Source organism: Streptomyces sp. NRRL S-455 (genome assembly GCF_000717875.1).
Lineage (GTDB): Bacteria > Actinomycetota > Actinomycetes > Streptomycetales > Streptomycetaceae > Streptomyces.
In genome coordinates this window covers 112,245-168,520 of the sequence record NZ_JOCT01000007.1, presented here as the reverse complement: position 1 = coordinate 168,520, position 56,276 = coordinate 112,245, and the positions used below count along the sequence as shown (strand labels likewise).

The 56,276-nt window shown below is 71.4% G+C and carries 54 protein-coding genes (2 of these 54 cut by a window edge); 33 read left to right on the top strand and 21 right to left on the bottom strand.

The window, feature by feature from the left end:
• The 3 genes from IE97_RS0112325 to IE97_RS0112315 form a co-directional block, all read left to right on the top strand.
• Window positions 1-329 carry the final stretch of an ATP-binding cassette domain-containing protein gene (locus IE97_RS0112325; protein WP_030236731.1) on the top strand. The gene continues 505 nt to the left of window position 1, outside the view, so 329 of the gene's 834 nt are visible here — the last part of the coding sequence; the start codon falls outside the window, past its left edge; its stop codon occupies window positions 327-329.
• 77 nt (window positions 330-406) lie between these two features.
• On the top strand, window positions 407-1,429 hold the full coding sequence (locus IE97_RS0112320) for a LacI family DNA-binding transcriptional regulator (protein ID WP_030236728.1): 1,023 nt from the start codon (window positions 407-409) through the stop codon (window positions 1,427-1,429).
• Between the two features lie 274 nt (window positions 1,430-1,703).
• On the top strand, window positions 1,704-2,888 hold the full coding sequence (locus IE97_RS0112315) for a polyketide synthase (protein ID WP_030236724.1): 1,185 nt from the start codon (window positions 1,704-1,706) through the stop codon (window positions 2,886-2,888).
• 33 nt (window positions 2,889-2,921) lie between these two features.
• Here the strand turns inward: IE97_RS0112315 and IE97_RS0112310 are convergent, their stop codons facing one another.
• Entirely contained in the window at window positions 2,922-5,093 is a 2,172-nt protein-coding gene (locus IE97_RS0112310; protein ID WP_030236721.1) for a SpoIIE family protein phosphatase, read from the bottom strand.
• Between the two features lie 106 nt (window positions 5,094-5,199).
• Window positions 5,200-6,105: a CocE/NonD family hydrolase gene (locus IE97_RS0112305; protein WP_037844245.1), complete on the bottom strand. Its 906-nt coding sequence runs from the start codon at window positions 6,103-6,105 to the stop codon at window positions 5,200-5,202.
• Between IE97_RS0112305 and IE97_RS42045 the strand changes: the two genes are divergently transcribed.
• The 4 genes from IE97_RS42045 (at window position 6,104) to IE97_RS0112285 (ending at window position 7,745) form a co-directional block, all read left to right on the top strand.
• Window positions 6,104-6,247: a hypothetical protein gene (locus tag IE97_RS42045; RefSeq protein WP_158708273.1), complete on the top strand. Its 144-nt coding sequence runs from the start codon at window positions 6,104-6,106 to the stop codon at window positions 6,245-6,247. The genes IE97_RS0112305 and IE97_RS42045 overlap by 2 nt on opposite strands.
• Before the next feature lie 151 nt (window positions 6,248-6,398).
• Window positions 6,399-6,599, top strand: coding sequence for a hypothetical protein (locus IE97_RS0112295; RefSeq protein WP_030236715.1), 201 nt, complete (start codon window positions 6,399-6,401; stop codon window positions 6,597-6,599).
• Between the two features lie 198 nt (window positions 6,600-6,797).
• Window positions 6,798-7,298, top strand: coding sequence for an SHOCT domain-containing protein (locus IE97_RS0112290; RefSeq protein ID WP_030236710.1), 501 nt, complete (start codon window positions 6,798-6,800; stop codon window positions 7,296-7,298).
• 30 nt (window positions 7,299-7,328) lie between these two features.
• A complete protein-coding gene (locus IE97_RS0112285) occupies window positions 7,329-7,745 on the top strand; it encodes a DUF7144 family membrane protein (RefSeq protein ID WP_030236706.1) in 417 nt (138 codons plus the stop codon).
• Between the two features lie 6 nt (window positions 7,746-7,751).
• Here the strand turns inward: IE97_RS0112285 and IE97_RS0112280 are convergent, their stop codons facing one another.
• A complete protein-coding gene (locus IE97_RS0112280) occupies window positions 7,752-8,468 on the bottom strand; it encodes a TetR/AcrR family transcriptional regulator C-terminal domain-containing protein (RefSeq protein WP_030236703.1) in 717 nt (238 codons plus the stop codon).
• Between the two features lie 154 nt (window positions 8,469-8,622).
• On the opposite strand from IE97_RS0112280, the gene IE97_RS0112275 reads away from it, so the two are divergent.
• Window positions 8,623-10,332, top strand: a complete 1,710-nt coding sequence (locus tag IE97_RS0112275; RefSeq protein ID WP_051704929.1) for a CocE/NonD family hydrolase — start codon at window positions 8,623-8,625, stop codon at window positions 10,330-10,332.
• Window positions 10,333-10,413: 81 nt separating this feature from the next.
• Here the strand turns inward: IE97_RS0112275 and IE97_RS38395 are convergent, their stop codons facing one another.
• Window positions 10,414-10,623: a DUF2180 family protein gene (locus tag IE97_RS38395; protein ID WP_037834557.1), complete on the bottom strand. Its 210-nt coding sequence runs from the start codon at window positions 10,621-10,623 to the stop codon at window positions 10,414-10,416.
• A gap of 421 nt (window positions 10,624-11,044) precedes the next feature.
• Here IE97_RS38395 and IE97_RS0112265 point away from each other — a divergent pair, with 421 nt between their 5' ends.
• The 7 genes from IE97_RS0112265 to IE97_RS0112235 all read left to right on the top strand — a co-directional run bounded on the left by IE97_RS0112265 (window position 11,045) and on the right by IE97_RS0112235 (window position 16,295).
• Complete coding sequence (locus IE97_RS0112265) at window positions 11,045-11,728, top strand: glycoside hydrolase family 11 protein (RefSeq protein ID WP_030236698.1); 684 nt, start codon at window positions 11,045-11,047, stop codon at window positions 11,726-11,728.
• Window positions 11,729-11,763: 35 nt separating this feature from the next.
• On the top strand, window positions 11,764-12,435 hold the full coding sequence (locus IE97_RS0112260; protein WP_234310734.1) for a polysaccharide deacetylase family protein: 672 nt from the start codon (window positions 11,764-11,766) through the stop codon (window positions 12,433-12,435).
• 117 nt (window positions 12,436-12,552) lie between these two features.
• Window positions 12,553-13,056 (top strand): hypothetical protein, encoded by a 504-nt coding sequence (locus IE97_RS39245; RefSeq protein WP_063752193.1) that lies wholly within the window; start codon window positions 12,553-12,555, stop codon window positions 13,054-13,056.
• A 132-nt stretch (window positions 13,057-13,188) separates the two neighbouring features.
• Complete coding sequence (locus IE97_RS0112250) at window positions 13,189-13,983, top strand: SAM-dependent methyltransferase (protein WP_030236690.1); 795 nt, start codon at window positions 13,189-13,191, stop codon at window positions 13,981-13,983.
• A 107-nt stretch (window positions 13,984-14,090) separates the two neighbouring features.
• Window positions 14,091-14,774 (top strand): hypothetical protein, encoded by a 684-nt coding sequence (locus IE97_RS0112245; RefSeq protein ID WP_030236686.1) that lies wholly within the window; start codon window positions 14,091-14,093, stop codon window positions 14,772-14,774.
• 55 nt (window positions 14,775-14,829) lie between these two features.
• Window positions 14,830-15,333 (top strand): glutathione peroxidase, encoded by a 504-nt coding sequence (locus tag IE97_RS0112240; RefSeq protein ID WP_030236682.1) that lies wholly within the window; start codon window positions 14,830-14,832, stop codon window positions 15,331-15,333.
• Between the two features lie 83 nt (window positions 15,334-15,416).
• Window positions 15,417-16,295 carry a MerR family transcriptional regulator gene (locus IE97_RS0112235; RefSeq protein ID WP_030236677.1) on the top strand — a complete coding sequence of 293 codons (879 nt, stop codon included), beginning with the start codon at window positions 15,417-15,419 and terminating at the stop codon, window positions 16,293-16,295.
• Between the two features lie 107 nt (window positions 16,296-16,402).
• Here IE97_RS0112235 and IE97_RS0112230 read toward each other — a convergent pair whose 3' ends face one another.
• The 3 genes from IE97_RS0112230 to IE97_RS0112220 form a co-directional block, all read right to left on the bottom strand.
• Window positions 16,403-16,594, bottom strand: a complete 192-nt coding sequence (locus IE97_RS0112230) for a DUF397 domain-containing protein (protein WP_030236674.1) — start codon at window positions 16,592-16,594, stop codon at window positions 16,403-16,405.
• A 197-nt stretch (window positions 16,595-16,791) separates the two neighbouring features.
• A complete protein-coding gene (locus tag IE97_RS0112225) occupies window positions 16,792-17,652 on the bottom strand; it encodes a helix-turn-helix domain-containing protein (RefSeq protein ID WP_030236669.1) in 861 nt (286 codons plus the stop codon).
• Between the two features lie 261 nt (window positions 17,653-17,913).
• Entirely contained in the window at window positions 17,914-18,669 is a 756-nt protein-coding gene (locus IE97_RS0112220) for a GOLPH3/VPS74 family protein (RefSeq protein ID WP_030236665.1), read from the bottom strand.
• Between the two features lie 236 nt (window positions 18,670-18,905).
• On the opposite strand from IE97_RS0112220, the gene IE97_RS0112215 reads away from it, so the two are divergent.
• Together IE97_RS0112215 and IE97_RS0112210 are read left to right on the top strand one after the other, a co-directional pair.
• Entirely contained in the window at window positions 18,906-22,016 is a 3,111-nt protein-coding gene (locus IE97_RS0112215; RefSeq protein WP_030236661.1) for a D-alanyl-D-alanine carboxypeptidase, read from the top strand.
• Between the two features lie 214 nt (window positions 22,017-22,230).
• Complete coding sequence (locus tag IE97_RS0112210; protein WP_030236658.1) at window positions 22,231-24,051, top strand: MFS transporter; 1,821 nt, start codon at window positions 22,231-22,233, stop codon at window positions 24,049-24,051.
• 54 nt (window positions 24,052-24,105) lie between these two features.
• Here the strand turns inward: IE97_RS0112210 and IE97_RS0112205 are convergent, their stop codons facing one another.
• Window positions 24,106-24,945 (bottom strand): hypothetical protein, encoded by an 840-nt coding sequence (locus IE97_RS0112205; protein WP_030236654.1) that lies wholly within the window; start codon window positions 24,943-24,945, stop codon window positions 24,106-24,108.
• Between the two features lie 80 nt (window positions 24,946-25,025).
• Between IE97_RS0112205 and IE97_RS0112200 the strand changes: the two genes are divergently transcribed.
• Both IE97_RS0112200 and IE97_RS0112195 read left to right on the top strand, forming a co-directional pair.
• The gene (locus IE97_RS0112200; protein ID WP_030236651.1) at window positions 25,026-25,811 is read left to right on the top strand and encodes an SDR family oxidoreductase; all 786 of its coding nucleotides are present in this window, start codon (window positions 25,026-25,028) and stop codon (window positions 25,809-25,811) included.
• 164 nt (window positions 25,812-25,975) lie between these two features.
• Window positions 25,976-27,544 (top strand): sodium:solute symporter family protein, encoded by a 1,569-nt coding sequence (locus IE97_RS0112195; protein ID WP_030236647.1) that lies wholly within the window; start codon window positions 25,976-25,978, stop codon window positions 27,542-27,544.
• A gap of 91 nt (window positions 27,545-27,635) precedes the next feature.
• On the opposite strand, the gene IE97_RS0112190 is transcribed toward IE97_RS0112195, so the two are convergent.
• Window positions 27,636-28,937 (bottom strand): phytase, encoded by a 1,302-nt coding sequence (locus IE97_RS0112190; protein ID WP_037844242.1) that lies wholly within the window; start codon window positions 28,935-28,937, stop codon window positions 27,636-27,638.
• A gap of 184 nt (window positions 28,938-29,121) precedes the next feature.
• Entirely contained in the window at window positions 29,122-30,240 is a 1,119-nt protein-coding gene (locus IE97_RS0112185) for an ADP-ribosylglycohydrolase family protein (protein ID WP_030236639.1), read from the bottom strand.
• Between the two features lie 591 nt (window positions 30,241-30,831).
• Between IE97_RS0112185 and IE97_RS0112180 the strand changes: the two genes are divergently transcribed.
• A complete protein-coding gene (locus IE97_RS0112180; protein WP_030236636.1) occupies window positions 30,832-31,653 on the top strand; it encodes an IPT/TIG domain-containing protein in 822 nt (273 codons plus the stop codon).
• A gap of 79 nt (window positions 31,654-31,732) precedes the next feature.
• Here IE97_RS0112180 and IE97_RS0112175 read toward each other — a convergent pair whose 3' ends face one another.
• Window positions 31,733-32,308 carry a CGNR zinc finger domain-containing protein gene (locus tag IE97_RS0112175; RefSeq protein WP_030236632.1) on the bottom strand — a complete coding sequence of 192 codons (576 nt, stop codon included), beginning with the start codon at window positions 32,306-32,308 and terminating at the stop codon, window positions 31,733-31,735.
• Window positions 32,309-32,390: 82 nt separating this feature from the next.
• Between IE97_RS0112175 and IE97_RS0112170 the strand changes: the two genes are divergently transcribed.
• The 5 genes from IE97_RS0112170 to IE97_RS0112150 all read left to right on the top strand — a co-directional run bounded on the left by IE97_RS0112170 (window position 32,391) and on the right by IE97_RS0112150 (window position 37,492).
• Window positions 32,391-33,584, top strand: coding sequence for an epoxide hydrolase family protein (locus tag IE97_RS0112170; protein ID WP_030236628.1), 1,194 nt, complete (start codon window positions 32,391-32,393; stop codon window positions 33,582-33,584).
• A gap of 92 nt (window positions 33,585-33,676) precedes the next feature.
• Entirely contained in the window at window positions 33,677-34,261 is a 585-nt protein-coding gene (locus IE97_RS0112165; protein WP_030236625.1) for a hypothetical protein, read from the top strand.
• A 2-nt stretch (window positions 34,262-34,263) separates the two neighbouring features.
• A complete protein-coding gene (locus IE97_RS0112160) occupies window positions 34,264-35,574 on the top strand; it encodes a peptidoglycan-binding domain-containing protein (protein ID WP_030236620.1) in 1,311 nt (436 codons plus the stop codon).
• The gene (locus IE97_RS0112155; protein WP_030236617.1) at window positions 35,571-36,281 is read left to right on the top strand and encodes an ABC transporter ATP-binding protein; all 711 of its coding nucleotides are present in this window, start codon (window positions 35,571-35,573) and stop codon (window positions 36,279-36,281) included. The genes IE97_RS0112160 and IE97_RS0112155 overlap by 4 nt, the downstream gene beginning before the upstream one ends.
• Window positions 36,278-37,492, top strand: a complete 1,215-nt coding sequence (locus IE97_RS0112150; RefSeq protein ID WP_078603188.1) for an ABC transporter permease — start codon at window positions 36,278-36,280, stop codon at window positions 37,490-37,492. Before IE97_RS0112155 ends, IE97_RS0112150 begins: the two co-directional genes overlap by 4 nt.
• 75 nt (window positions 37,493-37,567) lie before the next feature.
• On the opposite strand, the gene IE97_RS0112145 is transcribed toward IE97_RS0112150, so the two are convergent.
• Window positions 37,568-37,924 carry a hypothetical protein gene (locus tag IE97_RS0112145; RefSeq protein ID WP_030236587.1) on the bottom strand — a complete coding sequence of 119 codons (357 nt, stop codon included), beginning with the start codon at window positions 37,922-37,924 and terminating at the stop codon, window positions 37,568-37,570.
• Between the two features lie 285 nt (window positions 37,925-38,209).
• Here IE97_RS0112145 and IE97_RS0112140 point away from each other — a divergent pair, with 285 nt between their 5' ends.
• Window positions 38,210-39,874 (top strand): sensor histidine kinase, encoded by a 1,665-nt coding sequence (locus tag IE97_RS0112140; RefSeq protein ID WP_030236584.1) that lies wholly within the window; start codon window positions 38,210-38,212, stop codon window positions 39,872-39,874.
• On the opposite strand, the gene IE97_RS0112135 is transcribed toward IE97_RS0112140, so the two are convergent.
• Entirely contained in the window at window positions 39,838-40,542 is a 705-nt protein-coding gene (locus IE97_RS0112135; RefSeq protein ID WP_030236581.1) for a response regulator transcription factor, read from the bottom strand. The genes IE97_RS0112140 and IE97_RS0112135 overlap by 37 nt on opposite strands.
• Before the next feature lie 204 nt (window positions 40,543-40,746).
• On the opposite strand from IE97_RS0112135, the gene IE97_RS0112130 reads away from it, so the two are divergent.
• The 3 genes from IE97_RS0112130 (at window position 40,747) to IE97_RS0112120 (ending at window position 42,806) form a co-directional block, all read left to right on the top strand.
• Window positions 40,747-41,355 carry an ATP-binding cassette domain-containing protein gene (locus tag IE97_RS0112130; RefSeq protein ID WP_030236578.1) on the top strand — a complete coding sequence of 203 codons (609 nt, stop codon included), beginning with the start codon at window positions 40,747-40,749 and terminating at the stop codon, window positions 41,353-41,355.
• Entirely contained in the window at window positions 41,352-42,218 is an 867-nt protein-coding gene (locus IE97_RS0112125) for an ABC transporter permease (RefSeq protein ID WP_030236576.1), read from the top strand. Before IE97_RS0112130 ends, IE97_RS0112125 begins: the two co-directional genes overlap by 4 nt.
• 75 nt (window positions 42,219-42,293) lie before the next feature.
• Window positions 42,294-42,806 (top strand): DUF2165 domain-containing protein, encoded by a 513-nt coding sequence (locus IE97_RS0112120; protein ID WP_030236573.1) that lies wholly within the window; start codon window positions 42,294-42,296, stop codon window positions 42,804-42,806.
• A gap of 6 nt (window positions 42,807-42,812) precedes the next feature.
• On the opposite strand, the gene IE97_RS0112115 is transcribed toward IE97_RS0112120, so the two are convergent.
• Both IE97_RS0112115 and IE97_RS0112110 read right to left on the bottom strand, forming a co-directional pair.
• Window positions 42,813-43,379: a hypothetical protein gene (locus IE97_RS0112115; protein WP_037844240.1), complete on the bottom strand. Its 567-nt coding sequence runs from the start codon at window positions 43,377-43,379 to the stop codon at window positions 42,813-42,815.
• Window positions 43,380-43,457: 78 nt separating this feature from the next.
• Window positions 43,458-44,453: a glycosyltransferase family 2 protein gene (locus IE97_RS0112110; RefSeq protein ID WP_030236567.1), complete on the bottom strand. Its 996-nt coding sequence runs from the start codon at window positions 44,451-44,453 to the stop codon at window positions 43,458-43,460.
• Window positions 44,454-44,552: 99 nt separating this feature from the next.
• On the opposite strand from IE97_RS0112110, the gene IE97_RS0112105 reads away from it, so the two are divergent.
• Window positions 44,553-45,023, top strand: coding sequence for a GtrA family protein (locus IE97_RS0112105; RefSeq protein ID WP_030236565.1), 471 nt, complete (start codon window positions 44,553-44,555; stop codon window positions 45,021-45,023).
• An 18-nt stretch (window positions 45,024-45,041) separates the two neighbouring features.
• Window positions 45,042-46,451 carry a hypothetical protein gene (locus IE97_RS0112100; RefSeq protein WP_030236563.1) on the top strand — a complete coding sequence of 470 codons (1,410 nt, stop codon included), beginning with the start codon at window positions 45,042-45,044 and terminating at the stop codon, window positions 46,449-46,451.
• Between the two features lie 4 nt (window positions 46,452-46,455).
• Here IE97_RS0112100 and IE97_RS0112095 read toward each other — a convergent pair whose 3' ends face one another.
• The 3 genes from IE97_RS0112095 to IE97_RS0112085 form a co-directional block, all read right to left on the bottom strand.
• Window positions 46,456-49,041: a bifunctional FO biosynthesis protein CofGH gene (locus IE97_RS0112095; protein WP_030236561.1), complete on the bottom strand. Its 2,586-nt coding sequence runs from the start codon at window positions 49,039-49,041 to the stop codon at window positions 46,456-46,458.
• Window positions 49,042-49,084: 43 nt separating this feature from the next.
• Window positions 49,085-49,291, bottom strand: a complete 207-nt coding sequence (locus IE97_RS0112090) for a hypothetical protein (RefSeq protein WP_030236560.1) — start codon at window positions 49,289-49,291, stop codon at window positions 49,085-49,087.
• A 151-nt stretch (window positions 49,292-49,442) separates the two neighbouring features.
• Window positions 49,443-50,288, bottom strand: a complete 846-nt coding sequence (locus IE97_RS0112085; RefSeq protein ID WP_030236558.1) for an LLM class F420-dependent oxidoreductase — start codon at window positions 50,286-50,288, stop codon at window positions 49,443-49,445.
• 185 nt (window positions 50,289-50,473) lie between these two features.
• Here IE97_RS0112085 and IE97_RS0112080 point away from each other — a divergent pair, with 185 nt between their 5' ends.
• Together IE97_RS0112080 and IE97_RS0112075 are read left to right on the top strand one after the other, a co-directional pair.
• The gene (locus IE97_RS0112080) at window positions 50,474-51,991 is read left to right on the top strand and encodes a CehA/McbA family metallohydrolase (RefSeq protein ID WP_030236556.1); all 1,518 of its coding nucleotides are present in this window, start codon (window positions 50,474-50,476) and stop codon (window positions 51,989-51,991) included.
• A 251-nt stretch (window positions 51,992-52,242) separates the two neighbouring features.
• Complete coding sequence (locus IE97_RS0112075) at window positions 52,243-52,635, top strand: nitroreductase/quinone reductase family protein (protein WP_030236554.1); 393 nt, start codon at window positions 52,243-52,245, stop codon at window positions 52,633-52,635.
• 104 nt (window positions 52,636-52,739) lie between these two features.
• Here IE97_RS0112075 and IE97_RS0112070 read toward each other — a convergent pair whose 3' ends face one another.
• The 3 genes from IE97_RS0112070 to IE97_RS0112060 all read right to left on the bottom strand — a co-directional run.
• Window positions 52,740-54,203, bottom strand: coding sequence for an aldehyde dehydrogenase family protein (locus IE97_RS0112070; protein ID WP_030236551.1), 1,464 nt, complete (start codon window positions 54,201-54,203; stop codon window positions 52,740-52,742).
• Window positions 54,200-55,939: an N-acyl-D-amino-acid deacylase family protein gene (locus IE97_RS0112065; RefSeq protein ID WP_078603192.1), complete on the bottom strand. Its 1,740-nt coding sequence runs from the start codon at window positions 55,937-55,939 to the stop codon at window positions 54,200-54,202. The genes IE97_RS0112070 and IE97_RS0112065 overlap by 4 nt, the downstream gene beginning before the upstream one ends.
• A gap of 85 nt (window positions 55,940-56,024) precedes the next feature.
• On the bottom strand, window positions 56,025-56,276 hold the 3' portion of the coding sequence (locus IE97_RS0112060) for an LLM class flavin-dependent oxidoreductase (protein ID WP_078603187.1). It continues 867 nt past the right edge of the window; the window shows 252 of its 1,119 coding nt (coding positions 868-1,119); the start codon falls outside the window, past its right edge; it ends in the stop codon at window positions 56,025-56,027.

The window sequence follows — 56,276 nt, the reverse complement described above, 5'->3', positions numbered from 1 at the left end:
CCTGGGCGCGCAGCGTCGTCGTCATGGACGAACCCACGGCCGCCCTCGGCGTCAAGGAGTCCGGCCAGGTCCTCGACCTGATCCGCCGGGTCCGTGACAAGGGCATGCCGGTCGTCCTGATCAGCCACAACATGCCGCACGTCTTCGAGATCGCCGACCGGATCCACGTCCACCGGCTGGGCCGGCGGGCGGCCGTGATCAAGCCGTCCGACTACTCCATGGCGGAGGTCGTCGCCATCATGACCGGCGCGCTCACCGTCGACGAGGCTGGAGATACTGTCGTAGCGGATTCCGAGGCCGCGAAGGCCGCCGGAGTACAGGCCACCTGACAGCGCGAACCGCTCCCGCATGTTCCGGCCGAGGCCGCGGCCCGGAACCCGGGAGCACTCAGGAGACGGTTTCCTCCATGGCAGCCAGACGCCGCCCCACCTTGGCCGATGTCGCCCGAGACGTAGGGGTCAGCGCCAAGACGGTCTCCCGGGTCCTCAACGAGGACGGGCCCGTCTCGGCGCAGACGCGGGAACAAGTACTCGCCGCGGTAGCCAAGTTGGGCTTCCAGCCGAACCTCATGGCCCGCAACATCCGCGTCGGCGGTCCGGACACCACCATCGGGCTGGTCGTCCCCGACCTCGCCAACCCCTTCTTCGGAGCCGTCGCCCGCAGTATCGAGGACACGGTCCGGGACCGCGGGCTGACGCTGCTCATGGGCTCCTCCGCGGACGACCCCGAGCGCGAACGCGCCCTGACGGCGCAGTTCCTGGCCCGGCGCGTCAGCATCCTGATCGTCGTGCCGTCCGTCGGCGCCGACCACTCCGGTCTCAAGCCGCACCGCACGGCGGGGCTGCCCGTCGTCTTCCTCGACCGGCCGGGGGTCGGCCTGGTCACGGACAGCATCGTCAGCTCCAACCGGGCGGGGGCGCAGGAGGGCGTCGCCCACCTGATCGCCCACGGGCACCGGCGCATCGGGTTCGTCGGGGACCTGCCCGTGAAGCTGTACACCCGCCGCGAGCGCTTCGCCGGATACCGGGCGGCGCTGCGGGAGGCCGACATTCCCTACGACCGCTCGCTGGTGGTCAGCGCACACGATCAGCGGGGAGCGGAGGCGGTGACCTCCCAACTGCTCGACCTGGCCGATCCGCCCACGGCCCTGTTCGCCGGGAACAACATCATGGCGCTCGGCATCGTGGCCGAACTCGCCCGCGGCAAGCGCAAGGACGTAGCCGTCGTCGCCTTCGACGACGTGTCACTCGCCGAGGCCCTGGAACCGGCCCTGACGGTCGTCGCCCAGGACCCCGGGGAACTGGGCCGCAGCGCCGCGGCCACCGCGCTCGCCCGCCTCGACGGCGACCGCTCGCGGGCCCGCACCCTCACCGTTCCCACCCGGCTGATCGTCCGGGGCTCGGGGGAGCAGCCGGCGCCCAGGCCGTAGGCGGCTCGCCGGCCAACCTGGCGGATCAGCGACCTTTCTGACGGTTCGTCGGCAGTAGGTGTACGGCGACGTGGAGACCCCGGACCGATCACGGTCCGGGGTCTTTGGCGTGGCCGACAGCTGTGTGGGCCACCTCACCCCGCAAAAAGTGGTCCAAGTTGCCCAAGTCACTGCGCAAATGTCCATTTGGCGTCCATGCTCAGACCGGACGCCGGCGCCCGAAGCGGCATGTGTGGCGTTATTCCCCCTTACTTCCCGCAGAAAGGTGCCCACCATGGCCGCTTACCTGTGCCCCCCTGCCGTGATCCACGGCAGGCACACCGTGAAGACCAGCCAGATCGTGACGGAAGTACGCGATCGGCACCCGCACGCCGCCTGGGCGCCGCGGATCGACGCCATCGCGGCCAGTACGGGCATCGAAACCCGCGGGTGGATGCTGCCACTGGAGGCCGCCGTCGCACCGGGTGGCGGGAGCGGTCTGCTCGCCGCCGGCGTCGGGCCGGCCAGGGAGGCGCTGGCCCGTGACGGGTTCACCGAGCGGGACGTGGACCGGGTGATCGGCGCCCTGGAGGCGATACCCGCGCCGCAGACCGTGCAGGAGCGCACCGCGCCCGCGTGGGCGGCCGTGCAGTCCTACGGGGAGCAGGCGGCGCGCGGGGCCCTGCAGATCGCCGGGCTGGACCCCGAGGACGTCGACTGCTTGATCACCAGCCACTCCACCACCCCGGCGCTGCCGGGGCTGGACATCGCCCTGGCCAACAAGCTCCCGCTCCGTGACGACGTGGTGCTGCTGCCGGCCACCCAGTGGGCCTGCATCGCCGGGACCCGGTCCCTGGCACTGGCGGCGGATCTCGTGGCCGCGGACCCGGACCGCGTGGTCCTGGTCGTGATCGCGGAGGCGCTGAGCACGACCTACCAGCCCGCGGACGACACCCTGGAGTCCCTGATCGTCCGGTTGCTGTTCGCGGACACCGCGGTCGCCACGGTGGTCACGGGCCGCCCGAGGCGTGAGTCGGTGCTGCGGCTGGACACCGCCTGGCACCACACCCTGCCCGGCACCCAGGACCTGCACCGCCTGGAGACACGGGCGGACGGCACCCACTTCGTGATGGACCGGCGCGGGCCGCGGGCCGTACAGGAGACGGTCACCGCGATGTGGGAGTGGCTGCGCGTCCGCTACCAGGACGACCCCGGCTCCTGGCACCCCGACGTCCTGCTCGCGCACCCCGGCGGGACCCGGGTGCTGGAGTACATGGAGCAGACGATGCCCGACGGGTGGCCGTCGGGGCTGCTGCAGTACAGCCGGGACAGCTACACCACCGGCAACCGCGGAGGCGCCGCCGTGTTCGACATCATGCGCAGAGCGCATGACGCCGGGCAGGAACCGGGCAGTCGTGCCGTCCTGTACGCGGCGGCCCCGGGCCTCACGGCCACCGCCCTGGAAGGGGAGTGGCTGTAAGGAGGCCTCGCCCTACGGCCGCCCGGCGTCGCGTCACCTCCCGATCGCCGCCCAGACCACTTTGCCGCTGTCCGTCCACCGCACCCCCCACCGGGTGGTGAGCCCGTGTACGACGTGCAGGCCACGACCGCCGTCGTCGAGGGGCCGGTTGCGGCCGAGTCGCGGCCTGCCGTTGCCGGTGTCGCCCACCTCGCACAGCAACCCGTCCCCGGTCCTGATCACCCGTACGGTGAGGGGCCCGCGGGCGAAACGGACCGCGTTGGCGACCAGCTCGCTGACCACCAGCAGCACGCTGTCCCGGGTGCCCTCCCGGGTGCGCCACTGCCCCAGCAGCGCGGCGACCAGCGTGCGGGCCCGGGCGGCCGCGTCGTAGCGGGCGGGCAGGCGCCAGGTCGCGGTGTCGTCCTTGCGGTAGCCGATCATGCGCGCGAGCAGCAGGGTCACGTCGTCGCGCCGGCGCCCGGGCGCCAGGGTGGCGGCCACGTGCCGGGCGGCCTGCTGCAGGGGGTCCCAGGGGTGCACGGCGGACACGGCGTCCGCGAGCCTGCCGATGCCCTCGTCGATCGAAACGGTGGGGTCCTCCACCAGGCCGTCGGTGTAGAGGGCGAGCAGCGAGCCCGGAGGGGCGGCGAAGGTGTGCACTTCGAAGGGCTCACGCAGGGCGAACTCGGTGCCCAGGCCGGGGTGCGGGCGGACCGCGACCGGGCCCGCGGGCCCGTCCGGCGGGACCAGGACCGGAGGGAGATGGCCCGCGCTGGACAACGCCACTCGGTGGCTCACCGGGTCGTACACGGCGATGCAGCAGGTCGACCCGAGGGCGCTGTAGCCGGCCGCCAGCCCCGACTCAGCGTCGTCCAGCAGGGTCACGGTCTCGTCCAGGTGCTCCAGCACCTCGTCGGGTGCCAGCCCCGCGGACAGCAGCGCGCGGGCCTCCATGCTCAGCTGCCCCATGGTCGCCGCGGCTCCCAGGCCGTGCCCGACGACGTCACCGACCACCAGCGCGGTGCGGCCGTCCGGCAGCGGGAAGCTGTTCACCCAGTCGCCGCCGACGCCCGCGCTGTCGGGGGTGGCGGGCTGGTAGACGATGGCCGTCTCGATGGTGTCGCCGCTGGTCCGCGGCAGCAGCCGGCGCTGCAACGCCAGCACCTGCGTGTGCTCGCGCTGGTGCCGGCGGGCCAGGTCGACGTGGTGGGAGGTACGTTCCACCAGTTCCTGCAGGTCGAGCAGCTCGCTGTCCTCGAAGGGCCGGTCCGCCCGCCGCCAGACCTCCGCCACGCCCAGCACGACGGGCGGCGTGTCGTCCAGAACCAGCGGCAGGAACACCACAGCCGCCGCGCGGTCACCGGGCACCAGGGCACAGATCAGCCGCGGACTGCCGAGTACTCGCTCGATCGCCTCCCGATCGGGTACGACGATGGGCTGCGCGGCATCGTCACGCCCGATCGCGTGCGACAGCAGCCGACTCGCCTCGCTGGGGAGATGACCACCCGGGGTCACGTAGCCGTCGGGCCACGCCCGGTCCGGCACCAGGGCGGCCCGCCGCAGCCGGACGCGTCTCTGCGGCTGCCCGGTGACGGCCTCGCCCGTCCACACGGCGAAGTCGAGGTCGACGGCGGCCACGTCTCCCCAGGCCAGCAGGGACTGCGCCAGCGACTGCGCGGTCTCGCCGATGTCCAGCGAGGTGCCGATCGCGGTCTCGGCGGCGTACAGGTGCAGCCTCCTGGCCATGGCGATCAGGGTGACGGTCAGGCCCTCGTGCGGCGGTGCGGCGGCCAGGATGCTCAGCGACACGACCAGCTCCGACCCGTCATCGCGCCGCAGGCGCTGGACCCGGGCGACGTGCGGTTCACCGGTCTCGAGGACCTGCCGCAACCGCCGGGTGACCGTCGGTACGTCCCCGGGAGGCAGAAGATCGAGGAAAGAACTCCCGGTCTCGGCGTCCACCCCGGCGAAAACGGGCGCGTCCAGATTGCTCCGGGTGATCCTCAGGTCCCGGTCCAGGTTGACCGCGCCGAGGATCTGCTCCTGACGGCCGGGGGCCGCACCGGCGGATGCGCTGCGGCGGGCGGGGCGGTCGTTCTGCGAGTCGGCGGCGTCGGCGGCAGCCGCTGCCGCTCCGCCGCGCGGGATGTACTGCGCCAACGCGCTGCTGACCATGTCGAACGGCGACGAGGACGAGGACGAAGGGGAGGATGTGGAGTCCATGCGGCTCTCTAGTCTCGCTCTGGAGAACCCGTGCGAGCGGGTCCCGGGATTCCTGAGCGCACACCTCATTCAATAACACCCGGGGCGGCTTCGCCCCACCAGCGCGTCACGCGGGCAGAACGGACGCTCCTCCCTCCAGCCGGACCCGCGGGTGCGAGGGACGCCCCGCGTCCATGTACACGGTGTTCGTGGCCGTCGCCGTGCGGCGGGCCATGGCCTCCGGCTCGCCCGTGTTGGTGTTGACGTCGAAGCGGGGGAAGTTGCTGGAGGAGATGTCCAGGCGGATGCGGTGGCCGGTGGCGAAGAGGTTCGCCGTGTCGGGGGCCGTCACCTCGATCTCGTAGATCTTGCCGGGGGTGAGCGGCTCCGGGTGCTCCCAGGAGCGGTGGAAGCGGCAGCGGACTATGCCGTCCGTGAGGTTCATGGCGAAGCCGTGGGGATAGTCCGCGTTGGGCGGGTGGACATCGATCAGTTTGACGGTGAAGTCGGTGTCCGGGGCCGACGTGGAGATGTGGAGCCGTGCCGAGACCGGGCCGGCCAGGACCACGTCCCGTTCCAGCGGGGGTGTGGTCAGGCTGATCACGTCCGGGCGGGAGTCCAGGGGCAGGTAGGGTTCGCGGGCCCCGTAGACGCGGGCGTCGGGGGCGTTCTGGTCGTAGGCGCCGCCCGTCATCACCGGTTCGCCCGAGGTGATCTGGCCGCCCATGGTGGGGACGGGGCGGCGCGGGTCGAAGTCGTAGGTGACGGAGGCGGCCGGGGTGGTGGGTGGCGTGGTGGACAGGCCGCCGTCGGTGGTGAGGTAGAGGATCACCGGGGACGTCGAGGTGGGGGGCCAGTTCGTGTCCGTGCGCCAGGTGCCGCCGTGGCGCATGCGGCCCGCCGCGTCGCGTCTGCCGTCGCCGCCGCCCATGAGGAAGTACCGGACCGCCGGGACGTCGTCTCCGGTCGCCGTTTCACGGCCCAGCGCCCGGTCGAACCAGCGGCGGCGGAACTCCAGGTACGAGGGCGCCATGCTGCGGGAGTGGTTCGCCAAGACACGTCGGCTGCACGTGCTGGTGCGGTCGACGCGGGACGGGAAGCCGGTGCGTCACCGGCTCGCCACGGACGTCATCCGGCGACTGGGGCACGACGTGCTCGCGACGGTCGCGCGGTGAGACGCGGGGGGCCGGGCCGGCCCTCCCTCCCCCCCCATGACATGCGGGTCACCTGTGCCGGGTGAAGCCGATGGCGAGCACCGGCGGCGAGGATCGGGGGAAAGGCGTCGTCGGCCGCCGCTTCCCACGGCCACCCGCGGGAGAACAGCTCATGCGCTACGAGATCCGCATCGCGGGACACATGTCGGAAACGCTGACCAAGGCGTTCCCCGAGCTGGGGCACGTGGTGGTGTCCGACCAGACGGTCCTGTACGGGCCCGTCGTCGACGAGGCGCACCTGTACGGACTCCTGGCCCGCATCCAGTCACTGGGTCTGCGCGTCGTGGAGATGCGGCGGCTGCCGGAGTACTGACGCGGGGCCGAACACGGGTCACCCGCCGCGGCGGGAGCGCTGGACGCCTCGCCGTCCCCGCACGGCCAACGTCGCCGAGGCGGCCGGGGTGTCCCCACACGATCACCCGCGAAGGGTGAAGCCACCCCGTCTTTGCCGTGGGCACGCTGAGGTTCGGCACGGAACCGCGTCCGGCGAGTGCCCGGAACGGAGGACGACATGAGCGCGCAGACCTACCTGGCGTACGACTTTCCCCTGCTGAGCGCCTTCTGGACGATCCTCTGGGTCTTCCTGTGGGTCATGTGGTTCATCCTGCTCTTCCGGGTCGTCCTGGACATCTTCCGCGACGACGACCTGAGCGGCTGGGCCAAGGCCGGCTGGCTGGTGTTCTGCCTCGTGCTGCCCTTCCTGGGCGTGTTGGTCTACGTGATCGCCCGCGGCGACAACATGGGCCGCCGGGAGATCGCGCAGGCCCGGGCGCAGCAGGAGGAGTTCGACTCGTACATCAGGGAGACGGCCGCCGGGGGAGGCCGGTCCAGCAGCGTCGACGAACTCACGAGGCTGTCCGAGATCCGCGCCCGCGGCGACATCACGGACGAGGAGTTCCGCAGGGCGAAGGAACTCGTCCTGACCGGTCACGGCCAGGCCCGCGGTCAGGGCCAGGGCGACGGCCCGGCGGACCCCGCCGGCTCCACCACTTTCCCCACCTCCGGCCGCTGAGCGCCGGGACCACCTGAAACGAGGTGCACGATGGCAGCGACACACACCCGGCCGACGCACACGGCCAGGCGCGGTACGGCGGCCGGACTGGCCGTGTTCGCCGCAGTGATGCTCTTCCTCGTCGGCCTGCTCGACATCTTCAGGGGCGTCATGGCCATCGCCGAGGACGACATCTTCGTCGCGACGCGCAACTACGTGTTCGAGTTCGACCTGACCGGCTGGGGCTGGATCCACCTCATCCTGGGCGCGCTCTCCGTGCTCGTCGCCCTCGGGCTGTTCCGGGCCAGGACGTGGGCGCGGGTCCTCGGCGTGGCCCTGGCCGCTCTCCTCATCATCACCAACTTCCTCACCCTGCCGCAGTACCCGATCTGGTCGGTCGTGATGATCGCGCTCTCCGGCTTCGTCATCTGGGCGCTGTGCACGGTGCGGAGTGAGGACCTCGCGTAGAGATCTTCAGCCGGTGCCCAGGCCGTCGACCAGGCGGTTGAGGAACCGGGTGAACGTGGCGTCGGGGGTGAGGGGGCGGGCCGGGGCCGTGAGGGCTTCGGCGAGTTCCGGGTGTCGGCCGTCCGCGGCGACCGTCGCGAGGTAGCGGGCTTCGGCCGCGACCCGGTCGGGGGACCGGGTCGCGGCCGCCTGCAGGATCTCGTGGGCGACGTGCCCGGCGACGAACGCCGTGAGCTGGGCGAAGACCTCCAGTCTGGCCGCGCCGTCCAGCCCGGTGGGCCGTAGGGCGGCGAGTGCGCGTTCCAGGAACGCCAGGGTGTTGGGGCCGAGGCTGCGACGGGTGGAGAGGGCTGCGGGCAGCCAGGGGTGACGGAGCATCAGTTCGCGCTGGTCGTGCGCGACGGCCTTCACGTCGGCGCGCCAGTCGCCGGTGGCGGCGCCTGATGTCGGCAGTTCGCCGCTGACGTGGTCGACCATCAGCTCCAGCAGCGTCTCCTTGTCGGAGGCGTAGCTGTAGAGCGACATGACTCCGGCTCCGACCTGTGTGGCGACCCGCCGCATGGTGACCGCTTCGAGCCCTTCCGCGTCCGCCAGTGCCACGGCGGCCGCCGTGATCGCCTCCCGGCTGAAGGCGGGCTTGCGGCCCCTACGGGGCTGACCGGGGTTCAGCCACAGCTGTTCGGGGTCGACACCGGCGGCGCCGGCCCCGCCGTCACGCGTCACGGTCCTCGTACTCCTTCTGTCGATCACTGAGGCCACGGGGGAGGCCACACCGGGGAGGCCTCTGGCGAGGCCACCATCCAAGCACCCCTTCCATTCCCGTACAGTGTACGTAAATAATTTCCGTACGCCGTACGGATAATCGAGGAGGGGACCCATGACAGCACGGACGCACGACCCCGCGGCAAGGCCGGCCTGGACACCGCCCGCGCGGAAGCCGCCGCTTTCCTCACGGATGATGAGGGCGATGTGGCGCGGCCTCCCGGCCAAGCGGCACGACGTCGGGTGGGAGCAAGGACTGGTGGTGCCGGCCGCCGACGGCAGCCCGCTCATCACGGACCACTACTTCCCCCGCGCGGACGGCGACTTCCCCACCCTCCTGGTGCGCTCGCCCTACGGCAGGGGCGTGCCGTGGTCGCCCATGTACGGCATGCTCTTCGCCGAACAGGGCTTCCACGTCGTCCTGCAGAGCTGCCGCGGCACCGGCGGCTCCGGCGGCGAGTTCCACCTGTGGCGCAACGAGGCCGCGGACGGCCGGGCCACCGTGGCCTGGCTGCGCGACCAGCCCTGGTTCGGCGGAACACTGGGGACGATCGGCCCCAGCTACCTCGGATACGTCCAGTGGGCACTCGCCCTGGACCCGCCGCCGGAGCTGAAGGCGATGGTGGTGCAGGTGGGACTGCACGACCCCCACGCCCTGTTCCACGCGGACCGCGCCCTGAAGCTGGAGAACGCCCTCCTCGTCGGCGTGGGCATGGCGCACCAGCACCGCGGGATCGCCCCCTTCGTCCGGGCGACGCTGCGCCTGCAGCGCCGGATGCGCGCCATCGTCAGCGCGCGGCCGCTGCGCGGGGCGTACGCGTCCGCCCTCACGGACGTGCCGTGGCTGGACGACGTGATGACGCACCCGGACGCCGACGACCCGTACTGGAACGGCGCGTCCCTGGCACGGGCGGCCGAGGGGCTGAGCGTCCCCACGAGTCTGATCACCGGATGGCACGACGCCCTGGCCGACCAGACCTTCGGGCAGTACGCCCGGCTGCGCCGGTCCGGATGCGAGACCGCCCTGCTCGTCGGCCCCTGGACCCACACCTCCGCGATGCAGCAGGGCTGGCCCGAGGTGTTCACCGAGAGCCTCGCCTGGCTTCGGGCACACCTGTGCGCCGAGACCTCCGGCCTGCGCCCCACCGGCGTGCGGGTGCACAGGGGCGGCGAAGACGTGTGGCAGGACCTCGACGAGTGGCCGCTCTCCCCCGTCGCGACCTCATGGTTCGCCGCCCCGGACGGGCACCTCACCCGGAGCGCCCCCACCGAACCCGCCGCCCCCCTGACGTCCTTGCGCTACGACCCGGCCGACCCCACACCGTCCATCGGCGGACCCCTGCTCTCCCGCACGGCCGGTCCCCGCGACAACAGCGCCCTGGAAGCCCGGGATGACGTCCTGACCTTCACCGGCCCACCCCTGGCGGAGCCCCTGGACATCCTCGGCCCGGTCTCCGCGCGGCTGCGCGTCTCCACGGACACCGGGCACGCCGACGTGTTCACCCGCCTGTGCGACGTGGACGAGCAGGGCCGCTCCACCAACGTCTGCGACGGGCTGGCCCGGCTGGAGACCGCCGGGCGGGCACCCTCGGAGGCCACCGTGGCGATGAGCCACACCGCCCACCGCTTCCCGGCCGGACACCGCGTCCGATGGCAGATCAGCGGCGGCGCCCACCCGCGCTTCGCCCGCAACCCCGGCACCGGAATGCCTCCGGTGGACGCCGTCGGCCTCGTACCGACCCACATCACCCTCCACGCCGGCTCGGCGCTGGCGCTGCCTCATGGTGGCGGGACTTCCCGCAACCGGGGCGGTGGCCACGACTGAGGCCCGGACGCCGCGCCGGTGATCCGGGGCGGCGTCCGGGCCGGGGACCGGGGACGCGGCGCGATAAGCGCACCATGCGGGTCAGTGCGCCGTCTCGGCCATGTCGCAGGTGTGGCACACCACCCTGCGTGCCGGGATACGGCCGTGCGAGGAGCCCATGCCGATCTGGCGGGTGACCTGCACCTGACGTACGCGGGCGTGGTTCTCACAGGTGGCCAGGCCGCAGCGCGAGCACACACCGATGCCGGCGGTGTCGCCGTGTGCCTCCTGGAGGCAGTCGTAGCACCTCATGTCCAACTCCGATTTCAGTAGGGGCCAGGCGCGGCGACCGGCCAACACGACATACCCACCCAGGCCGCACACACCTACTCAAGGGGATTGAAAAGTAGGGCTAAAATTAGACTTTGTCAAACCTAGGATTTGATCGATCAACCACGAGAGATCATCGTTGGATCCGGAAACACTCCGAAAGATTCGATGAGCGGAATGCCGCGATACAGCCCGAATACTCCGCAGAATTCACCGAGTTCGCTGACCCCCGACCTCAACAGGCCATTGAGCAGCCCTCATCCATCGCCACCGACACCCAACCGCCAACGAATTTTTCGCAACTACCACCGAAACCATTGACAGTTGAAAGGGCCGGCCCAACACTCCCGGATGACAGCGAGCCCCCGTCACGACCCCACACGGACGAGGAGGAAGCACGCCCATGAAGCATGTATTCAGCCACTTACGGCTGCTCATCAGCGGCACCTGCACCATGCTGCTGGTCGCCGTCGCCGCCCTGACCCTGCCGGGCACGGCCCACGCGGACACGGTCATCGACAGGAACCAGACCGGGACCCACGACCGGTACTACTACTCCTTCTGGACCGACGCGCCGGGCACCGTTTCCATGACCCTCTCCGCCGGCGGCACCTACAGCACCTCATGGCGGAACACCGGGAACTTCGTCGCCGGCAAGGGCTGGAGCACCGGCGCACGCCGCACCGTCACCTACTCGGGCACCTTCAACCCGTCGGGCAACTCGTACCTGACCCTGTACGGCTGGACGGCGAACCCGCTCATCGAGTACTACATCGTCGACAACTGGGGCACCTACCGGCCCACCGGCCAGTACAAGGGCACCGTCACCAGCGACGGCGGTACGTACGACATCTACAAGACGACGCGGTACAACGCCCCCTCCGTCGAGGGCAACAAGACCTTCGACCAGTACTGGAGCGTGCGGCAGTCCAAGCGAACGGGCGGCACCATCACCACCGGCAACCACTTCGACGCCTGGGCCCGCGCCGGAATGCCCCTGGGCAACTTCAAGTACTACATGATCATGGCGACCGAGGGCTACCAGAGCAGCGGCAGCTCCCGCATCACCGTGCACACCGGGCCGTGACGAAGATGGCCGGCTCACACTGGTCACCTCGCTCCTTGCTCACGAAGCTGGCGGTCCTCACGACGGTCACGGCCGCCACCGTCACGGCGACCGCGGCGACCACCTCGACGACCTCCGCGCAGACCGCCGCATGCGGCGGCTACGTCGGACTCACCTTCGACGACGGCCCGTCCGGCAACACGACACGACTGCTCGACGCGCTCCGCCGGAACGGACTGCGGGCCACGATGTTCAACCAGGGCCAGTACGCCGCCGCCAACCCGGCCCTGGTCCGGGCCCAGGTGGCGGCGGGCATGTGGGTCGGCAACCACAGCTACACCCATCCCCACCTGACCGGGCTGAGCCAGGCTCAGATCGACTCCGAGATCTCCCGCACCCAGCAGGCCGTGGCGAACGCGGGCGGCGGCACGCCGAAGCTGTTCCGTCCGCCGTACGGCGAGACCAACGCGACGGTGAGGTCGGTCGCGGCCCGCCACGGCCTCACCGAGATCCTCTGGCACGTCGACTCACAGGACTGGAACGGCGCGAGCACCGACGCGATCGTCCAGTCCGCCGGCCGCCTCACGAACGGGCAGGTCATCCTCATGCACGACTGGTCCGCCAACACCCTCGCGGCGATCCCCCGCATCGCCCAGGGGCTGGCGGCCCGCAACCTGTGCGCGGGGATGATCTCCCCGCAGACGGGCCGCGCGGTGGCCCCGGGCTGACCCGCCGAGCCACCGGCCACCGGCCGGTGGCTCCCCGCCCGGTCCCTCGGCGTGCACGGGACGTACTTGAGTACGCGCGCTCATGACGACCCCGCACGGCCCCGCGACCATGGCCGTATGAAGAAGCGGGGAATGCTTACGTCCATGGTCGCCGGAGTCGCGCTCGTTCTCGGGGTGCCCGTCGCCGCCTGGGGACTGATGGGGCAGCAGAACGCCGAAGGACTGCCGGCGAGTGAGCTCGACTACGCGTATCAGCCGTGGGGCGTCGGGGACGGCGTGGCCGCGGTGGCCGGGGGTGTCGCGCTGGTGCTTGCGGTGGCCGGGGCCGCGGCGCTCGTGCGGGGTGCACGGCGCGGGGACCTGGACCCGCGCTGGTGGGGGGTGCTCGGACCGCTGGTGGTCGTCGGGATCATGGCCGGTGTGGGTCTGCGGATCCTGACCGCCGGAGTCGTCGGGGCCAACATCGGAGCCGGTCTGCTGATCATGCTCGGTACGCCCGTCGCCGCCGCGCTGGTGCTCTGGGCCCTGGGCCGGGGCGTGTGGCTGGCGACGCGGGGACGCGCGGACGCCGGCGGGACCGGCGGCCGGCACCTGGGCGGTTTCGCTTCCGGCGGGGTGTGAGGGGCGGCCCGGTCCTCGTGGCCGAAACCCCACGGGGGAAGGGCGGTCCGAGCGGCCGATGTCCGTACGGGGCGGGGAAGTTCGCCTAGGTTGGTGAACCGGTCCCCCACCCCCGTCCCAGGAGGCCCTGCCGTGCCCGACGACAGCCTGCGTGCCCGTATCGACACGTCCAAGCCGCACTCCGCGCGCTTCTGGAACTACTTCGTCGGCGGCAAGGACAACTACGAGGTCGACCGCGAGATCGGCGACCAGATCAAGTCGATCTTCCCGGGCCTGGTCGACGTGGCGGTCACCAGCCGCCGGTTCCTGGGGCGGGCCGTGCGGTATCTGGCCGAGGAGCAGGGTGTGCGGCAGTTCCTCGACGTGGGCACCGGGTTGCCGACCGCCGACAACACGCACGAGGTCGCCCAGCGCGTCGCACCGGACGCCCGGATCGTGTACGTCGACAACGACCCCATCGTCCTGGCCCACGCCAACGCCCTCCTCACCAGCACTCCCGAGGGCCGGACCGCCTATCTGGACGCCGACCTGTACGACCCCGAGGCTGTCCTGAAGGCCGCCGCGGGCACGCTCGACCTCTCCCAGCCGGTCGGCCTGATGATCCTCAACACGCTCGGCCACGTCGCCGATTACGAGCAGGCACGCGAGCTGGTACGGCGGCTCATGGCCGGGCTGCCGTCGGGCAGCCACCTCGTGATCAGCGACAGCACGGCCACGAGTGAGGGCATGATCGCGGCGTCGGAGGCGTACAACTCGAGTGGGGCGGTGCCGTATTACGTGCGGTCCGTGTCGGAGATCTCCGGGTTCTTCGAGGGGCTGGAGCTGGTGGAGCCGGGGGTTGTGCGGGTGCCGGACTGGCGGCCGGGGCCGGAGGATGCGGGTGCCGGTGCGGTGGATGCGTTCTGTGGGCTGGGGCGCAAGCCGTAGGGGGTCACTGGGGGTGTCGAGCGGGTGCGGGTTCGTTGTGGCGGGTCGCGCAGTTCCCCGCGCCCCCTAAAAGGGCACTGCTGTCCCTGGCCAGCGATAATCGGGGCATGGCCGCACCACCCCCCGTCCCCGAGTCGGTCCGGCGGTTGCTCGGCGATCTGCTCGCGGTGGGTGAGGCGTACTCACTCGTCCTCGCGGGCGGATTCGCGGGGCTGGCGCACGGGCTGGTGGAGCGGGCCGGGCCGGACGTGGACGTCGCCACCGAGCACCCCGCCGGGATGGAGGCCATCGCCGGCGCCGTCCGCACCGGACTGGTGGGGCGGGGCTGGCTGGTGCGGGCCCTGGAGACCGGTCCGCTGGCCGCACAGGTCCACGTCACCGACGCGACGACCGGCGACGAGTACGAGGTCGGCGTCCGCAAGGAAGTGCTGTGGCGCCCGCCCGTCCGCACGGAGCTCGGGCCGGCCCTCTCCCTGGACGACCTCGTCGGCACCCGGGTGCGGGACCTGGCCGACCGGGGACTCGCCGGCGACCTGGTCGACGTGCACGCCGCCTCGGCCCGCTGGAGTCACCCGGAGCTCGAGGAGCTCGGCCGCCGCCACTCCCCCGACACCTTCGACCTCACCGACCTCCAGGCCCGGCTGACCGGCACGGACTGGCTGGACGACCGCGCGTTCACCGCCCACGGCCTCGACGCCGAGGGCGTCGCCGGGCTCCGCCGCTGGGCCCAGGAGTGGGCCGACGACATCGCGGAACGGCTCATCGAGGGCGAGGCCCCGGACGAGGATTGAGTCCTCCCCTCGCTGAGGAACCGGCCGGACGCCCACCGCGGCTAGCATCCCGGTCATGACGACTACCAACGGTTCCTCTCCCCTCGACGTCGAGATCGGTGCGCTGCAGGGCGCTTCCGCCGGCCTGTCCCAGTACGCGGGCCAGGTGGTGCTCGTGGTGAACGTCGCCTCCAAGTGCGGCCTGACCCCGCAGTACTCAGGGCTGGAGAAGCTCCAGGAGCGGTACGCCGAGCGCGGCTTCACGGTCCTCGGCGTGCCCTGCAACCAGTTCCTCGGGCAGGAGCCCGGCAGCGCCGAGGAGATCGCCGAGTTCTGTTCGGCGACGTACGGCGTGACCTTCCCGATGACCGAGAAGATCGAGGTCAACGGGGAGAACCGGCACCCGCTCTACGACCGCCTGACCGGCTTCGCCGACGCGGAGGGGCACAGCGGGGACATCCGCTGGAACTTCGAGAAGTTCCTGATCGGCCGGGACGGCGAGGTCGTGGCCCGCTTCTCGCCGCAGACCGAGCCGGAGTCGCCGGAGGTCGTGGCGGCGATCGAGGCACACCTGGCCTGACCCGCCCTGGAAGGAACGAAGGCGTTGACCTTGCCCCAGGGTCAGGGCCGAGCGTCCTCGTCGTCGGGCGGAAGAGCCGCCCGATGACGGAGGATGCCGTGGTGGACGTACCGGAACGGGACCTGCTCACCATCGGGGCGTTCGCCGCGCGCGCCCGGCTGTCGGCCAAGGCCCTGCGGCTGTACGACCGGCTGGGGCTGCTGTCCCCGGCGCATGTCGACGAGGCCACCGGCTACCGCTACTACCGGGCCGACCAGGTCGAACGGGCCCGGCTGGTGGCGATGCTGCGGCAGTTGGACATGCCGCTCGCCCGGATCGCCGAGGTGGTCTCGGCGGGTGACGGTCCGACCGCGGCCGGGCTGCTGGGCGCGTACTGGGCGGACGTCGAGGCGCGGGTGGCGGGGCAGCGGACGCTCGCCGAGTACCTCCGTGGACGACTGTCGGGGAGGAGCTCCGAGATGTACCAGAGGTTCGCGGTCGAGACGGTGGACGTACCGGGGCAGGTGGTGCTCAGTGAGACGCGGCATGTGCTGGCGGGCGAGCTGCCGGCCTGGATCGGGGCGTCGCTGGGCCGGCTGGAGTCGGCGGCGCGGGAGTGCGGCGGCGTCACGGCACCGCCGTTCGTCGTCTACCACTCCGAGGTGTCGATGGAGAGCGACGGGCCGGCCGAGGCCTGCGTGCCGGTGGCCGACGAGGCGGCGGCGCGGGCGTGGGTCGAGCGGCATGGCCGGGCCCGGGGGACGAAGGTACGGGTGGAACCCGCCCGGCGGCTGGCCTTCACCCGGATCACCAAGGCGCAGGTGGCTCACCCGCAGATCATGGCGGCTTTCGAGGCGGTGGAGGAGTGGATCGCCCGGGAGGGGCTGGAGCAGGCGGGTCCGTGCCGGGAGGTGTACTTCGCGGACTGGGGCGCGGCGGGAGCCGAGGATCCGGTGTGTGACGTGGCGTTCCCGGTGAGCTGATCCCCTGTCGGGGCGTCCCGGGCACGAGCTGAGCCCTCTCGGCAAGGACGGCGATGCTGGTCGAGAGGGCTCTGCCGGTGGTGCTTCTGCTGTTGTCGGTCGGTGGTTCAGACCTTGACCGAGGCCACGAAGGCGTTCCACGCGTTGGCGGGGAACGCCAGCTTGGGGCCCTCGGGGATCTTGGTGTCCCCGAGCTCCAGGGCCTCTTCGACGGTCGACCTGACCATCACACAGGCACCGTTGTTGTTGGTGTAGGAGGACGTCGTCCACGTTTCCGTGGCGCCCAGACGAATTGCCATGTTCGCTCCGTAGCCAGTTGCGTTTACGCCAACCCGTGCTGGTGGCTGGCGTGATCGACGCTACTCGCCAACATCCCCGTTCAGAGCAGTCATTCACTCGACCGGGTGGCATATTCCAGGGGAGACTTCCAGCCAGGCGTGCCAGGGGTGTACCATCCCGAGCCTTTGCCTGGCCAGAGGCCTCACCCGACGGCAGGTCAGCCGCGCGCGTACTCCTTCGCCACGCGCTCGATGAGCTGCCGCGACTGGTCCACGTTCAGCGACTGGGCGCGCAGGTGCTCGTACATCACCGTGTACTTCTGCACATCGAGCGGCTTCTCCAGGTACAGGTCGCTGGTCACGCCCTCGATGTACACCACGCTCGAGTCGGCCGCGTCGGCGAACTCCAGGATCGAGTACTGGCCGTTGATACCGGCGTGTGCGCCGACCTCGAACGGCAGCACCTGCACGGTGATGTGGGGCAGTTGCGACATCTCGATGAGGTGCTCCAGCTGCTCGCGCATCACCTGCCGGCTCCCGACGACCCGGTGCAGGGACGCCTCGTCCAGGACGATCCACAGCCGCAGCGGGTCCTTCTCGGCGGTGATCCGGCCCTGCCTGCGCAGCCGGACCTCGACGCGCTTGTCGTTGTCCGCCTCGGGCGCCTCGGGCGAACCGCCCCGGATGATGGCCTCGGCGTACGCCCGCGTCTGCAACAGGCCGGTGATGATCTGCGGTTCGTACACCCGGAGCGACTCGGCGTCCGTCTCCAGGCCGATGTAGACGCTGTACGGGATGTCCCCGAAGGCGTGCCACCAGCCCTGCTGGCGGGAGTCCTTGGCCATCTGCATCAGCGAGTCGACGACCCGCTGGTCCTCGACCTCGTAGACCCCGCACAGGTCGCGTACGTCCCGCTGGCTGATGCTGCGCCGGCCGTTCTCCAGCCGGCTGATCTTCGACTGCGACACCAGCAGCCGCTCGGCGACCTCTTCGGCCGTCATGCCCTTGAGCTCACGGAGCCTGCGCAGCTCCTGGCCGAGCCGGCGCCGCCTGACGGTGGGATTGACATTGGACGCCACGGGACGTGCACCTCCGGCTGCGTGCCTCTACTTTGCGTATCTGCTGTTGAGCAGACTGCCACCAAGGTGCTTCCTACCGCTGGGAAACGGTGGATATGCGAAGGGTCCACGCCACTTCGGACAGGGCACGCCGAGCGGGGCGGGGAGAGTGTGCGCTCTCCCCGCCCCGCTCGGACAGCGGCTCCCGTGACCGGGTTCGTGGGCGCGGTGCGGTGCTCGTGGTGCGGTTCTCGTGGTGCGGTTGTCGTGGTGCGGCGCGGCTCAGTGGGCCGCGACACGCGCCATGGTTCCGTGGCGCGGCTGCATCGGAACACCGCGGGCGGGTTCCGTCACGGGCCTGGCTCCGCCGGCGGCCTGACGGCCGGGCGGGGCCGGGCTGCGGCGCGGCTGGGCCGCCGCACCGTTCTGGACGTCCATCACGGCGTGCGCGACGAGACCGCCCATGGGGTCGTGCCTGATCAGGTCCCGCAGCCGGGACCTCGAGGACCTGCCCTCGTTGCCCGGGTACAGGTGCTTGCCGAGGCCGACCGCGTGCGCCAGGGCGGCGAGCGCCGCGGTCCGCGGGTCCGGCGGGACGCCGGTGCGGATCGCGGAGTCCAGTCGGGCCCTGATCTCCCGGCTGATCTCGGTGTCGGTCGCCTGGTAGCGAGTCGTCGGCAAAACTCCGCACATCTGACCGGCCACGGCATGCACCATGCCGCACCGCTCCAGATGCGAGAGGTAGGTCTGGCGGAGCCCCAGTCGTGGCCCGCCTATCCAGTGGACCGCCCGTACGGGAGCGCCGCGCCTTCGCAGCAACTCCAACGCGCAGTCCAAAGTTGGATCTCCTGTCGGCCGTGGTACGACCACGGCGATACGATCCCCGTCTGGGGCTATCCGTCCGGCCAGCGCCAGCTCTACTAGCTGTGCTCCGGCCAGACCGAGGTCGAGCGACTGCGGCTGTGCAGTGGTACCCGTGGCCGGGTCCAGTGCCAGCAACAGAAGCTCCTCCGGAAGTGTTCTGCGGCTCCTGCCCATCCATGCCTCCCCGCGTGGATGAATGACAGGGTGACCCCTCTCACATTGGTCTGTCGAGGGTGCGTGACCGGTTCGTAGTGGAACCAGTAGGTATGTCGTTCTCGTCTACCGGATCGGCCCGGCCCGCACACAGGACACTGGTACATGGTTCGGACAGCGCTGGAAAGCGGTGTCAGGGCGGCGGTTCACGGTTCGTTACGCGCACACGGGCAGTGCGGCGCGAGGAGGAGGCATCGGTGGCGGGCGAGTCCCCCGACAGGTCGAAGCAGCGCGAGTCGTCGGCAGAACCGACGTCGGGGAGCGCGGGTCCGGTTCCCGAGGCCCGGAGCGAAACCTCGTCCACGCGCGAACCGCGTGACCCGAGGCTCGCGGTGGCCCGGAACGCGGAGAAGTCCTCAGCGCGCGGGGGCGTCGACACGGCGACCCGCGTTCTGTCCGTCCGCACGACGGACGACGACACGGACGAGACGGACGAGGCACCCACGGACGAGACGCCCGCCGCCGAGCGGACGTCCGACGCCGAGCGGGACGAGAACGACTCGGACACGACGGCTGACGCCGAGCGGGCGGACGGCGACGGGGACACCCCGGCTGACGCCGAATCGGACGAGAACGACTCGGACACCCCGGCCGACGCCGACAGCAGCGCGGGCAAGGCCGACGCCCCGAGCGACGACGAGCGCAGCGAAGACCCCACGGACGCGGCGGCCGACACCGAGCAGGACGAGAACGACTCGGACACGACCGCTGACGCCGAGCGGGCGGACGGCGACGGGGACACCCCGGCTGACGGCGAACCGGACGAGAACGACTCGGACACCCCGGCCGACGCCGACAGCAGCGCGGGCAAGGCCGACGCCGAGACCACCGCCGAACCCGGCGAGAGTGGCACGGGTGCGGCGGCTGGAGGGGCTCAGCGGCCCGTGGAGGCGCCTGTGAAGGGCGCCCGCGGGGATTCAGGCTCGTCCGGGGGTCCGGCCTCCGCTGAGTCCTCCGAATCCGACGGGTCCACCGACTCGGGCAAGGCCCCCGGCTCCGCCGGGTCTTCGGGGGCCGGTGACGAGCGGCTGCGGGACGCGGTGGCCGCGTGGGTGGCGTCGGCGGACCACGGTGACGAGGAGCCCGCGACAGCCGAGGACCGGAACGGCCGGGGGAAGCAGCCCGCGAGCCCCGACGAGGACGCCCAGGACTCCCAGGACGACCGGAAGGCGGCCGAGAGCCCGGAGGAGCCCGCGGTGGCCGCCACAGACGGCCAGGAGGCCGCTGAGGCCGCTGTGGCCGCCAAGGACGCCGAGACCGGTGCGGACGGCCGAGAGGGCGACGCCACGGACGACGCCGACGAGGACGAGAGCCGCACCGAGGACCAGCCACAGGCCGAGAAGGCCGGTACGGGCGCCCGTGGCGGGCAGGAGGGCGCCGACGAGCCCGAGGCGGACCGTTCCGGCACTTCCGGCCGTACGGGCGCTGGAGAGGACGACTCGGAGACCGGCGAGGACACCCCGGCCTCCGCGGACACCACCGAGGACGCCCGCACGGACGAGGCCCCGCAGCCCGGGGCGGCCGATGCCGGCTCCGCCGGGACTGAAGCCGAGGACGACGCCCCCGACACCGACACGAACACCGACACGGACACCGACACCGGTAAGGCCGCCGGAGCGGACGGCACCGGCGAGGACGACGACTCCGACGCCGACGGCGACGGCCCCGCCGCACCGTCCGTCGACCAGCCCACCGCCGTCTTCAAGGCCGTACGGCCACCGGTCGACCAGCCGACCACCATGCTGAAGCTCGGCGGCGTCGCGAAGGGCGTCAAGGGCGCCGAGGACGCCCCCGAGAGGGAGTCCGAGCGGACCAGCAAGTTCGTCGCGCTCAAGCCGCTGGACGACCCGTCGACGCGCAAGCCGGCGTCCACCACGCAGTCCACACGGTCCGAACAGGCCGCACCGGCCGGACAGACCGCCCCCGCCCCGGCAGCGGCCCCTCAGGCCGAGCGGGCCGCTCCCGCCGACGCCACCGCCCCCGTGCCCACCGTCGGCCCCGAGCGCACCACGCAGCAGCCGTTGCCGCCCAGGCCGCCCCTGGACCTGCTGGCCGAGCTGACGAACACCCCGCCGCCCCCGGACACCCCGCTGCGGACGGCCGTACGGCGGGTGAAGATCTGGACGCCGCTGGTGCTGCTGCTGGTGGTCCTCCTCGCGGTCCTGCAGAGCGTGCGCCCGCTGCCGACGCCCACCCTCGAACTGACCGCCGAGGACAGCTACACCTTCGAGGGCGGCAAGGTCGACATCCCCTGGCCGGCCAAGGGCCAGGCCGCCCTGGACGTGCAGGGGATCGGCACGTTCGGGTCGTCCGGCGAGCAGAAGCCCGTGCCGATCGCGAGTGTCGCCAAGGTCATGACCGCCTACGTGGTCCTGCGTGATCACCCGCTCAAGAGCGGCGAGGACGGGCCGAAGATCGAGATCGACCAGGCCGCCGAGGACCAGTCCGACGCCGGCCAGGAGTCCACCGTCGACGTCACCAAGGGCGACAAGATCACCCAGCGGGAGGCCGTGGAGAGCATCCTGATCGCGTCCGCGAACAACGTCGCGCGACTCCTCGCCCGCTGGGACGCTCAGTCCGAGAAGGCGTTCGTGGGGAAGATGAACGACGCCGCCAAGGACCTCGGTATGAAGAACACGACGTACACCGACCCGTCGGGCCTGAACAACACGACCGTCTCCACGGCAGTGGACCAGGTGAAGCTCGCCAAGGCCGCCATGGAGCAGCCCGTGTTCCGCGAGGTCGCGGCGATGATGTCGTACGTCGACTACAAGGGCACCAAGCACGACAACTGGAACCGCCTGGTCGGCTACAACGACGTCACCGGCATCAAGACCGGCACCACCACCTCCGCACTCGGCAACCTCGTCTTCTCCGCGCGGAAGGAGGTCGACGGCGAGGCCCGCCGGATCATCGGCGCGGTCGTGCGCCAGCCCGCCGGCGGCCCCGACAACACCATCCTGGGCGCCGCGCTCCACGAGGGAGACAAGCTGATCCGGGCCGCGCAGGGCGCGCTCAAGTCGGCGACGATCCTGAAGAAGGGCGACGTCGTCGGGTACGCCGACGACGGTCTCGGCGGCCGCACGCCGGTCGTCGTCACCGAGGACGTCACGGCCGTCGGCTGGGCGGGCCTGTCCGTCAAGCTGACGTTCGCCCCGAACGACCTGCCGCACGAGGCGAAGGCCGGCACGAAGGTGGGCACCCTCACCGTCGGTGACGGCAGCACCAGCGCGGTCAAGGTTCCGGTCGCCCTCCAGAAGGACCTCGTGGAGCCCGGCTTCACGGACAAGCTGACGCGCCTCGGCTGAGCCGGGGCGCCGGCCCGCACACCGCGCCCCGCCGCGACGGCCCGTCCGAGGGCCGCCCGGCGGGGCGCGTGCGTGCTAGCGTCACGAACCGGGCAGGCTGCCGCACGGCCGTGAACCGCCGACCAACGGGACACGGCCGGAAGCGGAAGAAGCGGACGAGACGTCGTGGACGAGACGTCGAGAAAAGAAAACGGGACACGGGGAGTGCCTTCGAGTGGCCACTGCGGAGCCGACACGCGCCGACAAAGCCGATCCGGGCCCGGTGACCGGCCCGCGAATACGCCTGCCCGCACCGCAGAAGGACAGCCCAGAGGGCTTGGTACTGACCCTGCGTGAGCGCATGCTGCGCCATCCGGTCCTGTCCGTGACCGGCCTGGCCGGAGTGCTCCACGTCGTCTGGTTCTTCACGTTCGCGAACAGCGGTGGCGACCTGGCCGCGCAGGACGCGTGGGCCGAGTTCGTCGGCCGCCACCCGGACTCGGCGTACAACCTCGCCTGGTACGGCGGGATGCACCCGGTGTCGTACAGCATGGTGTCGCCGTACCTGATGTCGCTGCTGGGCGTCCGTACGACGATGATGATCGCGGGGACGGTCTCGGCCGGCCTGCTGACCCTGCTCCTCATCCGCAGCCGGTCGGTCCGCAACCCGCTCTGGGCGTCACTGGCGGGCGTGTTCGGGCTGTTCTGCAACGCGGTGTCCGGCCGGGTCACGTTCGGTCTGGGCATGATGTTCGCGCTGGGCGCGGTCGCCGTGGTGTTCTGCTGGCCGTACCGGTGGCGTTACAAGCGCTGGGCGAAGGCCCTTTGCGCGGCGCCGCTGGCCGCGCTGGCCACCATGTCGTCGCCGGTCGCGGGCCTGTTCGTGGGCCTGGTGGCGGTGGCGCTGTTCCTGCAGAAGCGGCGGCCGGGCGCGTGGGCCCTGGGGCTGGCGCCGAGCGCGGTGGTGGCGCTGTCGGCGTGGCTGTTCCCGTTCTCGGGGACGCAGCCGATGATATGGGGCTCGGTGCTCCTGCCGCTCGCGTTCTCGATCCTGGTCTACGTCCTCGTGCCGCAGGACTGGAAGACGGTCCGGCTGACGGCCGCGGTCTACGGACTGGGCGTCGTGCTGGTGTGGCTGGTCAGCTCCCAGATCGGTTCGAACATCACGCGTCTGGCGATGCTGTTCGCCGGGGTCGCGCTGGTCGCCGCGCTGCCGTTCACGGTGCCGCGCAGCCGCAGGTGGTACGCGGTCGTCGTGGGGTTCGTCGGTTTCGTCGGGTGGATCGGCTTCAAGTCGGTCGACGACATCGTCCACACGGCCCCGGCGGCGAACTGGTCGCGCGAGCTGGCTCCGCTGGTGAACGAGTTGCAGGAAGTCGGCGCGGAGAAGGGCCGGGTGGAGGTCGTCCCGGCCCGGTCCCATCGTGAGGCCTCCGCCCTCGCCCCGTACGTCAACCTGGCCCGCGGCTGGAACCGGCAGGCCGACATGGAGCGCAACCCCCTCTTCTACGACGACACGCTCAACTCCGCGAACTACCACGAGTGGCTGAAGCGCTGGGCGGTCCACTACGTCGTCCTGCCGAAGGGCGAGCCGGACGGCGACGGGGGCCAGCGGGAGCGGGCGCTGGTGCAGCGTGGTCTGCCCTACCTGAACCAGGTCTGGGGCGACGCCAACTGGCAGCTGTTCAAGGTGACCGCCCCCACCCCCCTGGCCGAGCCGAACGCCGTCGTCGACCGGGCCGAGCAGGGCGAGGTGATCCTCCGGGTGAAGAAGGCCGGCCGGATCCTGGTCCGCATCCCGTACTCCCCGTGGCTGAGCATCGTCGACGCCGAGGGCAAGAGCCTGAAGCCGCCGCGGGAGACGGAGGAGTCCAGAAACCGTCCCGAGGACGAGCCGAAGACGTACGTCAACGTCAACGGCTGCCTGACGGAGACGGAGGAGGACGCGCAGGGCGACAAGTGGACGGAGCTCGTGGCGCCGAAGGCGGGGACGTACCGGCTGGCGGCGCCGTACCAGCTCCCGCGGGGGACGCCGTGCCCGGAGGAGCTGCGCTGACCGGCCTCGGGGGGACCAGCGGTGAGGGCGGGGCTGTGAGTGGCGCGCCGTCCCTCAGCGCAGCCGGTCCACGTACGTGTCCGTGCCCGGCACCGTCGGAATGAACGGCGCCACCAGCTCAGTCCTGCCGAGCCCCGACTCCGCCACCGCCGCGTCCAGGCCGGTGAAGTGGGGCTCCCAGCACTCCCTCGGATCCGCCCGCAGGAACCACAGCAGCGTCAGCCGGGTGTCGACGCCCTCGACCTGTTTGACGTAGGTCATGCGGTCGCCGGGGAGCGGGGTCGGGCGGAAGACGGTCACCATCGCCGCCGGTGAGCCCCCGAGGCGCTTGGGCAGGTGGCGGGTGCGCAGCCACTCCAGCAGGGGTGCGCGCCGGTCCGGCGCGTCCGCCTCGACGACCTGGAGGACCAGGCCCGCGTAGGGATGGTCGAGGGCGTGAACGTCGCGCGGGCCCGCCGCCCCGTCCCGGTACACCGTCGCCTCGTGGTCCTGGAACGCCGTGAGGACGTGTGTGCGGTCGTGGTAGACGCGGGCGTCGCGGTTGAGGCGCTTGTTGATGGCGACCGTCCAGCGCATGTGGTCGTCGTAGCGGCCGGCGGTGATCCAGTACGTGGAGAGGTAGCAGCCCGTGGTGACGGGCTGGGCGATCGCCGACTTCTCCGGGTAGCGCAGGAGTTGGAGGTCCCTCGTCGCCACCCAGCGGCGGCCCGCGTACATCCAGGGCATGGCCATCGCGCCGGCGTAGTAGTGGTCGTCCTCGTACCAGCGGTTGTAGGCGTACTCGTGGCCCGGGTGTGGTTCGACCATGGTGATCAGGGCGTGGCCGGGGTGGGTGCCGTAGGGGCCGACGGCGGCCAGTTCGGCGTACAGCTCACTGCGGGTGTCCTCGCTCATGGCCTTCCCCTTCATTGGCGGCTGGCTCATACTCTGACGCTCCGTCAGATATCGCGCCAGGGGTCCGGGGAGGTCCTGCCATGTCTCTGCTCGCGGGGAAGACCGTCGTCGTGTCGGGGGTCGGGGCCGGGCTCGGGCGGCGGGTGGTGGCCGCGGTCGTACGGGACGGCGGCCGGGCCGTGCTCGGTGCCCGCACGGAGGCGAAGCTTGCGAAGACGGCCGCCGAGCTCGATCCGGACGGAGCCCGTACGGCGTACCGGACGACCGACATCTCCGACGACGCGCAGTGCGAGGCGCTGGCGGCGCTGGCGCGGGAGCGGTTCGGGGGGATCGACGCGGTGGTGCATGTGGCCGCGCTGGACAGCCACTTCGGCGGCCTGGAGGACGCGGACTTCGAGTCCTGGCGCGCCGTGCTGGAGGTGAATCTGCTGGGCACGCTGCGGATGACCCGGGCCTGTCTGCCGTCACTCAAGGAAGGCGGCGGGTCGGTGGTGTTCGTCGGGACGCAGTCGGCGGTGGCGGCTCCCTCACAGGTGCGGCAGGCGGCGTACGCGGCGTCGAAGGGGGCGCTGACGAGCGCCATGTACTCACTCGCGCGGGAGCTGGGGCCGTACCGGATCCGGGTGAACACCGTGCTGCCCGGCTGGATGTGGGGTCCGCCGGTGCGGGCGTATGTGCGGTTCGCGGCTCAGTCGGAGGGTGTGTCGGAGGCGGAGGTGCTGGGCAGGCTGACGGATCGCATGGCTCTGCCGGAGCCGGCCACGGACGCGGACGTGGCGGACGCGGCGGCGTTCCTGGCTTCCGACCGGGCGCGGTCCATCACGGGGCAGTCGCTGCTCGTCAACGCGGGTGAGCTGATGCGGTGAGGGCACTTTTCAGCCACTCACCCTGTGGTTCATGTACATAAACTGAGGTCACCTCACCGAACTTTTTTACGGTCTCTTGACCTTCCCCTTCCTTGCCGTGCGCACGTCACCCAACCCAGAGTTCACATGCCTGACCCTGGCGGCGCACACGTGGAAGGGGACTCATGAACGGTCTCGACTGGGCCGTGCTCATCGGCTACTTCGCCGTGATGGTCGCGATCGGCGTCTGGTCGCACAAACGCGTGGACAACGTCAGCGACTTCTTCACCGCCGGCGGCAAGATGCCGTGGTGGCTGTCCGGCATCTCCCACCACATGTCGGGCTACAGCGCGGTGATGTTCACCGGGTACGCGGGCATCGCCTACACCTACGGCGTCACGTCCTTCGTCACCTGGTCCTTCCCGATCGCCCTGGGCATCGCCATCGGCTCGAAGCTGTTCGCCCCGCGCATCAACCGCCTGCGCTCACGCCTCCATGTGGCCTCCCCGCTGGAGTATCTGAAGAACCGTTACGACCTCAAGACGCAGCAGGCGCTGGCCTGGTCCGGCATGCTGCTGAAGATCGTGGACGTGGGCGCGAAGTGGGCGGCGATCGCCACGCTGCTGTCGGTCTTCACGGGGATCTCGCTCAACCAGGGCATCCTCATCACCGGCGGCATCACCGCGATCTACTGCACCATCGGCGGTCTGTGGGCGGACGCGCTGACCGAACTGGGCCAGTTCATCATCCAGTTGCTGGCCGGCATCGCGATGTTCGTCGCCGTCTTCGTACGGCTGGACGACCACGGCGGCTTCTTCGGCGTCTGGGACTCCCCCGAACTCCAGGGCCACGAGAAGCCGCTGGTCGGCCCGTACGGCACGGTGTTCCTGCTCGCGTTCCTCTTCATCAAGCTCTTCGAGTACAACGGCGGCATGCTCAACCAGGCCCAGCGCTACATGGCCACGCCGAACGCCAAGGAGGCCGAGCGGTCGGCGCGGCTGTCGGCGATCCTGTGGCTGGTCTGGCCCCTGGTCCTCTTCTTCCCCATGTGGATGTCGCCGCTGCTGGTCGAGTCCCAGAAGCCGGACGGCTCCGACTCCTACGCCCTGATGACCGAACAGCTCCTCCCACACGGCCTGTTGGGCCTGGTCATCGTCGGCTTCTTCTCGCACACGATGGCCATGTGCTCCTCGGACGCCAACGCCATCGCGGCGGTGTTCACGCGGGACTGCGCGCCGGTGATCTGGGCGCGGGCACGGACCTGGTCCCAGGGCCAGGGTCTGCGGGTCGCCCGGATCGCGACGGTCGTCTTCCTCGGCCTGTCGATGGCGGCGGCGACCCAGGTCAACTCCCCGGCCTTCAAGGACATCATCACCGTCGTCATCAAGTGGGTGGCCGGTCTGATGGGCCCGATGGCGATCCCGATGATGCTGGGCCTGCTGCGCGCGTTCCGCCGCTCCGGCCCGACGGCGGCACTCGTCAGCTGGTCGATGGGCCTGCTCGCCTTCTGGCTGGTGAACTACCCGATCAACTGGAACATCGAGGGCGGTGTCCCGCTCCAGTACCAGGTCTCCATCCCGCTGGCGGTGTCCCTGGTCCTCTACGTCCTCGTCGGCTACATCAGGGCGGAGGACACTCCGGAGCGGCTGGCGCTCATCGAGAAGATCAACACGGACGGGGACGGAGCGGCGGCGATCCCCACCCCGGCAGGCGGCGGAGTCGAGGACACCGTGCGCACGACGGTGAAGGACTAGCCGCATCACCGATCCCCGGCCGGCCCCCATGGCATGGATGCCTCCGCCGTAGCAGGCGGAGGCATCCATGTCCGACGGGAGCGAAGCGGCCTCAGTCGTCCAGCGCGCGGGTCACCTTGGCCAGGTCGACGAACTTGAAGTCGGTGTTGTCGCGGACCTCCCCGTCCTCGTCCCTCTCGTCCGGCGTGTTGTGCCCGTCCTGCACCACGAGCAGGCCGTTCGGGTAGCGGGAGCCGAGGGGGGCGTTCAGCACGGCGGCGCCGTCGCACTCCTCCGAGCCGTCGACGGTGCCGGCGGTGATCCGGAAGCCGCTCTCGTACTCGTTGTCGTCGGACACCTCGCGGTCGTACGCGGCGAAGGTGTTGTCGCCCTGGCTCGAGGCGAGCAGGTAACCGTCACCGGAGCCCTCGTCGAGGATGGTCAGGCCCTCGACGTCGGCGGACAGGTGGGTGCCGCCGTAGCCGGGGTCCGCGCCCGTGACGCACTCCTCGGTCGCCTCGTCGTACGTGGCCGGAACGCCGTACTCCCGCACCTTGTCGATCAGCTTCGGCTTGCCACCGAGGTCGGCGGGCATCCGCCAGATGCCGACGTCCTCCTGGCCCGCGTAGAGCACCTTGTTCACCGGGTCCACGACCATGCCCTCGACCTGCGCGAGATCACCGGGGTCGGTGCAGGGAGTCCAGGACGTGCCGTCGGGGAGGGTGAAGGAGGCGGGCAGGTCGTAGGTGCGCACCTGCCGGTAGGTGACGGCTCCGGTGGAGGTCGTCCTCAGCTCCAGCAGGGCGAGCCGGGTGCGGCTGCGCCGGCTGACCACCGCGTAGGAGCGGCCGGTGGCCTTGTCGGTCCAGGTGGCCAGACCGTAGGGCGTCGTCTGGTCGTTGACCTCGTCCAGGGTCTTGGAGAAGACCAGCGGGGCGTTCGGGTCGGTGATGTCCGTCAGCGGCCGTGCGGCGCCCGGGGTGATGCGGTAGATCCGCAGGTGGTCGCGGCCCCGGTCGGTGACGACGGCGACATCGGCGCGGCCGGTCGGCAGCGGGAACCCGGACACCAGGTCCACGTTGTTGAAGCGGCCCGGCTTGTCGTCGGGCGTGGGCGCGGGCGGCGCCGGGATCGACTGCACCTCCTTGCCGGCCAGGTCGTACACGCGCAGGCCGCCTTCCTTGGCGGTGGAGATCACCAGGCTGGCGTCGGGGTCGGCGGTGTTGCGCCAGATCGCCGGGTCGTCGGCGTCGGCGTTGCCCCCTGCGTCGTCGCCGTACAGCGCCGGGGTCTCGGTGGTGGCGGTCAGCCCCGGAAGCCCGGAGTCGACGGCCTGGGCCGAGGTGGGCAGGACCGCCACGGCCGTCAGGGCCGCGACGATCGCGGCCGTCTGTGTCCCGCGCAGCTTGCGCACAGTGCCTCCACGAAGAGGATGAACGGACGAGACCCGGTGGGGCGATGCCGGGGAGGTGATCCCCGCGTCGGGCCGTGCAGATCCTGAGCGCCGAAGGTGACGGGGCGGCCGCCGCACGGTGACGCAGCCATGCCAAGACAGTGAGCAGTGGGAGCGGCCCGGGGGGCCTGAAGAGATGGGTCGGCTAAAGGCCGCGGGGGTACCGCGCCAGCCAGCCCGGTGAGGAGCCGGCCGGGCCGTGCAGGGACGGGCCCTGGGTCATCTCCATGGCGAAGTCGTCGGCCAGCTCCAGCATCGTGGGGCGGCCCTCCAGTTCGGCCAGCCAGGCCGGGGGGAGGGCCGTCTCGCCGTGCAGGGCGCCGAGCAGGCCGCCCGTCAGCGCGCCGGTGGCGGCGGACGGCCCGTCGTGGTTGACGGCGAGACACAGCCCGTGCCGGACGTCGGCGGCGACGAGGACGCAGTACACGGCGGCACCGACGAGCCTCTCCGCCGTGCCGTCCCCGCACAGCTCCGCCACGCGCTCCGGCCCGGGCATGCCCTGCCGCACGGCACCCAGCGCCTGCTGGAGGGCCTCCGCCACGGGCTGGTGACCGGGCCAGGCAGCGAGCAGCGCGAACGCTCGCTGCACGGCACCGTCAAGGCTCTCCCCGAGCGCCAGCGCATGCACGATCACGGCGTACGCGCCGGCCGCGATACAGGCCGTGGGATGCCCATGGGTCTGCGCCGCGCACTCCACCGCGAGCTGGGCGACGAGCTGCGGCTCCCATCCCACGAGCAGCCCGAACGGAGCGGACCGGGCGGCGGCCTCCGGCCCGAGCTCCCCGGGGTTCTTGGGCGCGTCGGGGGTCCCCATGGTCTCGTCCCCGAGCCCCAGCAGCAGTACGCGACTGGGATCCCGCCGCGCGTACAGCCACTCCTCCCGCGCGAGCCACCCGTCGTCCTTGCGCCGCAGGTCGGGCCCCCAGTCCCGCTGGGTGGCGGCCCAGCGGCGGTACGCCCGGTGCAGATCGGTGGGCGGATGCCAGGCGCCGGTGTCGCGCCGCACCTGGGCGCGTATCAGCCCGTCGACGGAGAACAGGCTGAGCTGGGTGAGATGAGTGACGGCACCACGTCTCCCGTAGGCGGGAGCGAGATCCACGAGCCCCTCCGCGCCGTGCGCCTCCCGTATCTCGTCGATCCCCAGCCCGTCGACGGGCGCGCCCAGCGCGTCCCCGACGGCCACACCGAGCAACGTCCCGCGCACCCGGCTACGAAAGTCCTGCTGCTCCGTACGCCCCCAGATGGCACCGGCAGTCGCACCCACCTTGACCTCCCAGGGACCGTGCACACGTACGACGCCCAGCACTGTAATCGAAGGGAGAGGGTGGGCTCAGGAGGCGGAAGGATGTGGAGGATGCCGCCAGACAACCTTGAGCGGTATGCGATCAGCTGTACCAGGTCACGTTGCAGACATAGACACACTCATGGCGACGCGTTCCATAGCGCATGCGGTGCGCCGGAGCAAGGCGACACGCTCCACCGAACGGGTGATGTTCGTGCGGGTCCCTTGTCCGGCTGCCAACTCGCGCCTACTACTGGAGGTACCGGCAGGCCGCCCATCGACGCCGGACCGTGCATATCCCGGATGTCCGCCGGCCTGTCCCGAAGAGCTGATCCGGCTTCTTCCACGCCGCCTCGCCCAGGCAGCAGGCAGGCCGTACGACGGCCGAGCACCGACTCCACTGAGCGCAAGCCTCTCAGTGACCACTCGTCCTCGGCGTGGGCCGTCTTTCAGCACACCGCATGGTGCGCGGCGTCGCCGCCGCCAGGACCGACCGGTCGGCTCCGGCCGCGTGTGCGCCTCGACGGACATCCATCGGACACCGTCAGCGACTCATGTTCGGAGGAGAAGTCCATGTCCGTGAACCTGCTCCCAGGCCTGATCCTGCCCCCCATCCCGACGCAGCCGACGCTCTTCGCCGTCCTGCCGGCCTCCGGGCCCACCACGGGAGGCAACCTCGTCCTGCTCCTCGGCTTCAACCTCAGCGGGGCGACGTCCGTCACCTTCGGCGGGACCCCGGCCACGATCCTCGCGCAGGACCCGTCCGGCCTCCTGCTCGCCGTCCTGGCACCGGCGCACGCGGCGGGCAGCGTCCCCGTGGTCGTCACCACCCCCGCGGGGACCAGCGCTCCGGCGACCTACACCTACGTCGCGCCTCCGGTGCCCCCGCCGCCCACGGTCATCGCCATCGCGCCGTCGACCGGACCGACCACCGGCGGTACGCCGTTCACGATCGTCGGCGCCAACCTGACCGGCGCCTCGGTCACCTTCAACGGTGTCCCGGCAACCAACGTCAACGTGATCGGCGGAGTCCTGGTGACCGGTCTGACTCCCGCGGGAGCCGCCGGCAACGCCACCGTCCAGGTGACCACTCCCTCGGGCAGCGCGACCGTCCCCGGCGGCTTCACCTACGTCGCGCCGGCCCCGCCGACCGTGACGGCCATCACCCCGGTGACCGGACCGGCCGCCGGTGGGACCCCGTTCGTGATCACCGGTTCGAACCTGACCGGTGCCGGCGTCACCTTCGGCGGCACCCCGGCGACCAACGTCATCGTCACCGCCAACGGCACCCTGCTCGTCGGACTGACTCCTCCGGGAGCCGCCGGCAACGTCGCCGTCCAGGTGACCACTCCCTCGGGCAGCGCCAACGTCACCGGTGGCTTCACCTACCAGTGACACCGCGCGGTCCAGTGGCCCGGCCACGGCCGGGCCACTGGGCTGTCCGCGTCCCCGCCACGATGGCTCTCGGTAACGGTCACTCCGCTGATCCGGGGTGTTCGCGCTGGTTGGCATTGAAGCGCGCCTTCTTCTCACGATTCCCGCACGTGTTCATTTCGCACCACCTGCGGGTGCGACTCCGGCTGGTGTCGAAGAAGGCGGCTCGGCAGGTCGGTGACGCACACAAGGCCAGTCTTCCGTCGCGTTCGCCTGCGATGACGCTGATCGCATCGGCGGCGATCACGCCGAGGGCGTCTTCCACGCGGGAACCCGAGCTGAGCCGCCATTGCCGCTTGCCCTCGGGCGTCAGGATCGCGGCAGCCCGACCCTGAGCACTGCGGTCGTTGATGACTTGGACAGCGGACGCGGGGAGAGCGTCCTGGAGCGCGGCCGCTGTCGCGGCGACGTGAATCGACTCCCTCAGTTCCCGAGCGAGGTCGAGCTGGGCAGGGGTGCAGGAGTCCACAGCGAGGCCGTTCACCGCCAGCCAGTCGACGAGTCGGTGCGGCGTGGGAATGCGCTCCACAGCGTTGCCCTGACGCTCCGTCAGAGTCGCCGTGAAGCTGGTCGCCAGCACCTTACCGAGGCGGAACTCAGGGAACCCAGCACGCATGGAACCACCTTAGCTGGTTGTGCGTGGACGCGATGACATGTTAGAACCGTCATAGCCGGTTCCGCGATGGCCTGGAGGCCTCATGCCCCGTCCGACCAGCGACGTGCAAGCATTCGAAGCCCACGCACCTGACGCCGACCTCGACGATCTGCGCGCGCGACTGGCCGCGGCGCGACTACCGGAGGCTGAGACGGTCCCTCGCGCCGCGCCCGGCCCTCGCCGCTGGGAACAGGGCGTTCCTCTCGTCGACCTCGTCGAAGTCGTGAACTACTGGCGCGACGGGTACAAGTGGCGGTCGTTCGAAGAGCGCCTCAACCGTGTCGGCCAGTTCCGTACGACCATTGATGGTCTGGGAATTCACTTCCTGCACCGCCGATCCGCGCGCGCGGATGCCACTCCCCTGGTCTTGACGCACGGCTGGCCGGGCAGCATTGCCGAGTTCATCGATGTGGTGGACGAGCTGGCGGATCCGAAAGACGCGGACGCGCCGGCGTTCCACGTCGTGGCCCCGTCGCTTCCGGGTTTTGGCTACAGCGACAAGCCGACCGCCACCGGGTGGGGAACCGAGAAGATCGCGGCCGCATGGGTGGAGCTGATGGAAAGGCTCGGCTACAGCAAGTTCGTGGCCCAGGGCGGCGACTGGGGAGGCAATATCACCACGGTCCTCGGCGGCAGGTTCCCGGAACACGTTCTCGGTATCCACACCACGTTCGCGGAGGCGCCGCCCGGGTTGACGACGGACGGGCTGACGGCGGTCGAGCGCAGGTGGACCGAGGAAACCCGCGACTTCTGGCGCCACCGCGCGGCGTACGCGAAGCAGCAGGCGACCCGACCGCAGACCATCGGCTACTCGCTCGTCGACTCACCGGTCGGCCTTCTCGCCTGGATCCTCGACAAGTTCGCCGAGTGGTCGGACACCGAGGACAGCCCGTTCGAGACGATCTCCAGAGACCGCATTCTTGACAACGTCACCCTGTATTGGCTGACGCGGAGCGGCGCGTCGGCGGCCCGCATCTACTACGAGAGCCACAACTCGCTCGACCCGCGACTCCGGGTCGACGTCCCGTCAGCGATCACCATGTATCCCCGCGACATCGAGAAGTGTCCACGCCCCTGGGCACAGGAGCGGTACCGGCAGATCGTCCGATGGAGGTCGCCCGAAAGCGGGGGGCATTTTCCGTCGCTGGAGGTTCCCGGGTATTTCGTCGACGATCTGCGAGAAGGCCTCGCGGCAGTGCTGGCCGCCCAGCCATCCGGCGATCGAATGATCGGCTGACAGGTTCTTCAAAAGTTCTTCATCGGTTCCGTCCTACGGTCGGCGTGCCCACCGGGTCGGCGGGCGGGTACGAGTGGAGAGCGGGAGAGCTGATGAGGGCGAATCGGACACTGCTGGCGGCGGCAGCGGCCATGATCACGGCCTTGGCGCTGACAGGCTGTGGCGGTGACGACGGCGGACCGGAGGTTCCCACGGCCGCGAGCGGCGGCGCGTCGTCCCAGGCGGCCGGCGGGTCCGGCGAGCAGAGCGGCGACGACGAGGTGGCCGCGTATGTGAAGGCCCAGCGCGTCTATGTGAAGTGCCTTCGGGACAACGGGTTCGACGCGCCGGACCCGGACGCGCAGGGGAACATCGACTTCGGCAGCGGCGACGCCCGGGTGGCCCTGAAGAAGGACCCGAAGTTCAGGGCGGCCACGGAGAAGTGCGCCAAGTACCAGACAGCCGTTCCCGAGGGCGTCGAGAAGGGCAGTCAGAAGCTCACGCCCGAGCAGATCGAGGTGAAGCGCGAGTACGCCGACTGCATGCAGAAGAACGGCGCCTCCGACTTCCCCGACCCCGGTCCCGACGGGCTCGGCCAGGGGGAATGGGACCAGAGTTCGGCCGGCGCCAAGCGGGCCATCCGGATCTGCGGGCCGATCGTCGGCGTTCCGGAGAACGCGGGACCCGGCAAGGGCTGATCATGACGGAGACGGTGACACACGTCGATGACGAGCCCGGCGCGGCTCCGGCGCCGCCGAGTGGCAGACGGGGGCGGCGTACGGCGCTGATCGTCACGGCCGTGGTCGTCGTGGCGGCGGTCGCCGTGATCGGCGCCCTGGGGCTCGGCGGCGGGCAGGACGAGGGTCCGAGCGCACCGCCGCGGGCCGGTTCGCTGGTCCCGGTCACCCGGGCCACCCTGACCGAACGCACCCAGGTGGACGGGCGGTTGGGATACGGCACGGAGATACCGCTTCCGGTGAAGGCGACGGGGACCGTGACCTGGCTGCCGGAGCCGGGGACGACGGCTGAGCGCGGTGACACGTTGCTGCGTGTCGACGACCGGCCGGTGGTGCTGTTGTACGGGTCGCTGCCCATGTACCGGGACCTGGGGGTGGCCGTCCCCGCGTCCGGGCAGGGGCAGGAGAGCGGCCAGGAAAGCGGCCAGGCGGACGGTCGGCAGGGAGGCGGTCAGCAGGCCGGGCAGGAGTCGGGTGCCGCCGGCGGCAAGAGCGCCGCTCCTTCCGGGGCGCCGGCGGCGGGAGGCGGCGGTGGCGGAGAGGGCGACACCCGGGCCGCCGCTCCCAGGGAGCTGAAGGGCATGGACGTCCTGCAGTTCGAGACCAACCTGGCCGCGCTCGGCTACACCGGCTTCACCGTGGACGAGAGGTTCACCGCCCGTACCGCCGACGCGGTCAAGCGCTGGCAGAAGTCGCTCGGACTGCCCCGGACCGGCACGGTCGGCGTCGGGGACGTCATCTACTCGGCCGGCAGGATCCGGATCGGCCACCCGGGCGTCCGGCCCGGCGCCGCCGTCGGCGAGAACACCCTCACCTACACCGGCTCGGCCAGGAAGGTCGTCGTCGACGCCTCGGCCGCCGACGCCTCCTGGGCCGTACGCGGCACCGCCGTGCGGGTACGGCTGCCCGACGGCAGGTCCGTGGACGGGCGGGTGGCGTCGGTGGGGAAGGAGGCGACGGCACCCGAGGGGGGCGGTGAGGGCGGCTCCGGACAGGGAGCCGCGACCGTGCCGGTGACCGTCACCATCAAGGACCAGAAGTCCCTGGGGCGGCTGGAGAGCGGGCCCGTCACCGTCGAGTACGTGGGACGGAAGGCGGAGGACGTGTTCACGGTGCCGGTCGCCGCGCTGGTGGCGCTCGCGGAGGGCGGCTACGGCCTGGAGACGGCCAAAGGCACGTTCCTGGCGGTGAAGACCGGGCTGTTCGCGGACGGGAGGGTGGAAGTGAGTGGCACCGCCGTCCGTGAGGGTATGAAGGTGAGGATTCCGGAGTGAGTGGCGGGTCTGCCCCGGTCGTGGAGTTCGACGCGGTCTCCAAGACGTATCCGGGGGGAGTGACGGCGGTCCACGAGGTGACGTTCCGGATCGGGCGCGGGGAGCTGGTCGGTGTGGTCGGTCCGTCCGGCTCCGGCAAGTCCAGCATGCTCAATCTGATGGGCAGCCTCGACCGGCCCTCGTCGGGCCGTGTCCTGATCGACGGGCATGACGTGGCGAAGCTGTCCGACCGCGAGGTCTCCGCACTGCGGGCCACCCGGATCGGTTTCGTCTTCCAGCAGTTCCATCTGGCGGTGGGTGTCCCGGTCCTGGACTCCGTCGCGGACGGCCTGCTGTACGCGGGTGTGCCGCTCCGGCGCCGCCGCGCCGAGGCCGCGGACGCACTGGCCCGGGTGGGTCTCAGTCATCGTGTCCGTCATCTGCCGCACCAGCTCTCCGGCGGCGAGCGGCAACGGGTCGCGGTCGCCCGCGCGGTGATCGGGGAGCCATCCGTCCTGCTGGCGGACGAACCGACGGGGAACCTCGACTCGGCCTCGGGTGCCGCCGTGCTCGGCCTGCTGCGTGACCTGCACGCGTCCGGCACCACGGTGGTGATCATCACCCATGACCGTGAGATCGCGGCCGGGCTCCCGCGCCGCATGGAGATGCGCGACGGGCGCCTGATCAGCGACACGGACCGGGCCGCGACGATCGGGGCGCCCCGGTGAGGAAGACCAGGGTCACCAGCCGGACGGAACTGCGGGCCGCGCGGCTCGGACCCGCCGATGTCGTACGGCTCGGCGGTACCGGGCTGCGGACCCGGCCCCTGCGCGTCTTCCTCTCGGCGCTCGGCATCGCCATCGGCGTCGCCGCGATGATCGCCGTGGTCGGCATCTCGGGCTCCGGGCAGGCGGAGGTGAACCGCCGGCTCGACGCGCTCGGGACCAATCTGCTGCGGGTCGCCCCCGGCGAGTCGCTGACGGGCGAACAGGCCAGACTGCCGTCCGAGGCCGTCGCGATGATCCGCCGCATCCCGCCCGTCCAGCAGGTGGCCGCGACCGGGGCGACCGGGGCGAACGTCTACCGCAACGAGCACATCGCCATCGGCCGCACCGGCTCCCTGAGCGTCCTCGCGGCCGGCACCGGCATGCTGCCCGCGGTCGGTGGCCGGATCCGCGAGGGCCGTTGGCTGGACGCCGCCACCGAGCGGTACCCGGCGGTCGTCCTCGGTGCCACGGCCGCCCAGCGGCTCGACGTGTACCGACCGGGGACCCGGTTGTGGCTGGGCGGCCGCTGGTTCTCGGTGGTCGGCGTCCTCGATCCGGTACCGCTCGCGCCGGAACTCGACAGCGCCGCCCTGGTCGGCTGGCCGGCGGCACGGACGTACCTCCGCTTCGACGGCCATCCCTCCACCGTCTACGTCCGGGCGGAGGACAGCCAGGTCGCGGCGGTCCGCGGGGTCCTGGCCGCCACGGCGCATCCGGAGAAACCGGGCGAGGTGAGGGTCTCCCGGCCGTCCGACGCGCTCGCGGCCCGTGAGGCCACCGAGTCGGCGCTGACCGGGCTGCTGCTGGGCCTGGGAGGAGTCGCGCTGCTCGTCGGTGGCGTGGGCGTCGGCAACACCATGGTCATCTCGGTGCTGGAACGGCGTCCGGAGATCGGTCTGCGCCGCGCGCTCGGGGCCACCCGGGGCCAGATCCGCGGCCAGTTCGTGATGGAGTCGCTGCTGCTGTCGCTCATCGGCGGTCTCGCGGGGACCGTGCTCGGGACGCTGATCACGTCGGGGTACGCCGTCAGCCGCGACTGGCCGACGGTGGTGCCGATGTGGGCCAGCGCGGCGGGCATCGGCACCACCCTGGTCATCGGGGCGGTCGCCGGGCTATATCCGGCGGTGCGGGCCAGCAGGCTGGCGCCGACCGAGGCGCTGTCCGGAACATGAGGAACAGGGGCGGTCCCGGCCGGAACCGCCCCTGTGGCTGCGACTACGTCAACGGGCCTCGCCCGCCGGGTAGCGCTAGAAACCGCAGTGGATGAGGCTGCCACCGTCGCTCAGCAGGTCGTCACGGACCCAGCCGGACACACCGGTGGAGTCGTTGCGCAGGTACGTCCAGGTGTTGCCGTCGTTGCCCACCGTGTAGCAGTGGTAGTCGAGCCGGTGGGTGTTGTAGGCGATGCCGTTGGCGGCGCAGCTGGTGCTGGAGCCGCTGCGCTGGTTGGCGCCGTTGGCCGTCCGGTTCCAGGAGCTGTTGTCCTGGTCCGACGCGGTCCTGCCGCAAGGGGCGTGCGCCGCTGCCGGGGTGGCCAGCGACAGCGGAAGGGCCACGGCTACCGCCGCGACAGCGGGAACGAGAGCTGCGATTGTTCGCTTCATTCGGATCCCCCAGTGTTTTGTGGTCGGCTGCGCTCAGGAGCCGGATGGCACCTGTGGGAGAGCAGCACCCCCTGCATCAACCGGGATGCGAGGGGCGTAAGAACAATCGCCGTCGAAACGGACTGAAGAAATGATTCCGTAACTGATTGGCGGTTTTTGATTGCTGAGCGACAAAAAGCTTTCTGAACGGAAATGCGCCATTCCGGGGTGCTGTGTCTGGTGTCGCCCTCTTGCGGTGGCCGAAGATGCTGGTTCCGTCAACCGTCACGAAACAGATGGGATGCGATGAGTTTCCGGCTCAGGGTGCTCGGCCTGCTGATGCTGGTCGCGATGGCGGCCACCGCCGCCACCGCCTGGCTGACGCTCCGCCAGGCCAATCGCCAGGTGCAGGAGACCGTCACGGCGGGCCGCCAGGAGGTCTCCAGGATCACCGGTGAGCTCCGTGCGTACGGCTACGCCCACGGCACCTGGGACGGCCTGTCCCCCACGGTGGCCCGGTTGGCGCGCGACACCGGTCAGCGGATCCGGGTCACCACGGAGGCCGGCGTCCTGCTCGCCGACTCCGACGCCCTCGCCGGCCGTACTCCCCGGGCCCTGGGAAACCAGCCCGCGGTCCTGGTCGACCCGCGCCCCGTCCTGCGCTTCCCCGCGGGTCAGGTACGGAGGCTCTCGGCCAAGCAGGCCCTCAAGGCGATCGCCGACTACCGCGCCACTACGGCGTACGCGGCGTGCCTGACCCGGGCGGGCGCCCAGGTGACGGCCCGGCCGGACGCCGTCGGCGTCCCCCGGGTGGCAGGCGACCGCCGGCACCCGCAGTGCGCGAGGCGGGACGGCGCCCCGGATCCGCCGACCCGGCAGGACCACGCCGCCGCCCTGCCGTGCGTGTCCGAGGAGCGGTTCACCAGCTGTCTGCAAAGGGTGTTCAACGAGCGGGTCGGCTCCGCCGCCCCGCCGCGCCTGGAGGTACGCCTCGGGTTCCGCGACGAGTCCCCGCCCGTGCTGGCCGCCGCGCCGACCGTGGCTGTGGCCGCCGGTGTCGCCCTCGCGGTCATCTTCGGCGCCCTCCTGCTGAGCAGGGCCGTACTCCGCCCCGTTCATGCCCTGACCCTCGCCGCACGGGGGCTGGGGGAGGGCGACCTGGGGCGGCGCGTCCCCGTGTCCGGCCGCGACGAGATCGCGCAGCTCGGCGGCGCCTTCAACCGTATGGCCGAGTCCATCCAGGCCGGTGAGGAGCGCCAGCGCCGCCTCACCAGTGACATCGCCCACGAGCTGCGCACACCGCTGGCCAATCTGCGGGGGTATCTGGAGGCGCTCCGGGACGGGGTCGTGGAACCGACCCCGGAACTGCTCGACTCACTCCACGAGGAGGCACTGCTGCAGCAGCGGATCGTGGATGATCTCCAGGACCTCGCTCTGGCTGAGGCCGGCGCGCTCACCTACCACCGCACCGAGGTCGAGCTGCGCGAGCTGCTGGAGACCGGCCGCCAGGCGCACCGCGCCCAGGCGGAGGCGGCGGGCGTCAGGCTGACACTGGAGGCGCCGCGGCCCGTGTCCGTGACCGCCGACCCGGACCGGCTGCGCCAGGTCGTCGGCAACCTGGTCGGAAACGCCCTGCGCGCCACGGCCCCCGGCGGCACCGTGACCCTGGCTCTGACAGCGGACCCGGAGCGGGCCGTCGTGGAGGTCCGCGACACCGGCAAGGGCATACCGCCGGAAGACCTGCCGCACCTCTTCGAGCGGTTCTGGCGGGCGGACGCGGCGCGGGGCCGTGCGACCGGCGGCAGCGGGCTGGGGCTGTCCATCGCCCGCCAGATCGTCACCGACCACGACGGGACCATCGAGGTGCGCAGCGCGGTGGGCGTGGGAACCACGTTCACGATCGCGCTGCCCGAACCCCGTGACCCCGCGTCACCTCAGGAGGGAGGGGAGGCCCCGTCCGCCAGGCGGTAACCGCGGCCGTACACGGTCTCCAGGTGGCGGGGCCGCCTCGGGTCCGCCTCCAGCTTCCGCCGGAGGTTCATCACGTGCGCGTCGACGGTCCGCTCCAGCACATCGCGGTCGAAGCCGAAGACACGCTCGATGATCTGCGCCCGGGTGAAGACCCGGCCCGGTTCCCGGGCGAGCGTCTCCAGGATGGAGAACTCCTTCGCGGTCAGCGCCACGGGCCGCCCCGCCACCCGGACCTCGAAGCGCGCGGTGTCCACCTCCACCTCGCCCACCCGCAGCACGGTGGGCTCCGCGGCACCGCCGGATCCTCTGGACCGGCGCAGCAACGCCCGTACCCGTGCGGTCAGTTCACGGGGGCTGTACGGCTTGGTGAGGTAGTCGTCGGCGCCCAGGTCCAAGCCGAGGAGCATGTCCTCCTCGGTGGTACGCGCGGTGAGAAGCAGAATCGGAACATCCGATTCGGCACGCAGAATGCGGCACACGTCCAGTCCGTCGACCAAGGGCAGCATCACATCGAGAACGATGAGATCCGGTTTCACGGAGCGGGCCCGTTCCAGCGCCGCGCGACCGTCGGCGACGACCTGCACCGCGTTTCCCTCCCGCTCCAGGTAGATCCGGATGAGTCGGGACTGTTTCTCGTCATCCTCGGCGACCAGAATTCGAGCGCTCAACGTCTCTCCCCCAGCAAGGCACCGCGCATCCGGAAACCGTAGTACAGAAGCGGAAAGTCATCGCCGGGTCCAACGGTCCTTGCACGTAAGCCAGTTGTTCCACGTCGAGCATGTCGGCCCGGTGTGGGATCCGTGTCCTCAACGCGTTCCTGTCGTTGGGCCATCCGGGTCACGGCCCGTCCAGGTCTACGGGGGGAGACAGGCGTGGAGGTCAGGGATGTGCATCATGCCTACCGTCGGCGGGTGGTCCTACGGGGGGTCGACCTGCGGCTCCGGGCGGGCACGCTGTGCGGGATCGTCGGGGAGAACGGCGCCGGCAAGTCCACGCTGCTGAAGGTCATGTCCGGCGAACTGCGGCCCGTGCGCGGCACCGTCCGTCACAGCGGCCGGTTCGGCTACTGCGCGCAGCGTGTGGTCGTCAACGACGCTCTGACGGTCCGGCAGCACCTGACGTTCTTCCAGACGGCCTACCGACTCCCCGACGTGCGGTACGCCGAGGAGATCATGGAGGTGCTGGGCTTCACCGGATACGCCGATGAGCGGGCCGGTGACCTCAGCGGCGGCACCCGGCAGAAGCTGAACGTGACGCTGGCGCTCATGCACGATCCGCAGGTGCTGCTGCTCGACGAGCCGTATCAGGGGTTCGACTGGGACACCTACCAGCGGTTCTGGGATCTGGCCGGGCGGCTGCGTGATGCCGGACGTTCGGTCCTGGTCGTCTCTCACCTGGCGTACGACACCGAACGCCTCGACGAACTGTGGCGCCTGGACGGCGGGCTGCTCCGCCCGGACGAGGCGGGGGCCGCCGCGTGAGGTTCCACCTGACCCGCTTCGCCGTCGCCACCCGGTTCACCCTCATCGAGCACGGCCGCAACCGGTTCGCCATGATCCTGGTGGGCCTGTTCGTCCCGGTGTGGACGACCCTCGCGTACCTGGCGATGCCCGACACCCCGGCCCGGATGCGCCTTCGCGCCACCGGAGAGGCGCTGGCGCCGCCCGGCAACGAACTGACCGAGATCAGCGGCGCGCTCAACGCCGTCACGCTGATCACCGGCTTCATGATGTTCGCCGCCACGTTCTCCGGCAGCGGCTTCGACCGCCGGCTGGCCATGGCCGGCTACCCCCGCGCCCACCTGGTCCTGGCCAAGGTCACCGCCTTGGCCCTGGTGTCGGCGGCGGTCGCCGCCTACGCCACCGCCGTCACCTGCCTGGCCTGGACACCCCGCCAACCCCTCCTGCTCGCCGCCGCGCTGTTCTGCGCCGGACTCACCTACGGCGCGCTCGGTGTCGGCTTCGGCTCCCTGCTGCGCCGGGAGGTCGAGGGCATGTTCGCCATCGTGATGACCAGCATCATCGACCTGGCGCTGCAGAACCCCATCAGCAGTTCCGGTGCCGACAACCCGGTCATGCGCTACCTGCCCTCCTACGGGGCGATGCAGGCCAGCACAGCGGCCGGATTCTCCACCACCCCGGTACCCGGCTACCTGGCCATCCAGCTCACCTGGTTCGCGGCGGCCGCGCTGGTGGCGCTGGTGGGCTTCTGCCGCAGCACCCGCAACTCCCTGCCGCCGGGCGCCCGGACGCCGCCCGGGCGAGGCAGCGGCAGGGCCGGCCTTCCCGCGCCGCGCCAGGCTGACGCGCTCTCCCCCGCAGCGTCCGAGACGGAAGCACACTGACTGGTCAAGTCGCCGCTGAAGCAGGTTGGTTCAGCGGTATCGCGTCCGCCCCGGCGGCCGGGGAGAATGATCGGCATGGCCACCTCCCCAACCTCTCGCGGCGCGCTGTCTCTCGCCGCCACCGTGCTCACCGCCACCATCGCCCTCTACATGGCACTGGTCGCCTTCGGGAACATCACCGACTTCGGCACCAACCAGCAGTTCGTCCGCCATGTTCTGGCCATGGACACCACGTTCAAGGACGAGGACCTGATGTGGCGGGCCATAACGAGCACGGGGCTGCAGGACACCGCCTACGTCCTGATCATCGTCTGGGAGACCGTCGCCGCGCTGGTCCTCATGTACGGGAGCTGGTTGTGGGTACGGCGTGATCAGGCGCGTGCCCGGCAGTTCTCCACGTACGGGCTGCTGATGGTGATGCTGCTGTTCGGCGCCGGGTTCATCGCGATAGGCGGTGAGTGGTTCTCGATGTGGCAGTCGAAGAGCTGGAACGGACTGGACGCCGCGACCCGGGTGTTCCTGTTCAGCGGGGTCGTGCTGATCGTCAACCAGCTGTCGGCCCCGCGTACGGAGCCGTCCGCTGGTTGAGCACGGTCACTTGACCACGGTCACGGTCGTACCGACCGTGCCGAACGCCCACAGCGCCGTGCCGTCCGCCTTCTTCATCCGGACCCCGCCCGTCCTGGCGCCGGAGTCGGCGGGCGGCGGCGAGGCGCCGTCGACCGCGTTGGAGAAGGCGATGGAGACGCCGGACTTCGCGGTGAAGTAGATGATGTGCTCGATCTGCACGCCGTCCGAGCCGGTCGTGCCCTCGTTGCGGGACGACACCGTGTAGGTGCCGGGGTCGGGGCTGACCGTGCCCGGCCACACCGTGAACGTACGACGGGCGGCCTCGCTCGCGTCGACCAGCCACACCCGCTTCTCGCCGAGGGAGTAGACGACGCGCCGGCCGGTGCCGGAGCCGTCGGGCACCCTGGCCGGGGCGGACGCGGTGGGGGCGGGCTGCTTGTCCGCCGAGGCCGTGCTCCTCGGCTTGGCCGAGGTGGCGGTGGGGTGCGGGCCCTTGTCGGCCTGCACGGCCAGGACCGTCACCGCGGCTATCGCTCCCACGGTCAGCCCGGTCACCCAGGCCCAGGAGGGAAGTCGGGCAGGCACGGGCACGCATCTCCTCAGTCACGGGACCCCGCACACACCGGGGTTCCGATCATCGTACTGCGCGCAGGCTGTTCCCCAGGAGGCTCAGCCGCCCTCGGCGGCGGTCTTCCGGACCGGGACCGGGCCGGTGCCGGCCCCGCGGACGGCGTGGCGCGGGGAGCGGACGGGGGCCGGGTAGGAGAGGTGCACGAGCCGGGTCTGTTCCTGCCGCATGTGCATGAGCGACTCGAGGATGTAGCCCACGAGCAGGACCAGCGCGGCGATCGTCATGATCGCGGCGGCGAGGATGGCCGTGGGGAGGCGGGGCACGGTGCCGGTGCGGACGAACTCGGCGATGACGGGGATGCCGAGGAGGACCGAGACGAGGGCCAGGACTCCGGCGATCACGGTGTGGACGAGGGAGGGGCGCTCGCGTCTCGCCAGGTCGAGGATGACCCGCAGGATGCGCCAGCCGTCCCGGTAGGTGCGCAGCTTGCTCTCGCCGCCGGCCGGTCGGACCCGGTAGTCGATGGGCACCTCCGCCGTCGGCAGGCGGAGGTGGAGGGCGTGGATCGTCATCTCGGTCTCGGTCTCGAACTCGCGGGCCAGGGCCGGGAAGGACTTCACGAAGCGCCGGGAGAAGACGCGGTAGCCGCTGAGCATGTCGGTCACGTCGTTGCCGAAGAGGGAGCGCACCGCCCCGGTGAGCACCCTGTTGCCGACCGCGTGTCCGGTCCGGTAGGCGCCGTCGTCCGTGACCCGGCGGGCGCCCACGACCTGGTCGTACGGTCCCTCGAAGAGCAGGTCGACGAGATCCCGGGCGCGGGAGGCGTCATAGGTGTCGTCGCCGTCGATGATGAGCAGGGCGTCGGCGTCGACGTCGGCGAAGGCGCGGCGGATGACGTTGCCCTTGCCCTTGCGGGTCTCCTGCCGGACGATCGCGCCCGCCTCCCGGGCGACCGCCACCGTGCGGTCGGTGGAGGCGTTGTCGTAGACGTAGACGACCGCTTCGGGGAGTGCCGCCCGCAGGTCGCGCACCACCTTGCCGACGGCCGCCTCCTCGTTGTGACACGGCACGACGCACGCGATCGTCGGGTCCACGGCCGCTCCTCACTCCGGCAAATTACTCATACGGTAGTAAATGATGCGATATGAGCGTGGCTGAGCGGCGAGGGCGCGCCGGGTCGTTACGCTCGCGGTGTGCCGGTCCTCGCATCTGTGACGCTGCGCGCGCGTGATGCCGTCAAGGCCATCTGGCGCGAGGCCGCCAAGTTCGGAGTCGTCGGGGCGCTGGCCTTCGTCGTGGACAACGGCGGCTACAACCTGCTCGTCTTCGGCCTGCCCGGCGGTGTGGAGGGCGGGCCGATGGGCGCGTCGCCCGTTCAGGCGTCCGTCATCGCGACGACCGCGGCCGCGCTCTTCAGCTGGGCCGGGAACCGCTACTGGACCTACCGGCACCGGCACCGCGAGAAGGTGACCCGCGAGCTCGCCCTGTTCCTCGTCGCGAACGGGGTCGGGCTCGCCATCACCGCGGGGACGGTCTTCGCGTCCCGGCATCTGCTCGGGCTCGACTCTCCGCTCAGCGACAACACGGCCCGCATTTTCGGCTGGGTGCTCGCGACGCTGTTCCGCTTCTACGCCTACCGGCGTTACGTCTTCGTCGCACCGTGAGCCGCTAGCATCCGGCATATGTCGCAAAAGGGACGGACGTGGGATGCGCAGCGCTGGGTCGTGAGTCTGGCCGCCGTCGCGGCGGTCTGCTGCCTGGGCACGATCCTCGTCTTCGCCCCGGGCTTTCTGAGTCCCGACAGCCTCGACCAGCTCCGGCAGGCCGAGGGCAGGACACCCCTGACCGACTGGCACCCACCGGTGCTGAGCCTGGTCTGGCGTGCCCTCATCGCGGTGACCGGCTCGATCATGTCGATGCTCGTGCTGCAGTCCCTCGTCTTCTGGGGGGCGCTGTGGGTGCTGTCCTGGTCGGTGTGGGAGCTGACCGGGAGCCGGGCCGGTTCGCTCGCGGTGCTCGGGCTCGGGCCGACGCCGTTCGTGCTGACGTTCGCCGGGGTGGTGTGGAAGGACGTGCACGCGGCGTTCGCGCTGCTCGCGGCGTGCGCGGTGGCGTTCACCGGGCTGCGGATCCGGGACGCCGGGGCGCGTCCCGCCGTGCGGTGGGCGCTGCTCGGGCTGGGCGTGCTGTTCCTCGCGTACGCCATGCTCGTGCGCAAGAACGCCTTCCTGGCCGCGCTCCCCGTCTTCGTCCTGCTGGTCCTCGCGCTGTGGCGGGCTCCCGGACGCCGTACGTGGGTGACGTGCGCGGCGGCGCTCGCGGCCGGGCTCGTCGTGCCCGCCGCCGCCATCTCCCTGTTCGCGCAACCGCTGCGGACCGAGCAGGGCGCGCAGATCATGCTCGACGACCTGGTGCACGTACTGACGGTGGACGAGCTGCGGTCGGCGGACGTCCCTCCCGGGCTGCGGGACCGGCTCGCCGCCTCCGCACGGGAGTGCGCCCGGACCGGCGCCCTGTCGGACGCCTACTGGGCCTGCTACGAACGCCCCGCCGACGGGCTGCGCGGGGACGCCGACGAGATCACGTCCCTGTGGCTGCGGGAGATGAGCGGGCATGTGCCGGGATATCTCCAGTACCGGCTGCGGCTCTTCGCGACGCTGCTGTTCGAGACGGACTACGTGTACAAGCCGGGCATCACCAGCAACGACCTGGGCGTCGAGGTCGCGCACCCGCAACTGGAGGCCATGCTGGGCACGTACGTCAACGGCATGGCGGCGGATCTGCGGTGGCTGTTCCGCGGGTGGTTCTGGCTCGCGGTCGCGCTGGTGCTGGCCGTCCGGCCGGGCCAGGGGATGTTCTCGATGCCGGTCCGGGCGCTGGGCGTCAGCTCGGCGGCCTACATCCTCGGCTATCTGCCGATCATGCCCGCGACGGACTTCCGGTACGTCTACTGGCCGGCCATCGCCTGTTCCCTGGGCCTCCTCCTGCTCTGGCTGGGCCGGGGCACGACGCCCCCGCCGCCGAAGGGCCCCGGCGCCGCGGCCGACCGTGCCGTGACGGCACATCAGCCGGCGGACGCCGGGGGCCAGTAGCCGGTCAGTCGAGAACCGGCAGCAGCTCCGGCAGGTGCCCGTCCGAGGCTTCGGCCGCCCGCTGCCGCTCCTGCGGGACCTCCCCGTAGAGCGTGTTGCGCGGCTTGGCCGGGCGGCCCGCCGCCTGCGCCACCGCGATCAGGTCCTTGACCGACTTGTACGAGCCGTACGACGAGCCCGCCATCCGGGAGATGGTCTCCTCCATGAGCGTGCCACCGAGGTCGTTGGCGCCGGAGCGGAGCATCTCGGCCGCGCCCTCGGTTCCCAGCTTCACCCAGCTGGTCTGGATGTTGGGGATGTGCGGGTGCAGCAGCAGCCGGGCCATGGCGGTGACCGCGCGGTTGTCCCGCATGGTCGGGCCCGGGCGGGCGATCCCGGCCAGGTACACGGGCGCGTTGGTGTGCACGAACGGCAGTGTCACGAACTCGGTGAAGCCGCCGGTGCGCTGCTGGATGTCCGCGAGGGTGCGCAGGTGCCCGAGCCAGTGGCGGGGCTGGTCGACATGGCCGTACATCATCGTCGAGGACGACCGGATGCCCAGCTCGTGGGCCGTCGTCACGACCTCGATCCAGTCCGCCGCGGGCAGCTTGCCCTTGGTGAGGATCCAGCGGACCTCGTCGTCGAGGATCTCGGCGGCCGTACCCGGGATGGTGTCCAGCCCGGCCTCCTTGGCGGCGGTCAGCCACTCGCGGATCGACATGCCGGTGCGGGCGGCGCCGTTGACCACCTCCATCGGCGAGAAGGCGTGCACATGCATGCCGGGGACGCGTGCCTTCACCGCTCGCGCGATGTCGAAGTAGGCCGTGCCGGGCAGGTCCGGGTGGATGCCGCCCTGCATGCAGACCTCGACCGCGCCCACGTCCCAGGCCTGCTGGGCCCGGTCGGCGACCTGGTCGAGGGAGAGGGTGTAGGCGTCGGCGTCGGTGCGGCGCTGGGCGAAGGCGCAGAAGCGGCAGCCGGTGTAGCAGACGTTGGTGAAGTTGATGTTGCGGGTGACGATGTAGGTGACGTCGTCGCCGACGGCCGACCTGCGTACGTCGTCGGCGACCCGGGCGAGGGCGTCCAGCGCCGGGCCGTCCGCGTGCAGCAGGGCCAGCGCCTCGTCGTCGGTGAGCCTGGTCGGGTCGTCGGCGGCCGTGCGCAGGGCCTCGCGTACGTCGGTGTCGATGCGCTGCGGTGCCATGCCCGGGGCGGCGGCCTCGCGCAGGGCGCCCCAGTCGCCGTACACCTCGTCGAAGTCGTCCCGGCGGTCGGACGTACGCCCCTCGGTGTCGATGGAGCTGTGCAGGTCGGTGCGGCCGGACGCGACGAAGACCTCCTCCGGCTCCTGCCACGGCAGGCCCCGCGGCAGGGCGTCGGGGAGGGCCAGGCCGGTCTCCGGGTCGGCCAGCGCGGCCACGTGCGGACGCAGCCGAGGGTCCAGCCAGGGCTCGCCGCGCCGCACGAACTCCGGGTAGACGCAGAGGCGCTCGCGGAGCTCGAAACCGGCGGCCCGGGACTTCTCGGCGAGCTGCTCGATCTGCGGCCAGGGGCGCTCGGGGTTGACGTGGTCGATGGTCAGCGGGGAGACGCCGCCCCAGTCGTCGATGCCGGCCCGGATCAGCCGCTCGTACTCGTCGTCGACGAGGTTGGGCGGGGCCTGGATGCAGCCGCTCGGGCCCATGAGGAGGCGGGCGACGGCCACCGTGGCGACCAGTTCGTCCAGTTCCGCGTCGGGCATGCCGCGCATCGCGGTGTCCGGCTTGGCGCGGAAGTTCTGGATGATCAGCTCCTGAACGCCGTGGTAGGCGCGGGAGACCTTCCGCAGCGCGAACAGGGACTCGGCGCGCTCCTCGTAGGTCTCGCCGATCCCTATCAGGACCCCGGAGGTGAAGGGGACGGAGGAACGCCCGGCGTCCTCCAGGACGCGCAGCCGGACCGCCGGCTCCTTGTCGGGGGAGCCGTGGTGCGGGCCGCCCGGCTCGGACCAGAGGCGGGTCGCTGTCGTCTCCAGCATCATGCCCATGCTGGGCGCCACCGGCTTCAGGCGCTGGAAGTCGGTCCAGCTCATGACGCCCGGGTTCAGGTGGGGCAGCAGGCCCGTCTCCTCCAGGATGCGGATGGAGATGGCGCGGACGTAGGCGAGGGTGTCGTCGTAGCCGTGCGCGTCGAGCCACTCGCGCGCCTCCGGCCAGCGGTCCTCGGGCTTGTCGCCGAGGGTGATGAGGGCTTCCTTGCAGCCGAGGGCGGCGCCCTTGCGGGCGATGTCGAGGACCTCGTCGGGGGACATGAACATCCCGTGGCCCTCCCGGCGCAGCTTGCCGGGGACGGTGACGAACGTGCAGTAGTGGCACTTGTCCCGGCACAGCCGCGTCAGGGGGATGAAGACGCTCTTCGAGTACGTGATGACGCCGGGCCGGCCGGCCGCCTCGAGCCCCGCGTCCCGCACCCGGGCGGCCGAGGCCGACAGGTCCTCCAGGTGCTCACCCCGGGCCTGGAGCAGGACCGCCGCCTCGGCGACGTCGAGCGAGACGCCGTCCCTGGCCCGTTTCAGGGCGCGACGCATGGAGTTCTCGGTGGGGCCGGTTCCGGAGGTCGCGGAAGTCGTCATCCTTCGAGCATACGAGTGCGCTGATCAGCGCGGGTGGCCCCCGTCAGTGGAAGGCCAGCCACCCTATGCCCAGGGCACAGGTGAGGCCGGAGGCGGCTATCGCGGCCGGCCTGTTGCGGTGCAGGGCGAACCAGACCAGCGCGGCCGTCACGAGTACGGCGAGCGTGCCGATGGCGGCGCGCAACAGCCCTTGGCTGTAGCCGTATTCGGTGAAATGCCGGAAAAGCCAGGACAGCCAGGCGAATCTCATGACGCTCCCCCGTGGGCGGCTCGACGCCGGGTGGAGCACGCCCTTCGGGCGCGGTGGTCAGCCGCGCGTGGGGGTGCACCCGGCTCGGTTCTTTACCCGCAGTTTAGTAGAAAGCGCCAACTGCTCTGCCCGCCACCGCAGTTACCAGCGGTCAGAGATATCCCGCGAGGCCGTCCAGCGCCTTCAGCACCTCCACCTCCCCCGCCGGCGGCAGCTGCGCCACGACCTCGTCGATGCCGAGGTCGGCGTAGTGGGCGAGCTTGCCGGGTGACGGATGGACGGCGTACGGCACCACCTGGAGGGCGCCCGGGTCACGGCCCGCTTCCGCCCAGGCCGTCCGCAGCAGCGGCAGGGACTCGGAGAGGCCGCGCCCGCCGATGGGCAGCCAGCCGTCGGCGTACTCGCAGATGTGGGCGAACAGCTTGGGCCCGGCGCCGCCGCCGACGAGCGTGCGCGGGCCGACGACCGGGCCGCGCGGCTTCCGCACGGGCTTGGGATGGGCCTCACTGGCCCGGACGCTGCCGAACTTCCCCTCGTACGCGACCGGCTCCTGGGACCACAGGGCCCGCATCAGCCCCATCCGGTCCCGGACCAGCTCCCGCCGGGTGCGCCACTGGACGCCGTGGTCGGCGGCCTCCTCGACGTTCCAGCCGAAGCCGAGCCCGAGTGTGAACCGGCCACCGGAGAGGTGGTCCACGGTCGCGACCTGCTTGGCCAGGTCGATCGGGTCGTGCTGGGCGACGAGGGTGATGCCGGTGCCGAGCCCGAGCCGCTCGGTGACGGCGGCGGCCTGGCCGAGCGCCACGAACGGGTCGAGGGTCCGGCCGTACTCACGCGGCAGCTCACCGCCCGCCGGGTACGGAGAGGTCCGCTCGACCGGGATGTGCGTGTGCTCGGGCAGGAACAGCCCGGCGAACCCGCGGTCCTCCAGCTCACGTGCGAGCCGGGTCGGGGTGATCGTCTCGTCGGTGAGGAAGATCGTCACGGCGATGCGCATGGAGTATCTCTACCCGAGGGAGGACCGACTGTCCATACCGACCGGTCGGCATTGTCCAGGTGTCGTGTCGGCGAAAACCGCCGATCCCCTTCCCGTGCGCCGGAGTTCACGGCTGAATACCAGAGTTGCGCGCACCACCCCGCACCACCCGTGCCACGTCACCGACGACACCTGGGAGCAGCCGCATGTGCGAGGACAACCACGGCGGGCTCGGCCGGCGCGCCCTGTTCGTGACGGGAGCGGCCGCCGCGCTTACCTTGGGAAGCGTGAGCTTTGCCGCCGCGGCCGACGGAGGCCGGGAGAGCAGAACGGTGCGCGGCACCCTGCCGCCCGGCTCCCCCGACTTCGTGTACGTGCCCGTCGAGGTCCCGGCCGGGGTCCGGGAGATCAAGGTCGCCTACACCTACGACCGCCCGTCCGTCCTGGCCGGCACCACGGGCAACGCCCTCGACATCGGCGTCTTCGACAAGCGCGGCACAGAGCTCGGCGGCCGGGGCTTCCGGGGCTGGTCGGGCGGGGCGCGCACCGAGTTCTTCATCCGCGCCGACGACGCGACGCCCGGATACATCCCGGGCCCGGTGCGCGAGGGCACCTGGCACATCGCGCTCGGCCCGTACACGGTCGCGCCGCAGGGCCTGTCGTACGAGATCACGATCACGCTGACGTACGGGGAGCCGGGCGAGGCCACCGAGCCGGTGTATCCGCCGGAGCGGGCGAAGGGCCGGGGCCGGGCCTGGTACCGGGGCGACTGCCATCTGCACTCCTGGTACTCGGACGGCCGCCGCACCCCCGCCGAGATCGGGGCCCTGGCACGGGCGGCGGGCCTGGACTTCATCAACTCCTCCGAGCACAACACGCACGCGGCGCACGCCCACTGGGCGGACGTGGCGGGCGACGACCTGCTGGTGATGCTGGGCGAGGAGATCACGACCCGGAACGGCCACGTGGTGGCGCTCGGCACCGACCCGGGCACCTTCGTCGACTGGCGCTACCGGGCCCGCGACAACCGCTTCGGCCGCTTCGCCCGCCAGATCCGCCGCGCCGGCGGCCTCGTCGTCCCGGCCCATCCGCACGCCACCTGCGTCGGCTGCAACTGGAAGTTCGGCTTCGGCGAGGCCGACGCGGTGGAGGTGTGGAACGGCCCCTACACGCCCGACGACGAGGTGACCTTGGCCGACTGGGACAGCATGCTGGTGGCGTCCGTACGGGACGGGCGGGACGGGCGCGGCTGGCTTCCGGCGATGGGCAGCAGCGACGCCCACCGCGACCCGGACCCCGTCGGCAGCCCCCAGACGGTCGTCCTGGCCGACGACCTGACCCGCGAGGCCATCCAGGAGGGCATCCGGGCCGGACGGTCGTACGTCGCCGAGTCCGCCAGGGTCGAGCTGTCGTTCCGGGCGACCGGCGGGCGCGGCGAACACGCGGGCATCGGCGGGCGGTTGGAGGTCGACCGCGACACCCCGGTCACCGTCCGCCTGGAGGTCACCGGCGCCCCGCGCTGCACGGTCCGCTTCGTCACCGACCAGGGTGTGCTGCACACCAGCGCCCCGCTGCCGGTGTCCGGCTCGGGCGTCGTCGAGTGGCGGACGACACCGTCGTACGCGGCGTACGTACGGGCCGAGTTGCGGCACGAGGCTGCGGCGGGACCGGTGCCCGGTGCGCTGGCGGCCTTCACCAACCCGATCTTCCTCGGACGCCAGTGAGATCGAGTGGGGGGCAACTGCTCGCCGCACCCCTTCGACGCACCCAGCTCGCGGAGTACCGAGGCGCCCCACTTGTCCGCGGTCGTGTTCGGGTTCGGCGTCCGGTGAGAGGGGGGCGACAGGCATCCTGGGGTGGTCCGGGCGCACGCCGACGCCGTACCCGGCGTCCCAGATCGCGTGATCACTCGACCCGGTCAGCCCAGAGCGCCGCAAACTCGCGAAAGCTTCGTGCCGAAGGAGACCCGCCGACGATGACCCGCCTCACCGACCTGCGGTTCCGCGCCGCCACGTCCGTCCAGCGCCGCATCAACCCGCTCCTGCGCCGCCTGCCCCTCCAGACGGTCCTGGAGACCAGGGGCCGCGTCTCCGGGCTGCCCCGTCAGACGCCGGTGGGCGGCCGCCGCGTCGGGGACGCCTTCTGGCTGGTGTCGGAGTTCGGCGAACGGTCGCAGTACGTGCGCAACATCAAGACCGATCCGCGGGTGCGGGTGCGGATCCGGGGGCGGTGGCACGAGGGGACCGCGCATCTCATGCCGGAGGACGATCCGGTGGCGCGACTGCGGCGGCTGCCCCGGTTGAACGGTGCGGCGGTGCGGGTGATCGGCACGGATCTGCTGACCGTGCGGGTGGATCTGGCTGTCTGACGGGGTGCCCGTCTGCCGGAATGACGGGTCGCCCGTCTCCGGACTGACGGGTCGCCCGTCTGCCGGACTGACCGGTTGCCCGTCTGCCGGTCTGACGGACCGAGTCATCCCGGCCAGACGATCGCCTGCACCTCGCTGTAGGCGTGCAGCGCGTACGAGCCGACGTCCCTGCCGACGCCGCTCTTCTTGAAGCCGCCGAAGGGGGCCTCCATGTTCCGCCCGACGGTGTTCACACCCACCCCGCCGGCCCGGAGCCGCCGCGCCACCCGGAAGGCACGGGCCACGTCCCCCGACCAGACGTAGTCGATCAGGCCGTAGTCGGTGTCGTTGGCGAGGGCGATGCCCTCCTCCTCGTCGTCGAAGGGGATGACGACCACCACCGGGCCGAAGATCTCCTCGCGGGCCACGCGCATGTCGTTGGTGCAGTCGGCGAGGAGGGTGGGGGTGACGTAGAACCCGGCCGGCAGGTCGGGGCGGTCGCCGCCCGTGACGACCACCGCGCCTTCCTTCCGGCCGAGTTCGACGTACGACTCCACCCGGTCCCGGTGCGCCGCCGAGATCACCGGCCCGACGACGGTGTCCGGCTCCTTCGGGTCCCCGACCTTCAACCGCATCGCATAGGCGGCCAGTTGCTCGACCAGCCGGTCGTACACACCCCGCTGCGCCAGCACCCGGGTCGGTGCCGTGCAGATCTGGCCGCTGTAGAAGGAGAAGGTGGTGCCGATCCCGGCCACGGCCGAGCGGAGGTCGGCGTCGTCGAAGACGAGCGCGGCCCCCTTCCCGCCCAGCTCCATCAACTGCCGTTTCATGCCGCGCCCGCACACCTCGGCGATGCGCTGCCCGACCGCCGTGGAGCCGGTGAAGCTGACCATGTCGACGTCCGGCGAGTCCACGGCCGCCTCGCCGACCCCTTGCGACCGGCCGGACACCACGTTCACCACGCCCCGAGGCACACCCGCCGCTTCCAGGGCCTCCGCCATCCGGTAGACGGACAGCGGATCCTGCGGAGCCGGCTTCACCACGACCGTGTTGCCCATCGCCAGCGCCGGGGCGATCTTGCCTGCCGGGTTGGCCCAGGGGTTGTTGTACGAGGTGACGCAGGTGACGACCCCGACCGGCTGACGGACGGCGAGCGCACCCATGACACCCGCCTTCCCCATCGGCCCCGCTTCGTTGATCTGCGGCTGGATCGCCCACTCGGCGGGCTCCACGCGCGCGTAGCGCCGGAAGCGGGCGGCGGCGACGCCGACCTGCATGGCGCGTGCGGTGCCGGTGGTCGCGCCGGTCTCGGCCTGGGCTATCCCCGCGTAGCGCTTGCCGCGATCGGTGATGATCCGTGCCGCCCGGGCCAGCACCGCGGCCCTCTCCTCCGGCGCCGTACGCGACCACGCCCCGAAGGCCTCGCGGGCCGCGGCGCAGGCCGTGCGCACCTGATCCCGCGAGGCCTCCGGCGCCCACCCGACGGTCCCCTCGGTCGCCGGGTCGATCACCTCGTAGTGCCCGCCGTCCGGCTCCACCCAGGAGCCGCCGACGAACAGCGACTGTCGTGCCGCGGCCTGAGCCGTCACCTGGTGCTCACCGTCTCGGTGTCCCGGCCGGACCGCAGCACCCGGCCCGGCACCGCGCCCGTCACCACGTCGTCCCGGATCGCCTCGACCCCGTTGACCCACACCGCCCGCACGCCGAGGGCCCGGGAGTCCAGCCGGGGGCTGTCACCCGGCAGGTCGTGCACCAGGGTGGCCGGGCCCGCGTCGATCCGCTCCGGGTCGAACAGGACGAGATCCGCGTGCCAGCCCTCCCGCACCCGCCCCCGCTCGCGCAGGCCGAAGAGCCGGGCCGGGTCGTCGGTCAGCATCTTCACGGCCTGCTCCAGACCGACCAGCTTCCGGCCGCGCAGACAGTCCCCGAGGAACCGGGTCGTGTACGGCGCCCCGCACATCCGGTCCAGGTGGGCGCCCGCGTCGGACCCGCCGAGCAGCACGTCCTCGTGCTGCCAGGTCTCCGCCCGCAGCGCCCAGGACGCCGGGTCGTTGTCGGAGGGCATCGGCCACAGCACCGTACGCAGCTCGTCGTTGGCGCAGATCTCCACCAGGCACTCGAAGGGCTCCTGGCCGCGCTCCCCGGCGATGTCCTTCACGACCCGGCCGGTCAGCCCGGCGTTCGCCTCGCTGTAGGTGTCGCCGATGACGTAGCGCCCGAAGTTCGCCAGCCGCCGGAAGACGCCCGCCTCCTTGGAGTTCGCGCGTCGCAGCAGCTCGGCCCGCACCTCCGGGTCACGCAGCTTCCGGATCCGCTCGGGCACGGGCAGCCCGAGGACGGGGCCCCAGCCGGGGATGAGGTTCAGCGCGCAGAACGTCCCCAGCGACATGTTCATCGGTGTGAGGATCGGCATGGTGAGGGCCACGACCCTGCCGCCCGCCTTCCGCGCCTGCTCACTCGCGAGCAACTGCCGGGGCACCCGCTCGGGCACGGCGGCGTCGATCGTCAGCACGTTCCAGTTGAGCGGCCGCCCCGCCGCGGCGCTCATCTCCACGAACAGGTCGATCTCGGCGTCGCTGAACTGATCGAGGCAGCCGGCGACGATCGCCTCGATCTGCGTGCCCTCGTGCTCACCGACGGCCCGGGAGAGCGCCAGGAGTTCGGCCGGCTCGGCGTGCCGGGAGGCGACCGGCTTCCCGTCGCCGTCGGAGTGGCTGCTCGACTGGGTCGTGGACAGCCCCCACGCCCCGGCGTCCATGGCCTCGCGCAGCAACCGCACCATCGCGGCCAGCTGCTCCGGCGCCGGCTGCCCGCCCACCGCCTGCGGCCCCATCACGTACCGCCGCAGCGCACAGTGCCCCACCATGAACCCGGCGTTCACGGCGATCCGCCCCTCCAGGGCATCGAGATACTCCCCGAACCCGTGCCAGTTCCAGGGCGCCCCCTCCTCCAACGCCACCAGCGACATGCCCTCGACCTTGGACATCATCCGGCGTGTGTAGTCGGCGTCCTCGGGCCGTTCGGGGTTCAGCGGCGCGAGCGTGAAACCGCAGTTCCCGCCGGCGACGGTGGTGACCCCGTGGTTGAGGGAGGGGGTGGCGTACGGGTCCCAGAAGAGCTGGGCGTCGTAGTGGGTGTGGGGGTCGACGAAGCCGGGGGCGAGGACGAGGCCGGTGGCGTCCTCGGTGGTGCGGGCCTCCTGGGTGACCTGACCGATGACGGCGATCCGGCCGTCCTTGATGCCGACGTCGGCGGTGTACGCGGCCGCACCTGTCCCGTCCACGACGGTCGCGCCTTTGATGACGTGATCGAGCACAGAGCTCACCTCCTGATGGGCGGTGGACGAGGGACTCAGGGGCGCGGGGAACTGCGCGACCGGCCACAGCACGACCCGCACCCGCCCACGGCGATCACGCAACCCCCCGGAACCGCGAAGTCCGATGCACAGGATCCGTATCGATCTTGGGAATCACGTACTCCCCGACCAGCCGGAGCGTCTGCAGCGTCTCCTCCTTCGGCACCCCCACCGGCAACCCGAAACTCAGCTGATCCGCCCCGGCCCGCTCCCACCGCTGGCACTGGGCCAGCACCTCGTCCGGATCCCCGCAGATCAGCAGCTCCTCCTCGATGAGCACCTCGACGAGCTCCTCGGTGTACTCGGG

What these genes read in the sequence shown, in the direction of transcription:
- IE97_RS0112230 (WP_030236674.1), bottom strand. Translation starts at nt 16,594, where the DNA reads ATGGCAATTCGTCTGGGCGCCACGGAAACGTGGACGACGTCCTCCTAC.
- IE97_RS0112235 (WP_030236677.1), top strand. Translation starts at nt 15,417, where the DNA reads ATGACGGAGGATGCCGTGGTGGACGTACCGGAACGGGACCTGCTCACC.
- IE97_RS39245 (WP_063752193.1), top strand. Translation starts at nt 12,553, where the DNA reads ATGAAGAAGCGGGGAATGCTTACGTCCATGGTCGCCGGAGTCGCGCTC.
- IE97_RS0112180 (WP_030236636.1), top strand. Translation starts at nt 30,832, where the DNA reads ATGTCCGTGAACCTGCTCCCAGGCCTGATCCTGCCCCCCATCCCGACG.
- IE97_RS0112205 (WP_030236654.1), bottom strand. Translation starts at nt 24,945, where the DNA reads ATGAGCGAGGACACCCGCAGTGAGCTGTACGCCGAACTGGCCGCCGTC.
- IE97_RS38395 (WP_037834557.1), bottom strand. Translation starts at nt 10,623, where the DNA reads ATGAGGTGCTACGACTGCCTCCAGGAGGCACACGGCGACACCGCCGGC.
- IE97_RS0112240 (WP_030236682.1), top strand. Translation starts at nt 14,830, where the DNA reads ATGACGACTACCAACGGTTCCTCTCCCCTCGACGTCGAGATCGGTGCG.
- IE97_RS0112075 (WP_030236554.1), top strand. Translation starts at nt 52,243, where the DNA reads ATGACCCGCCTCACCGACCTGCGGTTCCGCGCCGCCACGTCCGTCCAG.
- IE97_RS0112085 (WP_030236558.1), bottom strand. Translation starts at nt 50,288, where the DNA reads ATGCGCATCGCCGTGACGATCTTCCTCACCGACGAGACGATCACCCCG.
- IE97_RS0112290 (WP_030236710.1), top strand. Translation starts at nt 6,798, where the DNA reads ATGAGCGCGCAGACCTACCTGGCGTACGACTTTCCCCTGCTGAGCGCC.
- IE97_RS0112160 (WP_030236620.1), top strand. Translation starts at nt 34,264, where the DNA reads ATGACGGAGACGGTGACACACGTCGATGACGAGCCCGGCGCGGCTCCG.
- IE97_RS42045 (WP_158708273.1), top strand. Translation starts at nt 6,104, where the DNA reads ATGCTGCGGGAGTGGTTCGCCAAGACACGTCGGCTGCACGTGCTGGTG.
- IE97_RS0112315 (WP_030236724.1), top strand. Translation starts at nt 1,704, where the DNA reads ATGGCCGCTTACCTGTGCCCCCCTGCCGTGATCCACGGCAGGCACACC.
- IE97_RS0112265 (WP_030236698.1), top strand. Translation starts at nt 11,045, where the DNA reads ATGAAGCATGTATTCAGCCACTTACGGCTGCTCATCAGCGGCACCTGC.
- IE97_RS0112090 (WP_030236560.1), bottom strand. Translation starts at nt 49,291, where the DNA reads ATGAGATTCGCCTGGCTGTCCTGGCTTTTCCGGCATTTCACCGAATAC.
- IE97_RS0112095 (WP_030236561.1), bottom strand. Translation starts at nt 49,041, where the DNA reads ATGACGACTTCCGCGACCTCCGGAACCGGCCCCACCGAGAACTCCATG.
- IE97_RS0112100 (WP_030236563.1), top strand. Translation starts at nt 45,042, where the DNA reads ATGTCGCAAAAGGGACGGACGTGGGATGCGCAGCGCTGGGTCGTGAGT.
- IE97_RS0112170 (WP_030236628.1), top strand. Translation starts at nt 32,391, where the DNA reads ATGCCCCGTCCGACCAGCGACGTGCAAGCATTCGAAGCCCACGCACCT.
- IE97_RS0112080 (WP_030236556.1), top strand. Translation starts at nt 50,474, where the DNA reads ATGTGCGAGGACAACCACGGCGGGCTCGGCCGGCGCGCCCTGTTCGTG.
- IE97_RS0112310 (WP_030236721.1), bottom strand. Translation starts at nt 5,093, where the DNA reads ATGGACTCCACATCCTCCCCTTCGTCCTCGTCCTCGTCGCCGTTCGAC.
- IE97_RS0112200 (WP_030236651.1), top strand. Translation starts at nt 25,026, where the DNA reads ATGTCTCTGCTCGCGGGGAAGACCGTCGTCGTGTCGGGGGTCGGGGCC.
- IE97_RS0112295 (WP_030236715.1), top strand. Translation starts at nt 6,399, where the DNA reads ATGCGCTACGAGATCCGCATCGCGGGACACATGTCGGAAACGCTGACC.
- IE97_RS0112245 (WP_030236686.1), top strand. Translation starts at nt 14,091, where the DNA reads ATGGCCGCACCACCCCCCGTCCCCGAGTCGGTCCGGCGGTTGCTCGGC.
- IE97_RS0112145 (WP_030236587.1), bottom strand. Translation starts at nt 37,924, where the DNA reads ATGAAGCGAACAATCGCAGCTCTCGTTCCCGCTGTCGCGGCGGTAGCC.
- IE97_RS0112220 (WP_030236665.1), bottom strand. Translation starts at nt 18,669, where the DNA reads ATGGGCAGGAGCCGCAGAACACTTCCGGAGGAGCTTCTGTTGCTGGCA.
- IE97_RS0112120 (WP_030236573.1), top strand. Translation starts at nt 42,294, where the DNA reads ATGGCCACCTCCCCAACCTCTCGCGGCGCGCTGTCTCTCGCCGCCACC.
- IE97_RS0112305 (WP_037844245.1), bottom strand. Translation starts at nt 6,105, where the DNA reads ATGGCGCCCTCGTACCTGGAGTTCCGCCGCCGCTGGTTCGACCGGGCG.
- IE97_RS0112195 (WP_030236647.1), top strand. Translation starts at nt 25,976, where the DNA reads ATGAACGGTCTCGACTGGGCCGTGCTCATCGGCTACTTCGCCGTGATG.
- IE97_RS0112275 (WP_051704929.1), top strand. Translation starts at nt 8,623, where the DNA reads ATGACAGCACGGACGCACGACCCCGCGGCAAGGCCGGCCTGGACACCG.
- IE97_RS0112175 (WP_030236632.1), bottom strand. Translation starts at nt 32,308, where the DNA reads ATGCGTGCTGGGTTCCCTGAGTTCCGCCTCGGTAAGGTGCTGGCGACC.
- IE97_RS0112140 (WP_030236584.1), top strand. Translation starts at nt 38,210, where the DNA reads ATGAGTTTCCGGCTCAGGGTGCTCGGCCTGCTGATGCTGGTCGCGATG.
- IE97_RS0112320 (WP_030236728.1), top strand. Translation starts at nt 407, where the DNA reads ATGGCAGCCAGACGCCGCCCCACCTTGGCCGATGTCGCCCGAGACGTA.
- IE97_RS0112165 (WP_030236625.1), top strand. Translation starts at nt 33,677, where the DNA reads ATGAGGGCGAATCGGACACTGCTGGCGGCGGCAGCGGCCATGATCACG.
- IE97_RS0112285 (WP_030236706.1), top strand. Translation starts at nt 7,329, where the DNA reads ATGGCAGCGACACACACCCGGCCGACGCACACGGCCAGGCGCGGTACG.